The 54,950-nt window shown below is 68.1% G+C and carries 54 protein-coding genes, 3 tRNA genes, 1 pseudogene and 1 riboswitch (1 of these 59 running past the window's edge); of the genes and pseudogenes, 32 read left to right on the top strand and 26 right to left on the bottom strand.

Translation table 11 applies throughout. The annotated features are described in order from the left end of the window. Together CJ301_RS14315 and CJ301_RS14310 are read left to right on the top strand one after the other, a co-directional pair. On the top strand, positions 1-1,616 hold the 3' portion of the coding sequence (locus CJ301_RS14315) for a DUF5927 domain-containing protein (protein WP_099278066.1). 91 nt of this gene lie to the left of the window's left edge; the window shows 1,616 of its 1,707 coding nt (coding positions 92-1,707); its start codon lies off the left edge, out of view; it ends in the stop codon at positions 1,614-1,616. After that, positions 1,609-3,039: a nodulation protein NodH gene (locus CJ301_RS14310; protein WP_099278065.1), complete on the top strand. Its 1,431-nt coding sequence runs from the start codon at positions 1,609-1,611 to the stop codon at positions 3,037-3,039. Before CJ301_RS14315 ends, CJ301_RS14310 begins: the two co-directional genes overlap by 8 nt. A gap of 8 nt (positions 3,040-3,047) precedes the next feature. Here CJ301_RS14310 and CJ301_RS14305 read toward each other — a convergent pair whose 3' ends face one another. The 8 genes from CJ301_RS14305 to CJ301_RS14270 all read right to left on the bottom strand — a co-directional run bounded on the left by CJ301_RS14305 (position 3,048) and on the right by CJ301_RS14270 (position 7,979). Continuing rightward, positions 3,048-3,512, bottom strand: a complete 465-nt coding sequence (locus CJ301_RS14305) for a PTS sugar transporter subunit IIA (RefSeq protein ID WP_099278064.1) — start codon at positions 3,510-3,512, stop codon at positions 3,048-3,050. 55 nt (positions 3,513-3,567) lie between these two features. Then, positions 3,568-4,143 carry a ribosome hibernation-promoting factor, HPF/YfiA family gene (gene hpf / locus CJ301_RS14300; protein ID WP_099278063.1) on the bottom strand — a complete coding sequence of 192 codons (576 nt, stop codon included), beginning with the start codon at positions 4,141-4,143 and terminating at the stop codon, positions 3,568-3,570. 251 nt (positions 4,144-4,394) lie between these two features. After that, positions 4,395-5,156, bottom strand: coding sequence for an LPS export ABC transporter ATP-binding protein (gene lptB / locus CJ301_RS14295; protein ID WP_099278062.1), 762 nt, complete (start codon positions 5,154-5,156; stop codon positions 4,395-4,397). A gap of 11 nt (positions 5,157-5,167) precedes the next feature. Then, positions 5,168-5,665 carry a lipopolysaccharide transport periplasmic protein LptA gene (gene lptA, locus CJ301_RS14290; RefSeq protein ID WP_254050161.1) on the bottom strand — a complete coding sequence of 166 codons (498 nt, stop codon included), beginning with the start codon at positions 5,663-5,665 and terminating at the stop codon, positions 5,168-5,170. Beyond that, the gene (gene lptC, locus CJ301_RS14285; protein ID WP_099278061.1) at positions 5,662-6,267 is read right to left on the bottom strand and encodes an LPS export ABC transporter periplasmic protein LptC; all 606 of its coding nucleotides are present in this window, start codon (positions 6,265-6,267) and stop codon (positions 5,662-5,664) included. The genes lptA and lptC overlap by 4 nt, the downstream gene beginning before the upstream one ends. Continuing rightward, positions 6,268-7,248: a KpsF/GutQ family sugar-phosphate isomerase gene (locus tag CJ301_RS14280; protein WP_099278060.1), complete on the bottom strand. Its 981-nt coding sequence runs from the start codon at positions 7,246-7,248 to the stop codon at positions 6,268-6,270. A 1-nt stretch (position 7,249) separates the two neighbouring features. Then, positions 7,250-7,861, bottom strand: coding sequence for a ribonuclease D (locus CJ301_RS14275; protein WP_099278059.1), 612 nt, complete (start codon positions 7,859-7,861; stop codon positions 7,250-7,252). A 31-nt stretch (positions 7,862-7,892) separates the two neighbouring features. Further along, positions 7,893-7,979: transfer RNA gene (locus CJ301_RS14270), tRNA-Leu, on the bottom strand. A 277-nt stretch (positions 7,980-8,256) separates the two neighbouring features. Here CJ301_RS14270 and CJ301_RS14265 point away from each other — a divergent pair. From CJ301_RS14265 to CJ301_RS14215, 11 genes are all read left to right on the top strand, one after another. After that, positions 8,257-9,240 carry a complex I NDUFA9 subunit family protein gene (locus CJ301_RS14265; RefSeq protein WP_099278058.1) on the top strand — a complete coding sequence of 328 codons (984 nt, stop codon included), beginning with the start codon at positions 8,257-8,259 and terminating at the stop codon, positions 9,238-9,240. Positions 9,241-9,258: 18 nt separating this feature from the next. Further along, positions 9,259-10,065 (top strand): undecaprenyl-diphosphate phosphatase, encoded by an 807-nt coding sequence (locus CJ301_RS14260; protein ID WP_099278057.1) that lies wholly within the window; start codon positions 9,259-9,261, stop codon positions 10,063-10,065. A 159-nt stretch (positions 10,066-10,224) separates the two neighbouring features. Beyond that, positions 10,225-11,664, top strand: a complete 1,440-nt coding sequence (locus tag CJ301_RS14255; RefSeq protein WP_099278056.1) for an NAD(P)-dependent oxidoreductase — start codon at positions 10,225-10,227, stop codon at positions 11,662-11,664. 80 nt (positions 11,665-11,744) lie between these two features. Then, positions 11,745-12,464, top strand: a complete 720-nt coding sequence (locus CJ301_RS14250; RefSeq protein ID WP_099278055.1) for a hypothetical protein — start codon at positions 11,745-11,747, stop codon at positions 12,462-12,464. Next, positions 12,451-17,013, top strand: a complete 4,563-nt coding sequence (gene gltB, locus CJ301_RS14245; RefSeq protein WP_099278054.1) for a glutamate synthase large subunit — start codon at positions 12,451-12,453, stop codon at positions 17,011-17,013. The genes CJ301_RS14250 and gltB overlap by 14 nt, the downstream gene beginning before the upstream one ends. Positions 17,014-17,121: 108 nt before the next feature. Beyond that, positions 17,122-17,895: a monofunctional biosynthetic peptidoglycan transglycosylase gene (mtgA, locus tag CJ301_RS14240; protein ID WP_099278053.1), complete on the top strand. Its 774-nt coding sequence runs from the start codon at positions 17,122-17,124 to the stop codon at positions 17,893-17,895. Between the two features lie 48 nt (positions 17,896-17,943). Beyond that, positions 17,944-18,630 (top strand): FtsZ-binding protein FzlA, encoded by a 687-nt coding sequence (fzlA, locus tag CJ301_RS14235; RefSeq protein ID WP_099278052.1) that lies wholly within the window; start codon positions 17,944-17,946, stop codon positions 18,628-18,630. A gap of 46 nt (positions 18,631-18,676) precedes the next feature. Beyond that, a complete protein-coding gene (queG, locus tag CJ301_RS14230) occupies positions 18,677-19,741 on the top strand; it encodes a tRNA epoxyqueuosine(34) reductase QueG (RefSeq protein WP_099278051.1) in 1,065 nt (354 codons plus the stop codon). Between the two features lie 19 nt (positions 19,742-19,760). Next, a complete protein-coding gene (locus CJ301_RS14225; protein ID WP_099278050.1) occupies positions 19,761-20,978 on the top strand; it encodes a PQQ-dependent sugar dehydrogenase in 1,218 nt (405 codons plus the stop codon). Between the two features lie 125 nt (positions 20,979-21,103). Beyond that, complete coding sequence (locus tag CJ301_RS14220) at positions 21,104-21,289, top strand: hypothetical protein (RefSeq protein ID WP_099278049.1); 186 nt, start codon at positions 21,104-21,106, stop codon at positions 21,287-21,289. 129 nt (positions 21,290-21,418) lie between these two features. Next, a complete protein-coding gene (locus tag CJ301_RS14215; RefSeq protein WP_099278048.1) occupies positions 21,419-22,381 on the top strand; it encodes a DMT family transporter in 963 nt (320 codons plus the stop codon). Here CJ301_RS14215 and CJ301_RS14210 read toward each other — a convergent pair. Next, entirely contained in the window at positions 22,378-23,223 is an 846-nt protein-coding gene (locus tag CJ301_RS14210) for a formate/nitrite transporter family protein (protein ID WP_099278047.1), read from the bottom strand. The genes CJ301_RS14215 and CJ301_RS14210 overlap by 4 nt on opposite strands. Positions 23,224-23,310: 87 nt before the next feature. After that, positions 23,311-24,180: a branched-chain amino acid aminotransferase gene (locus CJ301_RS14205; RefSeq protein WP_099278046.1), complete on the bottom strand. Its 870-nt coding sequence runs from the start codon at positions 24,178-24,180 to the stop codon at positions 23,311-23,313. Positions 24,181-24,335: 155 nt separating this feature from the next. Between CJ301_RS14205 and CJ301_RS14200 the strand changes: the two genes are divergently transcribed. The 6 genes from CJ301_RS14200 (at position 24,336) to dxs (ending at position 29,679) form a co-directional block, all read left to right on the top strand. Then, on the top strand, positions 24,336-24,842 hold the full coding sequence (locus CJ301_RS14200; RefSeq protein ID WP_099278045.1) for a MarR family winged helix-turn-helix transcriptional regulator: 507 nt from the start codon (positions 24,336-24,338) through the stop codon (positions 24,840-24,842). Continuing rightward, positions 24,842-25,543 (top strand): response regulator, encoded by a 702-nt coding sequence (locus CJ301_RS14195; RefSeq protein WP_099278044.1) that lies wholly within the window; start codon positions 24,842-24,844, stop codon positions 25,541-25,543. Before CJ301_RS14200 ends, CJ301_RS14195 begins: the two co-directional genes overlap by 1 nt. A gap of 153 nt (positions 25,544-25,696) precedes the next feature. Beyond that, on the top strand, positions 25,697-26,623 hold the full coding sequence (locus CJ301_RS14190) for a histone deacetylase family protein (RefSeq protein WP_099278075.1): 927 nt from the start codon (positions 25,697-25,699) through the stop codon (positions 26,621-26,623). Continuing rightward, positions 26,620-26,862 carry an exodeoxyribonuclease VII small subunit gene (locus CJ301_RS14185; RefSeq protein ID WP_099278043.1) on the top strand — a complete coding sequence of 81 codons (243 nt, stop codon included), beginning with the start codon at positions 26,620-26,622 and terminating at the stop codon, positions 26,860-26,862. Before CJ301_RS14190 ends, CJ301_RS14185 begins: the two co-directional genes overlap by 4 nt. Next, a complete protein-coding gene (locus CJ301_RS14180; RefSeq protein WP_099278042.1) occupies positions 26,855-27,721 on the top strand; it encodes a polyprenyl synthetase family protein in 867 nt (288 codons plus the stop codon). The genes CJ301_RS14185 and CJ301_RS14180 overlap by 8 nt, the downstream gene beginning before the upstream one ends. Before the next feature lie 17 nt (positions 27,722-27,738). Then, positions 27,739-29,679, top strand: a complete 1,941-nt coding sequence (gene dxs / locus CJ301_RS14175) for a 1-deoxy-D-xylulose-5-phosphate synthase (RefSeq protein WP_099278041.1) — start codon at positions 27,739-27,741, stop codon at positions 29,677-29,679. On the opposite strand, the gene CJ301_RS14170 is transcribed toward dxs, so the two are convergent. The 3 genes from CJ301_RS14170 to CJ301_RS14160 are packed head-to-tail and all read right to left on the bottom strand — an operon-like array spanning position 29,676 to position 31,936. Further along, entirely contained in the window at positions 29,676-30,524 is an 849-nt protein-coding gene (locus CJ301_RS14170) for an SDR family oxidoreductase (protein WP_099278040.1), read from the bottom strand. The two genes, dxs and CJ301_RS14170, sit on opposite strands and share 4 nt — an antisense overlap. 24 nt (positions 30,525-30,548) lie before the next feature. Beyond that, entirely contained in the window at positions 30,549-30,959 is a 411-nt protein-coding gene (locus CJ301_RS14165) for a DUF1810 domain-containing protein (RefSeq protein WP_099278039.1), read from the bottom strand. After that, positions 30,956-31,936, bottom strand: coding sequence for a DNA topoisomerase IB (locus CJ301_RS14160; protein WP_099278038.1), 981 nt, complete (start codon positions 31,934-31,936; stop codon positions 30,956-30,958). Before CJ301_RS14160 ends, CJ301_RS14165 begins: the two co-directional genes overlap by 4 nt. 195 nt (positions 31,937-32,131) lie before the next feature. Between CJ301_RS14160 and ade the strand changes: the two genes are divergently transcribed. The 5 genes and pseudogenes from ade to CJ301_RS18985 all read left to right on the top strand — a co-directional run bounded on the left by ade (position 32,132) and on the right by CJ301_RS18985 (position 37,248). Then, positions 32,132-33,931, top strand: coding sequence for an adenine deaminase (ade, locus tag CJ301_RS14155; RefSeq protein ID WP_099278037.1), 1,800 nt, complete (start codon positions 32,132-32,134; stop codon positions 33,929-33,931). 5 nt (positions 33,932-33,936) lie between these two features. Further along, on the top strand, positions 33,937-35,412 hold the full coding sequence (locus CJ301_RS14150; protein WP_099278036.1) for an AMP nucleosidase: 1,476 nt from the start codon (positions 33,937-33,939) through the stop codon (positions 35,410-35,412). A gap of 132 nt (positions 35,413-35,544) precedes the next feature. Then, a complete protein-coding gene (locus CJ301_RS14145; protein WP_017927686.1) occupies positions 35,545-35,835 on the top strand; it encodes an HU family DNA-binding protein in 291 nt (96 codons plus the stop codon). 108 nt (positions 35,836-35,943) lie between these two features. Continuing rightward, a pseudogene (locus CJ301_RS14140) lies at positions 35,944-36,798 on the top strand (DMT family transporter); the annotation flags it as partial. A gap of 93 nt (positions 36,799-36,891) precedes the next feature. After that, positions 36,892-37,248, top strand: coding sequence for a PRC-barrel domain-containing protein (locus CJ301_RS18985; protein ID WP_173812370.1), 357 nt, complete (start codon positions 36,892-36,894; stop codon positions 37,246-37,248). 69 nt (positions 37,249-37,317) lie between these two features. Here CJ301_RS18985 and aroC read toward each other — a convergent pair whose 3' ends face one another. Beyond that, positions 37,318-38,418: a chorismate synthase gene (aroC, locus tag CJ301_RS14135; RefSeq protein ID WP_099278034.1), complete on the bottom strand. Its 1,101-nt coding sequence runs from the start codon at positions 38,416-38,418 to the stop codon at positions 37,318-37,320. Positions 38,419-38,511: 93 nt separating this feature from the next. After that, positions 38,512-38,610, top strand: a riboswitch (TPP riboswitch). 34 nt (positions 38,611-38,644) lie between these two features. Here aroC and CJ301_RS14130 point away from each other — a divergent pair. From CJ301_RS14130 to CJ301_RS14120, 3 genes are read left to right on the top strand one after another with little or no spacing between them, the layout of a single operon-like run. Then, complete coding sequence (locus CJ301_RS14130) at positions 38,645-39,631, top strand: thiamine ABC transporter substrate-binding protein (RefSeq protein ID WP_099278033.1); 987 nt, start codon at positions 38,645-38,647, stop codon at positions 39,629-39,631. A gap of 8 nt (positions 39,632-39,639) precedes the next feature. Beyond that, positions 39,640-41,142: a thiamine/thiamine pyrophosphate ABC transporter permease ThiP gene (locus CJ301_RS14125; RefSeq protein WP_099278032.1), complete on the top strand. Its 1,503-nt coding sequence runs from the start codon at positions 39,640-39,642 to the stop codon at positions 41,140-41,142. Beyond that, positions 41,129-41,824, top strand: coding sequence for a thiamine ABC transporter ATP-binding protein (locus CJ301_RS14120; RefSeq protein ID WP_099278031.1), 696 nt, complete (start codon positions 41,129-41,131; stop codon positions 41,822-41,824). The genes CJ301_RS14125 and CJ301_RS14120 overlap by 14 nt, the downstream gene beginning before the upstream one ends. A 207-nt stretch (positions 41,825-42,031) precedes the next feature. On the opposite strand, the gene CJ301_RS14115 is transcribed toward CJ301_RS14120, so the two are convergent. Genes CJ301_RS14115 through petA form a run of 3 tightly spaced genes read right to left on the bottom strand, consistent with a single transcriptional unit; the run spans position 42,032 to position 44,807 of the window. After that, entirely contained in the window at positions 42,032-42,877 is an 846-nt protein-coding gene (locus CJ301_RS14115) for a cytochrome c1 (protein WP_099278030.1), read from the bottom strand. 14 nt (positions 42,878-42,891) lie between these two features. After that, positions 42,892-44,235 carry a cytochrome b gene (locus CJ301_RS14110; RefSeq protein ID WP_099278029.1) on the bottom strand — a complete coding sequence of 448 codons (1,344 nt, stop codon included), beginning with the start codon at positions 44,233-44,235 and terminating at the stop codon, positions 42,892-42,894. Positions 44,236-44,246: 11 nt separating this feature from the next. Continuing rightward, on the bottom strand, positions 44,247-44,807 hold the full coding sequence (petA, locus tag CJ301_RS14105; RefSeq protein WP_099278028.1) for a ubiquinol-cytochrome c reductase iron-sulfur subunit: 561 nt from the start codon (positions 44,805-44,807) through the stop codon (positions 44,247-44,249). 323 nt (positions 44,808-45,130) lie between these two features. Here petA and CJ301_RS14100 point away from each other — a divergent pair, with 323 nt between their 5' ends. Further along, positions 45,131-45,778, top strand: a complete 648-nt coding sequence (locus CJ301_RS14100; RefSeq protein ID WP_099278027.1) for an outer membrane protein — start codon at positions 45,131-45,133, stop codon at positions 45,776-45,778. Positions 45,779-45,782: 4 nt separating this feature from the next. On the opposite strand, the gene CJ301_RS14095 is transcribed toward CJ301_RS14100, so the two are convergent. The 3 genes from CJ301_RS14095 to dapF all read right to left on the bottom strand — a co-directional run bounded on the left by CJ301_RS14095 (position 45,783) and on the right by dapF (position 48,653). Beyond that, the gene (locus CJ301_RS14095; protein ID WP_099278026.1) at positions 45,783-46,391 is read right to left on the bottom strand and encodes a glutathione S-transferase; all 609 of its coding nucleotides are present in this window, start codon (positions 46,389-46,391) and stop codon (positions 45,783-45,785) included. Between the two features lie 172 nt (positions 46,392-46,563). Next, positions 46,564-47,835: a tRNA (N(6)-L-threonylcarbamoyladenosine(37)-C(2))-methylthiotransferase MtaB gene (gene mtaB, locus CJ301_RS14090; RefSeq protein ID WP_099278025.1), complete on the bottom strand. Its 1,272-nt coding sequence runs from the start codon at positions 47,833-47,835 to the stop codon at positions 46,564-46,566. Next, complete coding sequence (gene dapF / locus CJ301_RS14085) at positions 47,835-48,653, bottom strand: diaminopimelate epimerase (protein WP_099278024.1); 819 nt, start codon at positions 48,651-48,653, stop codon at positions 47,835-47,837. Before dapF ends, mtaB begins: the two co-directional genes overlap by 1 nt. Positions 48,654-48,748: 95 nt before the next feature. Here dapF and CJ301_RS14080 point away from each other — a divergent pair. Then, positions 48,749-48,824: transfer RNA gene (locus CJ301_RS14080), tRNA-Lys, on the top strand. A 139-nt stretch (positions 48,825-48,963) separates the two neighbouring features. Here CJ301_RS14080 and CJ301_RS14075 read toward each other — a convergent pair. After that, positions 48,964-49,959 carry a sensor histidine kinase gene (locus CJ301_RS14075; RefSeq protein WP_254050162.1) on the bottom strand — a complete coding sequence of 332 codons (996 nt, stop codon included), beginning with the start codon at positions 49,957-49,959 and terminating at the stop codon, positions 48,964-48,966. Positions 49,960-50,112: 153 nt separating this feature from the next. Then, positions 50,113-51,138, bottom strand: coding sequence for a LacI family DNA-binding transcriptional regulator (locus CJ301_RS14070; RefSeq protein ID WP_099278022.1), 1,026 nt, complete (start codon positions 51,136-51,138; stop codon positions 50,113-50,115). 304 nt (positions 51,139-51,442) lie between these two features. Between CJ301_RS14070 and CJ301_RS14065 the strand changes: the two genes are divergently transcribed. Further along, positions 51,443-51,519 (top strand) — tRNA-Arg (locus tag CJ301_RS14065). A 440-nt stretch (positions 51,520-51,959) separates the two neighbouring features. On the opposite strand, the gene CJ301_RS14060 is transcribed toward CJ301_RS14065, so the two are convergent. Together CJ301_RS14060 and CJ301_RS14055 are read right to left on the bottom strand one after the other, a co-directional pair. Next, entirely contained in the window at positions 51,960-52,499 is a 540-nt protein-coding gene (locus CJ301_RS14060; protein WP_099278021.1) for an ImmA/IrrE family metallo-endopeptidase, read from the bottom strand. Beyond that, the gene (locus CJ301_RS14055; RefSeq protein WP_099278020.1) at positions 52,496-52,852 is read right to left on the bottom strand and encodes a transcriptional regulator; all 357 of its coding nucleotides are present in this window, start codon (positions 52,850-52,852) and stop codon (positions 52,496-52,498) included. The genes CJ301_RS14060 and CJ301_RS14055 overlap by 4 nt, the downstream gene beginning before the upstream one ends. A gap of 359 nt (positions 52,853-53,211) precedes the next feature. On the opposite strand from CJ301_RS14055, the gene CJ301_RS14050 reads away from it, so the two are divergent. Together CJ301_RS14050 and CJ301_RS18810 are read left to right on the top strand one after the other, a co-directional pair. Beyond that, positions 53,212-53,574, top strand: coding sequence for a hypothetical protein (locus CJ301_RS14050; protein WP_099278019.1), 363 nt, complete (start codon positions 53,212-53,214; stop codon positions 53,572-53,574). A 201-nt stretch (positions 53,575-53,775) separates the two neighbouring features. Further along, a complete protein-coding gene (locus tag CJ301_RS18810; RefSeq protein ID WP_162620541.1) occupies positions 53,776-54,399 on the top strand; it encodes a type II toxin-antitoxin system VapC family toxin in 624 nt (207 codons plus the stop codon). On the opposite strand, the gene CJ301_RS18805 is transcribed toward CJ301_RS18810, so the two are convergent. Both CJ301_RS18805 and CJ301_RS14045 read right to left on the bottom strand, forming a co-directional pair. Further along, a complete protein-coding gene (locus CJ301_RS18805) occupies positions 54,375-54,542 on the bottom strand; it encodes a hypothetical protein (RefSeq protein ID WP_162620540.1) in 168 nt (55 codons plus the stop codon). The two genes, CJ301_RS18810 and CJ301_RS18805, sit on opposite strands and share 25 nt — an antisense overlap. 26 nt (positions 54,543-54,568) lie before the next feature. Further along, on the bottom strand, positions 54,569-54,950 hold a 382-nt coding region (locus tag CJ301_RS14045), incomplete at its 5' end, for a hypothetical protein (protein ID WP_216823301.1).

The following is a 54,950-nucleotide window of genomic DNA, read 5'->3' as shown; positions in this document are numbered from 1 at the left end:
TGGTGCATGTCGACAGCGCCATGCGCCGCGCGCGGTTCGAACGGTTTCGCGCGGGCTTCGACGACATCTCCGACCGGGTACTGTTTTGCGAGCGGCACCGCTGCGAATGGGGCGGCTGGGGCATCGTCGCGGCGACGCAGGCGGGCGCGCGGATGATGCTCGACCGCTTCGATGAGGTCGAGCATGTCTATCTCGCCTCGGGCTCCTGCGTGCCGCTGCGCCCCGTCTCCGAGCTGAAAGCCTATCTCGCTGCCCGGCGCGACACCGATTTCATCGAAAGCGCCTGCGTCGCCGACGTGCCATGGACCGTGGGCGGGCTGTCGGAGGAGCGTTTCACCCTGCGCTTTCCCTTTTCCTGGAAGCGCCAGCGCTGGGCCTTCGACCGCTATGTCGCGCTGCAGCGGCGGCTCGGCATGCGGCGGCGCCTGCCCGAGGGGCTCGTGCCGCATATGGGCTCGCAATGGTGGTGCCTGAGGCGCGCGACGCTGGAGGCGATCCTGTCGGACCCGCAGCGCCCCGCGCTCGACCGCTATTTCAGGCGCGTCTGGATTCCCGATGAAAGCTATTTCCAGAGCCTCGCGCGGCGCTGGTCGAACCGGATCGAGAGCCGGTCGCTGACCATGGCCAAGTTCGATTTCCAGGGCAAGCCGCACCTGTTCTACGACGATCACCTCGCCTTGCTGCGCCGCTCGGACTGCTTCGTGGCGCGCAAGATCTGGCCGCGGGCGCAGGCGATCTATGCGCAGATGGCGGCGGGCGGGCATCCGGCGCAGGACGCGGAGCCCGCGCCGGCGCGGATCGACCGGGTCTTTGCCGCCGCGACCGAGCGGCGGGTGCGCGGGCGCGCCGGGCTCTACATGCAAAGCCGCCTGCCCAACGAGGGCTGGGAAAACGGCTTCACCGCCGCGCCCTACGGCGTGCTCGAAGGCTTTGCCGAGCTTCACGAGGGGTTCGAAGCCTGGTTCGCCGCCGCCAGCGGCGCCACCGTGCATGGCCATCTCTTCGCGCCCGAGGGGGCCGAATTCGAGGGCGGGGCCGCGCTGTGGCGCGGGGCGATGTCGAACCATGCGGCCTTGCGCGACCACGACGCCCGGCGCTTCCTGACCAACCTGATCTGGAACGGCCGCGGCGCGCGGCAGGTGTTCCAGTTCGGCCCGCGTGACAGCCAGCATGTCAGCTGGGACATCGCCAAGGACCCCAATGCGCGGATCGGCGTCATCTCGGGGGCCTGGGCGGTGCCGCTGTTTCGCTCGGGCCGCACCGTGGCCGATCTGCGCGACGTGGCCGCACGGCTGCAAGAGGCCGAGGCCGACCATCTGGGCGCGCTGCGCTCGCCCCATGCCAAGGCGCGGATAAGGATCTGGACGCTGGCCGAGTTTCTCGAAGCGCCCGAGGAGGCGCTGGCGCAGATGCTGGCCGATATCGCGCCGGGGCAGGCGGGGCCGCTGCCCACGCCGCCCGCGCGCCTGCCGCTCGACGGGTTCGGGCGTTTCCTGCAGGAAATGCGCAACCAGGGCATGCACCCTTATCTCACCGGCGACATCCCCGCCGACCCGAACCCCCGCCCGCGCCGCGCCGCGCCCAAACCCTATCTGGTGAGCCGCCCCCATGCCTGATTTCGACAGCTTCGTGGTGCTTGCAGAAATGCGCACCGGCTCGAACTTCCTCGAAAGCAACCTCAACGCGCTGGAGGGGGTGCGCTGCCATGGCGAGGCGTTCAACCCGCATTTCATCGGCACGCCCAAGGACGCGCCGATTCTCGGCGTGACGCGCGCCGAACGCGACGCAGCACCGCTGGATCTGCTGGAGCGGCTGCGCGCCGCGCCGGGGCTCAACGGGTTTCGCTATTTCGGCGATCACGACCCGCGCCTGTTCGAGCCGCTCATGGCCGAGCCGCGCATCGCCAAGATCGTGCTGACCCGCAACCCCGCCGATTCCTATGTCAGCCACCGCATCGCCGCGGCGACGGGGCAGTGGAAGCTCACCGATGCGCGCCACCAGCGCGCCGAGCGCATCGCCTTCGACGCCACCGGCTTCGAGCGGCACCTGGCCCGGCTGCAACAGGCGCAGCTGCGCATCATGGGGGCGCTGCAGCGCGGTGGGCAGACGGCATTCTACCTCGATTACGAGGATCTGCAGGATCTCGACGTGCTCAACGGGCTGGCCGCGTGGCTCGGCGTCGAGGCGCGGCTCGCGGCGCTCGACCGCAAGCTCAAGAAGCAGAACCCCGAGAGCCTGTCCGAGAAGGTCGAGAATTTCGACGAGATGCGCGCCGCGCTGGCGCGGATCGACCGCTTCGATCTTGGCCGCACCCCCAATTTCGAGCCGCGGCGCGGGCCGATGGTGCCGAGCTATCTCGCGCCCGCGCGCGCCGGGCTGCTCTGCCTGCCGCTGAAATCGGGGCCGGAGGCGGCGCTGCGCGACTGGCTCGGGGCGCTCGACGGCGCGCCGGTGCTGGAGGGGTTCACCCAGAAGACGCTGCGCGAATGGCAGGCGGCGCATCCCGGCCATCGCAGCTTCGCGGTGCTGCGCCACCCGGTGGCGCGGCTGCACGCCGCCTTCTGCGAGCGCATCCTCGCGCGCGGGCCGGGCAGCTTCGTGCAGATCCGCGAGACGCTGCGCCAGCGCCACGAGTTGCCGATCTCGGCCGAGGCCAATGGCCCCGACCCGGACCCGGCGCGCCACCGCGCCGCCTTCATGGCCTTCATCGCCTTCGTGAAGGCCAATCTCGGCGGCCAGACGGCGATTCGCGTCGATGCCGCCTGGGCCAGCCAGCGGGCGCTGTTGCAGGGCATCGCCGAGTTCGAATGCCCCGACGCGATCCTGCGCGAGACGGATCTGGCGCATGAGCTGCCTGCCCTGGCCGAGCGCGCGGGGCTGACGCCGCTGCCATGGGCACCCGCGCCGGAGCCGCATGAGGCGGCGCTCGACGCCATCTATGACGCGCGGATCGAGGCGGCGGTGCGCGCCATCTATGCCCGCGACTATGCGCGATTCGGCTTCGGGGATTGGCGCGCAACCGCGAATGGCGCGGGCTGAGGCGGCGCTCAGGCCGCCTGGATCGCCGGGCCTTCGGTCAGGATCGCGTGGAGCGTGCCCGCATCGGCATTGGCGCGCAGCTTCTGGCAGGTCGCGGCGTCGCGCAGCGTGCGCGACACCAGCGCCAGCGCCTTGAGATGCTCGACGCCGCTGCCGCCGGGGGCGAGCAGGCAGAAGACGAGATCCACCGGCTGACGGTCGATCGAATCGAATTCGAGCGGCTTCTCGAGACGGATGAACAGGCCGCGCACCCGCTCGACCCCTTCGAGCCGCGCATGCGGCAGGGCGACGCCGTGGCCGACGCCGGTGGGGCCGAGCCCTTCGCGTTCGAGCAGGGCCTCGACCACCCGCGCCGGGGTGAGCCCGTAGCAGCTTTCGGCCAGATCCCCCAGGTCCTGGAACAGGCGTTTCTTGGAGCTGGTCGAGGACAGCATCTTCACGCCGTCCACCGGAAGGATCTCGGAAATCTGCATTTGGGGGGTTCCCTGTCTGCGAGGCGGGCTCGGAGAGCCGGGATCTGGCGCTCTCCTAGCCGATGTTGCGCGGGTCGATCCACCCGAAATTGCCGTCGTCGCGTTTGTAGACGACGTTGATCCCACTATGCTTCTCGTTGCGGAACACCAGCACCGGCGCATCCGCCAGCTCAAGTTGCATCACCGCCTCACCCACCGAAAGCTCGGGAATCTTCGATTCCATCTCGGCGACGATCATCGGGGCGAGGCTGTCCTGCTCGGTCTCTTCGTTGTCTCCTGACGCGGCGAGGATATAGGAGCCCGCGAGGGATTGTTCAACCGGGTTCGTGCGCGCCTTGTGGTGGTCCTTCAGCCGGCGCTTGTAGCGCCTGAGCTGCTTGTCCATCTTTTCGCAGCAGGTCTCGAAGGCGGCATAGATCTCGTTGGCGCGCCCCGTGGCCTGGGCGGTGAGCCCGGTCGACAAATGCACCACGGCCTCGCAGACATGCTCGTGGCCCGAGCGAGAGAACACCACGTTGGCATCGGTCGGGCGGCCGGCATACTTGCCCACCGTGCTGCCCAGTTCGGTCTGCACATGGGTCTGCAGCGCCTCGCCGATCTCGATCTGCTTGCCGGTGATCTGGTAGCGCATGGACGTCTCCTTCAAGGACGCGGCGCGGCGCGGCGGCGCAGGCGCGTGGCCTGCGGCGCGTCCGGGCCGACGGGGGGTGGGGATGGGCAGCCTCGCACCGCTCCGGCGGCGGCCCGGCCCGTCTTGCCGGAGCTGTCCGGTACCGTGGAAGAGAATGGGCGGTCTGCGTCATCGAGTCCCATCTCGCCCGATCGTCCCCCCGCTTGTCAACGCCGCCGTTGTCGCGCCGTTGCGGCGGCGGCGCGGCGCGATCAGCCGATGCGGAAGCCCTGGCCGAGATAGACGCGGCGCACGTTCTCGTCGCGCACCACCTCCTCGGTGGTGCCCGACATCAGCACGTGGCCGTCATGCAGGATGTAGGCGCGGTCGACGATGCCGAGCGTCTCGCGCACGTTGTGATCGGTGATCAGCACGCCCAGCCCCCGCGTCTTGAGCGCCGCGACGAGATCGCGGATGTCGCCCACGGCGATCGGATCGACGCCTGCGAAGGGCTCGTCGAGCAGCACGTAGCGCGGGTTGGCGGCGAGGCAGCGGGCGATCTCGACCCGGCGCCGCTCGCCGCCCGAAAGCGCCAGCGCCGGCGCGCGGCGCAGATGGGCGATCGAGAAATCCGACAGCAGCTCTTCCAGCCGCTCGCGCCGCGAGGTGCGGTCGGGCTCGGCGATCTCCAGCACGGCGAGGATGTTGTCCTCGACATTGAGGCCGCGAAACACCGACATCTCCTGCGGCAGGTAACCGATGCCGAGCCGGGCGCGGCGATACATCGGCAGAAGCGTCGCGTCGCGCCCGTCGATCGTCACCTGACCGCCCTCGGGGCTCACGAGGCCGGCGATGGAATAGAAACAGGTGGTCTTGCCCGAGCCGTTGGGGCCCAGGAGCGCCACCACCTCGCCGCGGTCGAGATGCAGCGACACGTCGCGGATCACCGGGCGCTTGCGGTAGCTCTTGCGCAGCCCGGTGACGCGCAGCCCGCCCGAGCCGGGCGTGAGATCGAGAGAGGCCCTGTCGCTCATTGCCCTGTCGCTCACTGCGCGGGCTCGATGACGCTGCGCACGCCGCCGGTGAGCTGTGCGGTGCCGGCGGCGAGGTCGACCTCCATGCGCTGCGAGGACAGCGCGGTGCGCCCTTGGGTCAGCAGCACGTCGCCGGTGAGCAGCAGCGTGCCGCCCGAGATGTCGTAGACCGCGGCCTGCGCCTCGGCGGCCTCGGTGGCGGTGACGAAGGTGACGCCGCCCTGCGCCTCGAGCCGGGCGATCTCGCCCGTGGCGTCGTTATAGATCACCTCGACCTTGTCGGCGGAGATCTTCATCTCGCCCTGGCCGATCAGCACCTCGCCCTCGAAGGTGGCGCGGCCCGTGGCCTGATCGACGCCGAGGCTCTCGGCGGTGATCTCCACCGGCGCGTCGGGGTCGGCGGTGAGCCCGCCCAGCGCCATCTGGGTCTGCGCGGCGGCAAGGCCGGGCAGCAGCAGGCCGGCCATGACGGCGGCACGAATGATGGCAAGGGCGGTGGTGCGGATCATCGGCTCTCTCCTTGGCTTGCGGGATCATATAGCAGCCGCACGCCATTCGAGAACACCATGCGCGGCGCTTCGCCGTCGGGCATCTCGCTGCGCATCCCGCCGGCGCTGAACCGGCCGAAGGGGCCATCGACCTCGATCTCGCCCGAGGAGACCACGCCGCCGCTGCCCAGATCGGCGGTGAGCGTCGGCGTCTCGGCGCGGTAGCCCAGCGAGGAGACGACCGTGACCGGCCCTTCGAGCCGCAGCTGCCGCGCCTGCGCATCGATCTTGCCGGTGGCGGCGCGCATCTCGATCCGCGCGCCCTCGGGGCTTTCGATCACCCCTGTCGGGGTCTCGATCTCGTAAAGCCCCTGCGCGGCGGGCCGCACCGTCGCCGCCTCGAGCGCGATCGAGGCGCCGTTCTCGGCGGTGCCGGCGAATCGCGGCGCGCTGACCCTCTGCTCGCGGGCGATCGCCTCGATCTCGGCAAAGGGGATCTCGCCGGTGCCCTGCGGGCTGCGCGCGATCAAAAACAGCGTCGAGAGCAGCACCAGCCCGACCAGCGGCAAAAGCACCTTGGCGCGGCCGATGAAGCGCGAATAGGCGTTGTCGCGCGCGTGCATTCAGGCGACGCCGGCGCGCAGGCAGTCATGGATGTGCAGGATGCCCAAGGGGCGGCGGTCGGCGTCCTCGTCATCGACGACGAAGAGGCAGGTGATCTTGCGCGCGTTCATCTGCGCCAATGCCTCGGCGGCGAGCGCGTCGGGGCGGATCGTGCGCGGCGCGGGCGTCATCACCTCGCCCGCCACGTGATCGAGAAGCCCCTCCATGTGGCGGCGCAGGTCGCCATCGGTGACGATCCCCGCAAGGCCGCCATCCGCATCGGTGACCCCGACCACGCCGAAGCCTGCGCCGGTGATCGCAAGGAGCGTGTCGGCCATCGGCGCGTCGCGCGCGACCAGCGGCAGCTCGGCCGGCCCGTGCATCAGGTCGCGCACCCGCGCCAGCCGCGCGCCGAGCTTGCCGCCCGGGTGGAAGGCGCGGAAATCCTCCGCCGTGAAGCCGCGCCCGCGCATCAGCGCGATGGCGATCGCGTCGCCCAGCGCCAGCGTCATGGTGGTCGAGGTGGTGGGCACCACGCCGATGCCGCAGGCCTCGGGCTGGGCGGGCAGCATGACGGCGATGTCGGCCTGCTTCATCAGCGTGCTCTCGCGCCGCGCCGCGACGCCGATCAGCGGGATGCCGAATCGCCGCGTATGGGCGACGAGATCGGCCAGCTCCGGCGTTTCGCCCGAATTCGACAGCACCAGAACCACGTCGCCGCGCGAGATCATCCCGAGATCGCCATGGCTCGCTTCGGCCGGATGCACGAAGGAGGCGGGGGTGCCGGTCGAGGCGAGTGTGGCGGCGATCTTGCGCGCGACATGCCCCGATTTGCCCATGCCCGAGACGATCACCCGGCCAGGGGCGGCGCGGATCGCGTCGAGCGCGGCGGTGAAGCCGCCATCGAGCCCGCGCGACAGGGCGGCGAGGCCCGCGGCCTCCTCCGCGATCACCTGCCGGGCGATCTCGATGTCGTCGGGGCGCTGCGATGTCCCGGCCATGTCAGTGCGAGAAGATGTCGGCATCGGGCCATCCTGCCAGATCGAGCGCCGCGCGGGTGGGCAGGAAATCGAAGCAGGCCTGGGCCAGCTCGCTGCGCCCCTCGCGCGCCAGCCGCGCATCGAGCGCCGCGCGCAGCTTGTGCAGGTGCAGCACGTCCGAGGCGGCGTAATCGAGCTGGGCGGGGCTCAGATCCTCGGCGCCCCAGTCGGATTGCTGCTGCTGCTTGGAGATGTCGACCCCGACCAGCTCCTGCAAGAGCTGCCGCAGCCCGTGCCGGTCGGTATAGGTGCGCACCATCTTCGAGGCGATCTTGGTGCAATAGACCGGCGCGGTGCGCGCGCCGAAGGCGTTCTGCAGCGCCGCGATGTCGAATCGGCCGAAATGGAACAGCTTGAGCACCTGCGGATCTTCGAGCAGGCGCACGAGGTTGGGCGCTTCGGTCTGGCCGCGATGGACCTGCACCATGTGGCATTCGCCGTCGCCCGACGACATCTGCACCAGGCACAGCCGGTCGCGCGCCGGGTTGAGCCCCATGGTCTCGCAATCGATCGCCACGGAGGGGCCGAGATCGAGGCCGTCGGGCAGGTCGTGCTGGTAAAGATGGTTTGCCACGATGTCCTCGCTGTTGAACTACGAGGAGGGATGGTGCCCAGGAGAGGACTCGAACCTCCACGTCCTTTCGGACACTGGCACCTGAAGCCAGCGCGTCTACCAATTCCACCACCTGGGCAGGTCGTGTGAGGGGCGATCTACGGAAAGCGCCGGGGGGTGTCAACGAGAAATCTCTCGAAATCCGCGCTGCCGCAGCGGCAAGCCGGGCGGGGGCGGCGCGCGGCCAAGAGCGGCCCGAAACCCGCGGCGGGGGTGGGGCGCGCGACACGCTCGCGAAATCCCCGCAAAACCCCCGCAAAACCCCCGCGAAACCAGGGGCCCGGATCGGCGCTTGTCCGCATCCGCCCCGGCGGGTAAACCGCGAGGCGTCAATTCACCTTATCAGGGCGGGGCCGATGACCGGACTTGTGACCATCTTTGGCGGATCGGGCTTCCTCGGGCGCTATATCTCGCGCCGGCTGGCGCATCAGGGCTGGCGCGTGCGCGTCGCCTGCCGCCGTCCCGAAGAGGCGCTCTTCGTGCGGACCTACGGCGTGGTGGGGCAGGTCGAGCCGATCTTCTGCAACATCCGCGACGATGACAGCGTGCGCGCGGCGCTGATCGGTGCCGATGCGGTGGTCAACTGCGTGGGCGTGCTGGCCGAGAAGGGGCGCAACACCTTTCACGCGGTGCAGGAAGAGGGGCCCGAGCGGATCGCCCGTCTTGCCGCCGAAGAGGGCGTGGCGCGCATGGTGCATGTCTCCGCGATCGGCGCGGATGAGGAGAGCCCGAGCGAATATGCCCGCTCCAAGGCGGCGGGCGAGGCGGGCGTGCTGCGGCACATGCCCGACGCGGTGATCCTGCGCCCCTCGATCCTGTTCGGCGCCGAGGACGCGTTCTTCAACCGCTTCGCCTCCATGGCGCAGGTCTCGCCGGTGATCCCGGTGGTCGGCGCGAACGCGAAGTTCCAGCCGGTGCATGTCGACGACGTCGCCCATGCCGCCGAGCTGGCCGCCACCGGCAAGGCCGCCCCCGGCACTTACGAGCTGGGCGGGCCGGACACGCATACGTTCCGCGAGCTGATCGTGCAGATGCTGCGGATGATCCGCCGCCGCCGTCTCGTGATCGGGCTGCCCTTCGGGGTCGGCCGGCTGATGGCCGGCATCGGCGGGCTGGTGCAGGCGCTCAGCCTCGGGCTGGTGCGCGCGCCGATCACCGCCGACCAGGTCGCCAATCTGCAAAGCGACAACGTCGTGGGCACGGGCGCGAAAGGTTTCGCCGATCTGGACATCAGCCCCATCGCGATGGAGGCGGTTCTGCCCGACTACCTGTGGCGTTTCCGCCCCTCGGGGCAGTATCTGGCGATCAAGGAATCCGCGCGCAACCTGCGCCGCCACTGATACGGGATACCCATTGCCATGACCGGAGAGACGATTCTCCTGCCGCTCCTGCTCGGCCTGCTGGAGGGGCTGACGGAGTTCATTCCGGTTTCCTCGACCGGCCATCTGCTGCTCGCGGGGCATTTCCTGGGCTTCGAAAGCGCCGGCAAGACCTTCGAGGTGGTGATCCAGCTCGGCGCGGTGCTGGCGTTGCTGACGCTCTATTTCGGGCAGCTGTGGCGCGTGCTGCGCGACGCGCCGCACGACCCGGCCGCGCGGCGCTTCATCGCCGCGGTGCTGATCGCCTTTCTTCCGGCGGCGGTGATCGGCGTGCTGGCGCATGACATCATCAAGACGGTGCTGTTCGAGACGCCCGCCCTGATCGCCGTCATGCTGGTGCTGGGCGGCATCGTGCTGCTTTTCGTCGACCGCATGGCGCTGCGCACCCGCCACGAGGACGCGATGCGGCTGCCGGTGCGCACGGCGCTGGCGATCGGCTTCTTTCAGGTGCTGGCGATGGTGCCGGGGGTGTCGCGCTCGGGCGCGACCATCGTCGGCGGGCTGCTGATGGGGGTGAGCAAGCGCGCGGCGGCGGAGTTCTCCTTCTTCCTGTCGATGCCGACCATGGCCGGGGCCGTGGCCTATGACCTGTTCCAGAACCGCGACGTGCTCGACTGGAGCGCGCTCAACGAGATCGCCATCGGTTTCGCCATGGCCTTCGTCACCGCCGTGATCGTGGTCAAATGGCTGCTCGGCTACGTCTCGAAGCATGGCTACGCGCTGTTCGGCTGGTGGCGAATCGCGGTCGGTCTTGCCGCGCTGGCCGGGCTTTATCTCGTAGGATAGGCCAATGGGTAACAAGTACTGACCTTGTTTTGCGGTGCAAAGCGGATGTTTTTCGCCCCTTGCTCCAGAAAGCGTCAAATAGGTCAACCATGCTGACTTTTCATCCGGCCGGGCTTTGGCTATCCCCACGGCAAGCCCAGCCAGAGGGAGAGACCAGCCATGGCCGAAAACAAGATGCTGAAATTCGTGTCGGTGCCGCGCGACATGCCGGAAAAGCGTCTGGCCACAGCGCGGCGCGAGGATTTCCAGGAGATCTACGCCGAGTTCGCCCGCGACAAGGCGGCCGAGCAGTCGAGCCGCTGCAGCCAGTGCGGCGTGCCCTATTGCCAGACCCATTGCCCGCTGCACAACAATATCCCCGACTGGCTGCGCCTGACCGCCGAAGGCCGCCTGCAGGAGGCCTATGAGGTCTCCCAGGCGACCAATACCTTCCCCGAGATCTGCGGCCGCATCTGCCCGCAGGACCGGCTTTGCGAAGGCAACTGCGTGATCGAGCAGTCGGGCCACGGCACCGTCACCATCGGCTCGGTCGAGAAATACATCACCGACACCGCCTGGGAGGAGGGCTGGGTCAAGCCGATCCTCCCCGCCCGCGAGCGCCCCGAGAGCGTCGGCATCATCGGCGCGGGCCCCGGCGGGCTCGCCGCCGCCGACTACCTGCGCCGCGCCGGCGTGCAGGTCACGGTCTATGACCGCTACGACCGCGTCGGCGGGCTGATGACCTACGGGATTCCGGGCTTCAAGCTCGAGAAGGAGGTCGTCGACCGCCGCACGAGGCAGTTCGAGGACTCGGGCGTCGAGTTCGTGCTGAACTGCAAGGTCGGCGAGGACATCTCCTTCGACGCGATCCGCGGCAAGCACGACGCGGTGCTGATCGCCACCGGCGTCTACAAGTCGCGCGACCTGCCCGACAGCGATCATGGCGGCGTGATCCGCGCGATCGACTACCTCACCGCCTCGAACCGCAAGAATTTCGGCGACGACGTGCCCGAATATGACAGCGGCGAGCTGAACGCGGCCGGCAAGAAGGTCGTCGTGATCGGCGGCGGCGACACGGCGATGGACTGCGTGCGCACCGCGATCCGGCAGGGCGCGACAAGCGTGAAGTGCCTCTACCGCCGCGACCGGGCCAACATGCCCGGCTCGCAGCGCGAGGTGGCGAACGCGGAAGAGGAGGGCGTGGAGCTGGTCTGGCTTTCGGCCCCCAAGGGCTTCGAATGCGACGCGAACGGCGTCACCGGCGTCCATGTCCACAGGATGCGGCTCGGCACGCCCGACGCCACGGGCCGCCGCATGCCCGAGAAGATCGAGGGCGCGGATTACCTCGAAGAGGCCGATCTCGTCGTCAAGGCGCTCGGCTTCGAGCCCGAGGACCTGCCGACGCTGTGGGGCGTCGAGGGGCTGGAAGTGACCCGCTGGGGCACGGTGCGGGCCGAGTTCGGCACCGGCGCCACCTCGCTCGACGGCGTCTTTGCGGTGGGCGACATCGTGCGCGGCGCCTCGCTCGTCGTCTGGGCGATCCGCGACGGGCGCGACAGCGCCAGCGCGATCGTCAACTATCTCGACCAGTCCGCCAGCGCGGGCGTCGCCGCCGAGTAAGCCCGCGCCGCGCCGATGCGCCCCGGCCCCGATCCGGCGCGCATCGGCTCCGCCCTTTGGTTCCGATCACGGAGACAGCCATGAAGACGCCTCTTGCCCTGCTGCTATGCGCCCTGCCCGCGACCGCGATGGCCCAGGCCCCGCGGCAGGTGACGCTGCCCGAGGGCTGCACCGCCACGATGACGGTGCAGACCGCCAATTGCAGCGTCTCGCACCACTTCACCTGCGAGGCCGATCCCGAGGGCTGGCGCCGCCGGGTCGATCTCGACCGCGACGGGGTGAGCTATTTCGGCGCGATCGACCACGAGACCCAGTGGATCGAGAGCGTCTATCCGCGCGCCGACCGGCGCGAGGCGCTGGCCCCCGATCCCGCCGATCCGGCCTCCTTCACCGAGCTGGCGCAGACCGGCGCCGACAGCTTCGATTTCACCACCCTGTCGGACCAGGCCGGCGAGACCCGCTATGTCGGCTTCGACGTGCTGACCGGCGAGACCGAGACCATCGACGGCGTCGAGCTGGAGCGCACCGATTACGAGGTGCGCGCCACCGATGCGGAGGGCGAGGTGCTCTGGGTCAGCCGCGGCACCGAGTTCATCGACCGCGCCCGGCGGATCTTTCTGTCGGGCACCAGCGAGGTGACCGGCCCCGAGGGCAGCTTCACCTCCGATGACAGCCCGGTCGAATTCATCTTCCCGGACGAGCCGGGCTTCCTCTCGTCCCACCCCAAACACGGCTGCGGCGCGACCATGTCCAAGGCCCCCGCAACCCCCGCCAAGGAGATCTTCCATGACCACCTATGATGACGCCTGGGTCGCCTCGGAAGAGGCCAAGCGCGCTTACATGGCCGAGCACGGCCTCTACCGCGAGGAGGACGAGCACGCTTCCTGCGGCGTCGGCCTCGTCGTCTCGATCGACGGCACGCCGCAGCGCTCGGTGGTCGAGAAGGGCATCGCCGCGCTGAAGGCGGTCTGGCACCGCGGCGCCGTCGATGCCGACGGCAAGACCGGCGACGGCGCGGGCATCCACGTGCAGATCCCGCGCGCCTTCTTCGAGGACCAGATCCGCCGCACCGGCCACGAGCCGATGGCCGAGCGCCGCATCGCCGTGGGCCAGGTTTTCCTGCCGCGCAACGATTTCGGCGCGCAGGAGACCTGCCGGACCATCGTCGAGACCGAAGTGCTCCGCATGGGCCACTACATCTATGGCTGGCGCCACGTGCCGGTCGACATCACCTGCCTCGGCGAAAAGGCCAACGCCACCCGCCCCGAGATCGAGCAGATCCTGATCCGCTGCGAGAAGGACATCGACGAGGAGCAGTTCGAGCGCGAGCTCTACATCATCCGCCGCCGGATCGAACGCGCCGCGATTCAGGCCGGGGTGCGCGAGCTTTACCTCGCCTCGCTGTCGTGCCGGAGCGTGATCTACAAGGGCATGATGCTGGCCGAGCAGGTCGCCGTGTTCTACCCCGACCTGATGGACGAGCGCTTCGAGAGCGCCTTCGCGCTCTACCACCAGCGCTATTCGACCAACACCTTCCCGCAATGGTGGCTGGCCCAGCCCTTCCGCATGCTTGCCCATAACGGCGAGATCAACACGCTCAAGGGCAACGTCAACTGGATGAAGAGCCACGAGATCCGCATGGCCTCCTCGACCTTCGGGGAGATGGCCGAGGACATCAAGCCGATCGTGCCGCAGGGCTCGTCGGATTCGGCAGCGCTCGATTCGGTGTTCGAGGTGCTGGTGCGCGCCGGGCGCGACGCGCCGATGGCCAAGACCATGCTGGTGCCCGAGGCCTGGTCCAAGAGCCGGGTCGAGATGCCCAAGGCCTGGCAGGACATGTATTCCTACTGCAACGCGGTGATGGAGCCCTGGGACGGGCCCGCGGCCCTCGCCATGACCGATGGCCGCTGGGTCTGCGCCGGTCTCGACCGCAACGGGCTTCGGCCCATGCGCTACGTCGTCACCGGCGACGGGCTTCTCGTCGCGGGCTCGGAGGCGGGCATGGTGCCGGTCGACGAGGCCGGCGTCGTCGAGAAGGGCGCGCTCGGCCCGGGCCAGCTCATCGCCGTCGACATGGCCGAGGGGCGGCTGTTCCACGACGCCGAGATGAAGGACAAGCTGGCCGCCTCCCAGCCCTTCGGCGAGTGGATCGAGAAGGTCGTGAACCTCAACGACATCCTGCGCGAGATCCCCGAGGAGCCGCTCTTCGAAGGCCCCGAGCTGCGCCGCCGCCAGATCGCCGCGGGCTATTCGATCGAGGAGCTCGAACAGGTGCTCGCGCCGATGGCCGAGGACGGCAAGGAGATGATCGCGAGCATGGGCGACGACACGCCCTCGGCCGTGCTTTCGACCAAGTATCGCCCGCTGTCGCATTTCTTCCGGCAGAACTTCTCACAGGTGACCAACCCGCCGATCGATTCCTTGCGCGAAAGCCGGGTGATGTCGCTCAAGACCCGCTTCGGCAACCTCAAGAACGTGCTCGACGAAAGCTCCAGCCAAGCCGAGATCCTGGTGCTGGAGAGCCCCTTCATCGCCAATGCCGAGTTCGACACCATGGTCGAGCAGTTCGGCGCGCAGGTGGCCTTCATCGACTGCACCTTCCCCACCGGCGGCGCGCCCGACGGGCTGCGCAGCGGCCTGGAGCGGATTCGCGCCGAGGCCGAGGACGCGGTGCGCTCGGGCGCGGGGCACATCGTGCTCACCGACCAGCACCAGGACGAGGACCGCATCGGCATGCCGATGATCCTCGCCACCTCCGCCGTGCACAGCTGGCTGACCCGCAAGGGGCTGCGCACCTTCTGCTCGGTCAATGTCCGCTCGGCCGAATGCATCGACCCGCATTACTTCGCGGTGCTGATCTCCTCGGGCGCGACCACGGTGAACGCCTATCTCGCGCAGGACAGCCTTGCCGACCGGCTCAACCGCGGGCTGCTCGAAGGCACGCTCACCGACATCATGCGCCGCTACCGCGAGGCGGTGGATGCGGGGCTTCTCAAGATCATGGCCAAGATGGGCATCTCGGTGATCTCCTCCTATCGCGGCGGGCTGAACTTCGAGGCGGTGGGCCTCTCCCGCGCGATGTGCGCGGAGTATTTCCCCGGCATGCACAGCCGCATCTCGGGCATCGGCCTCACCGGCATCCAGAAGAAGCTCGAGGAGGTCCATGCGCGCGGCTGGGCGCAGCAGGGCACCGATCTGGGCGCGCTGCCGATCGGCGGCTTCTACAAGTCGCGCCGCTCGGGTGAGAAGCACGCCTGGGAAGCCACCACCATGCACATGATGCAGGCCGCCTGCGACCGCGCCTCCTATGAGCTGTGGAAGCAATACGCCTCGACCATGCAGGCCAACCCGCCGATCCATCTGCGCGACCTGCTCGCGATCAAGCCGATGGGCGGCGCGATCCCGATCGAGGAGGTCGAGAGCATCACCTCGATCCGCAAGCGCTTCGTCACGCCGGGCATGTCCTTGGGCGCGCTCAGCCCCGAGGCGCACAAGACGCTCAATGTCGCGATGAACCGCATCGGCGCCAAGTCCGACTCGGGCGAGGGCGGCGAGGATCCGGCGCATTTCCTGCCCGAGGCCAATGGCGACAACCCGAGCGCCAAGATCAAGCAGGTGGCATCGGGCCGATTCGGCGTCACCGCCGAGTATCTCGGCGCCTGCGAGGAGCTGGAGATCAAGGTCGCGCAGGGCGCCAAGCCCGGCGAGGGCGGCCAGCTTCCCGGCATGAAGGTCACCAAGCTGATCGCGCGTCTGCGGCATTCGACCGAAGGCGTGACCCTCATCTCGCCGCCGCCGCATCACGACATCTACTCGATCGAGGACCTCGCGCAGCTGATCTACGACCTCAAGCAGATCAACCCGCGTGCCAAGGTCACGGTGAAGCTCGTCTCCTCCTCGGGCGTCGGCACCATCGCGGCGGGCGTGGCCAAGGCCAAGGCCGACGTGATCCTGATCTCGGGCCATAATGGCGGCACCGGGGCAAGCCCCGCGACCTCGATCAAATATGCGGGCCTGCCCTGGGAGATGGGCCTCACCGAGGCGCATCAGGTCCTGTCGATGAACAACCTGCGGGACCGGGTGACGCTCAGGACCGATGGCGGTCTGCGCACCGGCCGCGACATCGTCATGGCGGCGATGATGGGGGCCGAGGAATACGGCATCGGCACCGCCGCGCTCATCGCCATGGGCTGCATCATGGTGCGCCAGTGCCAGTCCAACACCTGCCCGGTGGGGGTCTGCACCCAGGACGAGGGCTTGCGCGAGAAGTTCTCGGGCAATGCCGACAAGGTGGTGAATCTCATCACCTTCTACGCCGAGGAAGTCCGCGAGATCCTGGCCAGCATCGGCGCGCGCTCGCTCGACGAGGTGATCGGCCGGGCCGACCTGCTGACGCAGGTGTCGCGCGGCTCCGCCCATCTCGACGATCTCGACCTCAACCCGCTCTTGATCACCGTGGATGGCACCAAGGTCGATGGCACCACCAGCATCCGCTATGACCGGGCCAAGCCGCGCAACGAGGTGCTCGACACGCTCGACGCCGAGATCGTCAAGGACGCCCGGCGCTTCCTCGAGGATGGCGAGAAGATGCAGCTGCAATACGCGGTGCAGAACACGCATCGCACCATCGGCACCCGCGTCTCGGCGCACATCGTCGAGAATTTCGGCATGCGCAACCAGCTGCAACCCGACCACCTGACCGTCAAGCTGACCGGCTCGGCCGGACAGTCGCTCGGCGCCTTCGGCGCGCCGGGGCTGAAGATCGAGGTGTCGGGCGACGCCAACGACTATGTCGGCAAGGGCCTCTCGGGCGCGACCATCGTGGTGCGCCCGGCAATGTCGAGCCCGCTCAAGGCCTCCGAGAACACGATCATCGGCAACACCGTGCTCTACGGCGCGACGGCGGGCTACCTCTTCGCCTCGGGCCGCGCGGGCGAGCGCTTCGCGGTGCGCAACTCGGGCGCGCATGTGGTGATCGAGGGCTGCGGCACCAATGGCTGCGAATACATGACCGGCGGCGTCGCGGTGATCCTCGGGAGCATCGGCGCCAACTTCGGCGCGGGCATGACCGGCGGCATGGCCTATCTCTACGATCCTGATGGCCTTGCCGAGCCCCTGATGAACACCGAGACGCTCGTCACCTGCGGCGTCACGGTCGAGCATTGGGAAAACCAGCTCAAGGGGCTGATCGAACGGCATCAGCTCGAGACCGGCAGCCGCAAGGCGGTCGAGATCCTGCAGCACTGGGACAGCGAGAAGCACAACTTCCTGCAGGTCTGCCCCAAGGAGATGCTGCGCCACATCCCGCACCCGCTCACCGTCGAGAAGGTGGCGCTGCCCGCCGAGTGATCGGATCGGACACGAGGAACGAAGGGGCCGGTGCGGTGACGCACCGGCCCTTTTTCGCGCCGCCATGTTCGGCTTGACCCACCCCCGGCGGGCGCGGTCTATGGCGGCATGGCCAAGCCCGTGAACACCTCCAAGACCGGCCCCGCGGCCAGGCGCAACCGCAAGGGAAAGGCCGCCGCCAAGCCTGCCAAGCCCGCCGAAACCCGCCCGCGCGCGCCGGGGCGGCTGGTCGTGCGGGGCCTGCTATGGGCGGCCTTCGCGCTTGTCGGTCTCATCGGCGCGCTGATCCTTTTGTTCTCGACCGTGAACCCGCCGATCACCCCCTACATGCTCTCCGAGCGCGCGCGGCTGGACGAGATCGCCCATGACTGGGTGCCGATGGAGGAGATCGCCCCGGTGATGGCCCGCGCCGCCGTCGCCGCCGAGGACGCCAATTTCTGCCTGCATTGGGGGCTCGACCTCAAGGCGATCCGTGCCGCCATGGCCCAGGGCGGCAATCGCGGCGCTTCGACCATCAGCCAGCAGACCGTCAAGAACGTCTATCTCTGGCAGGGGCGCAGCTGGCCGAGAAAGGCGCTGGAAGCGGCGATGACGCCCGCGGTCGAGGCGGTCTGGACCAAGCGGCGCATCCTGGAGGTCTATCTCAACGTCGCCGAGTTCGACGAGGGCGTGTTCGGCGTGGGCCGCGCCGCGCCGCATTACTTCGGCGTTGCCGCCGCCGATCTGACGGATGTGCAGGCCGCCCGTCTCGCCGCGATCCTGCCCGACCCCAAGGGGCGCTCGGCCGCCGATCCTTCGGATTTCGTGCAAAGGCGCGCCGGGCAGATCCGCGACGGCGCCGCCACCATCCGCCGCGACGGGCGCGACGACTGCTTCGAGTGATGCGCGCACGGGATTGAAGCGGCGCGTCAGTTGCGGCAGACAGGGGCCATGCAGAACACCCGTCCCGCCACGCAACGCCTCTATCACTTCCCGCTTTCGCCGTTCTCGCGCAAGGTGCGGCTCTCCCTCGCCGAAAAACGGATCGAGGTCGAGCTGGTGGAAGAGAGATACTGGGAGCAGGACACCGAGTTCCTGCGCCGCAACCCGGCGGGCAAGGTGCCGATCCTGAAGCTCGGCAACCGGCTCATGTCGGAAAGCAGCGCGATCTGCGAATATCTCGAAGAGGTGCAGCCCGATCCGCCGCTTCTGCCGCAATCGCCCGAGGCGCGATTCGAGGTGCGCCGCCTCGTCGGCTGGTTCGACGACAAGTTCCACCGCGAGGTGACCTCGAAGCTTTTGGGCGAGCGGGTGTTCAAGAAGGTCATGGGCGGCGGCTATCCCGACAGCTCCAACGTCAAGGCCGGGGCGCGGGCGATCAAGTATCACCTCGACTACATGGCTTGGCTGCTGGATCAGCGCCGCTGGCTCGCGGGCAACGAGCTCAGCCTCGCCGACTTCGCCGCCGCGGCGCATCTGTCCTGCCTCGATTACATCTCGGACGTGGACTGGAACCGCTCCGAGACGGTCAAGGACTGGTACGCCAAGATCAAGTCGCGCCCCGCCTTCCGCTCGCTTCTGGCCGACCAGCTGCCGGGCTTTCCGCAGCCCGCCCATTACGCCGATCTCGATTTCTGAGACGGAGCGCTTGGGGCAGGCGGCCCGAATGCGTATTTGGTGAAAGATGAACCAGGGGGCGGCGCTCAAGACCCGGCTGCGCGAGGCCGCGCTCGGCGAGGGATTCGCCGAGATGGGAATCTGCCGTCCCGATGCCATCCCCGAGGCCGCCGCCCGGCTCGCCACCTATGTCGAGGAAGGCCGCCACGGCCAGATGGGCTGGATGGAGGAGCGCATGCACTGGCGCGGCGACCCGGCCGCGCTCTGGCCAAAGGCGCGCTCCGTCATCATGCTGGCCGAGGCCTACACCCCGCGCCATGATCCGCTCGACGTGCTGGAGCATCCCGATCGCGCCGCGATCAGCGTCTATGCCCATGGCCGAGACTACCACGATCTTGTCAAGAAACGGCTGAAACGGGTCGGGCGCTGGCTGCTGGAGCAGTGCCCCGAGGAAGAGATCAAGGTCTTCGTCGACACCGCCCCGGTGATGGAAAAGCCGTTGGCGCAGGCCGCGGGGCTGGGCTGGCAGGGCAAGCACACCAATCTTCTGGGCCGGACGGTGGGCAACTGGGTGTTCTTGGGCGCGATCTTTACCACCGTGGAGCTGCCGGTGGACGCGCCCGCGCGCGAGAAATGCGGCTCCTGCACGCGCTGCCTCGACATCTGCCCGACGGGCGCCTTTCCCGCACCCTTCCAGCTCGATGCGCGGCGCTGCATCTCCTACCTCACCATTGAGCACAAGGGGCCGGTGCCGGAGGAATTCCGCGAAGCCTTGGGCAACCGCATCTATGGCTGCGACGATTGCCTCGCGATCTGTCCTTGGAACAAGTTCGCCCAGGAAGCGACCGAGATGCGCTATTTCGGCAAGGTCGATGCGCCGCCCCTGGCCGAGCTGGCGAAGCTCGACGATGCAAGTTTCCGCGAGATGTTCTCGGGCAGCCCGATCAAGCGGATCGGGCGTGACCGGTTCTTGCGCAACGTCGCCTATGCCATCGGCAATTCCGGCGACCCCGGCCTGCTGCCCACGGCGCGAAACCTTGCCGCCGAGCCCGATCCGACATTGGCCGAAGCCGGTCAATGGGCCGTGAGGCGGCTGGAAGCGGCAGCCAACGGGGCTAGCTCGGTGCCCTGACAAGCTCAGGGAGACCGACATGCAAGCCAAATCGCCTTTTGTCATCGCCGCCATCGCCGCGCTGGCCCCCGGCCTCGCCCTCGCCGATGCCGATCACGGCGGCGTCAAGCAGCCGGTCGATCGCGGCCCGGCCAATGCCGATTACGAACCCGCCTTCCCCGAACAGGCCAACGCCCCCAAGATGGAGGCGACCGAGGTCGCCGTCGAAACCTTTGCCGACGGGCTGGAGCGGCCCTGGGGCCTCGCGCCGCTGCCCGAGGGCGGCTATCTCGTGACCGAGCGGCCCGGCCGCCTGCGCCATGTCTCCGCCGAAGGAGAGGTGGGCGAGCCGATCACCGGCCTGCCCGAGATCGACGCGCGCGAGCAGGGCGGGCTTCTGGACGTGACGCTTTCGCCCGATTTCGGCTCCGACCGCATGGTCTATTTCACCTATGCCAAGCCGGTCGACGGCGGTGTCGCCACCGCCGCCGCGCGCGGCACGCTCACCGAGGACATGAGCGCGCTCGAAGGGGTCGAGGACATCTTCGTGCAGGGCCCGCCCGCAAACGCGCCGATGCATTACGGCTCGCGCATCACCTTCGACGGCGAAGGCCACGTCTTCATCACCACGGGCGAGCATTTCACCGACGAATACCGCGAGATGGCGCAGGACATCACCAACACCTACGGCGTGGTGGTACGGCTCAACCCCGACGGCTCGGTGCCCGAGGACAACCCCTTTGTCGGGCAGGAAGGCGAGGATGCGATCTGGTCCTATGGCCACCGCAACATCCAGGGCGCGGCGATCCAGCCCTCCACCGGCGATTACTGGACCATCGAGCATGGCCCCGCGGGCGGCGACGAGCTGAACCGCCCCGAGCCGGGCGCGAATTATGGCTGGCCCAAGGTGAGCTACGGCCTCCGCTATGACGGCGAGCCGGTGGGTATCGGCGAGCCGCGCGCCGAAGGCATGAAGGAGCCGGTCTATTACTGGGATCCGGTGATCGCGCCGGGCGGCATGGCCTTCTACGAGGGCGACGCCTTCGAGGGCTGGGAGGGCGATCTGGTCATCGCCTCGCTCGTCCCCGGAGAGGTGGTGCGGCTCGATATCAACGAGGAGGGCCTCGTGGTCGGTGAGGAGGCGCTCGTCGGCGGCAATGGCCGGGTGCGCGACGTGGAGATCGCCGATGACGGCTCGGTGCTGTTCCTGATCGATAGCGAAGCGGGCGCGATCATGCGCATGTCGCCCAAGGAGTAGGCGCCAAGGCCTGCCTCTCGGGCGGCGATTGGCGCAGATCCGGGGGGCAGGGGGAAAACAGCAGACCGAATCGCATCGGTTCGCTAGGGTGCAGACCCGCGATATCCCCAACGGAGGACATATCGATGACCAAGCACGTGATCGACAAGCCCAAGGACCGCAGCGAGATCAGGGCCCGCGAATACATGCGGCTCGAGCGCGAGGAGACCCCGCACGCGGCGGTGAGGGGGCTGCATGCCCGCAGCCTCGGCGCCCGCGGCGCGGCGCGGATGCGCGAGTTCCTTCGGATCGAGCGCGGTCGCGAAGCCTGAGACCACCGGGCCCCGGGGGCGGGGCCCGACACCATTGCATGACGGATTGCAGGCAGGGCAGCGCGCGCGGGCCGGGCGCCGCTTGCCCCCGCCGCGAAGCCGGCTAGGGTCGGCGCGAAAGGATCCGTCATGCCCCGCCCTGCCACCGCCACCTCTCCCGCCGCGCCGCCGCAACAGCCGATGCGCGGCATCGGCTTCAAGGTCGCCTCGGTCTGCGTCTTCGTCGCCATGGCGGCGATCATCAAGGCCACCTCGGACGTGGTCCCGCCCGGCGAGGCGGTCTTCTTTCGCTCCTTCTTCGCATTGCCGGTGATCATCGCCTGGCTGCTCTGGCGCGGCGAGCTGCGCCACGGGCTCGAGACCCCGAACCCGATGGGTCATCTGTGGCGCGGCCTCGTCGGCACGGCGGCGATGGGGCTCGGCTTCACCGCGCTGGGGCTGCTGCCGTTCCCCGAGGTGACCGCGATCGGCTACGCCGCGCCCTTGATGGTGGTGGTGCTGGCCGCGATGTTTCTGGGCGAGGAGGTGCGGCTGTTTCGGCTCACGGCGGTGGGGGCGGGGCTGGCCGGCGTTCTGATCGTCATGTCGCCGCGGCTCTCGGTGACCTCCGATCCGCTCAGCATGGCCGAGACGCTGGGCGCGGTGGTGGCGCTGGGCGGCGCGCTCTGCGCGGCGCTGGCGCAGGTCTTCGTGCGCAAGCTCACCCGGACCGAGGGCACGGCGGCGATCGTCTTCTGGTTCTCGACCACCGCGAGCGTGCTGGCGCTCATGACCCTGCCCTTCGGCTGGGTGCTGCCCGGCCCCGGCCCCTTCGCGCTGCTGGTGCTGGCGGGGCTTCTGGGCGGGGTGGGGCAGATCTTTCTGACATCGAGCTACCGCTACGCCGACGCCTCGCTCATCGCGCCCTTCGAATACGCCTCGATGCTGCTGGCGCTGGGCGTGGGATATTTCCTCTTCGACGAGGTGCCGACCTGGACGATGCTGGCGGGCGCCGCGATCATCGTGGCGGCGGGCATCGCCATCATCTGGCGCGAGCGCAAGCTCGGGCTGGAGCGCGGCCGGGGCCGCCGCGCGATGAGCCCGAACGGCTAGCGTTCCACCTCCTGGCGGACCTGGCCCCAGGCGGCAAGGGTGAAGATCGCCGTGCCGCCGACCACGTTGCCCGCCAGCACCGGCAGGAACCAGCGCGCCAGCAGCGCGGGCAGGTCCTCCGCACCAGACAGCGCCACATGCGCCATCTCGACCGAGCCCGCGATCACGTGCTGGAAGCCGCCCGCCGCGATCAGCCATGTGAAGGCGGTGATGACGAAGAAATACTCGTGATCGCCCGAGGAGATCATCCAGACCAGCGCCGCGATCAGCACGCCCGCGGGAATCGCGCGCCAGAAGTTTTCCCATGCGCCGCCCGACGTGGCCTTGAGGCTGAGATCGCCCATCGCCGTCGCCGCCTCGGCCGACAGGGCGGGGCTGTGAACGAAGAAGGCCGCCGCCAGGAAGGCGCCCGCGACATTGGCCCCCAGCACCAGCCCCCAGAGCCGCGCCACCCGCCACAGCGTCGCGGCGTCGCGATGGGTCAGCAGCGGCAGCACGGTGGTGATGGTGTCCTCGGTGAAGAGCTGCATCCGGCTCAGGATCACCAGCAGAAAGCCGAAGCTGTAGCCGAAGGCGGTGACATAGGTCGTCCAGGGCGCGTCCGGCAGATGCGCCGCGAGCACCGCCTTGCCCATCACCGAGACCGAGATCATCAGCCCCGCCGCGAGGCCGGCCCATGCGAGCGCCGCGAGGGGCCGCTTCAGCTCCTCCTCGCCCTCGCGCAGCACGACATGATAGACGAGCCGGGCGCTGAGATGGCTCGCCTCGTTGACGGCATCGGCCTCGGCCTCGTTGCGCACGTGGTCGGCATGTTCGGGGTCGCGATGCGGGGCGTCGTCCATGGGGTCTCCTGCGGTTTGTCCGCGGAGAGGTAAGGCGATGCGCCCCGCCGGAAAGCGCGGCCCGGCGATGCGGGCCGCGCGGCAGGGTCAGGCGCGCACGAGCTTCTCGTAGCTCTCGGCCACGTCGCGGGTCAGCGCGCCGACCTCGAAGTTGTAATCGCCGATCTGCCCCACCGGGGTCACCTCGGCCGCCGTGCCGGTGAGCCAGCACTGCTCGAAGCCTTCGAGCTCCTCGGGCATGATGTGGCGCTCATGCACGGTGACGCCCTTGTCCTTCAGCATCGCGATCACGGTCTGGCGGGTGATGCCGTTGAGGAAGCAATCCGCGAGCGGCGTGTGCACCTCGCCATCCTTGACGAAGAACATGTTGGCGCCGGTCGCCTCGGCCACGTAGCCGCGATAGTCGAACATCAGCGCGTCCGAGCAGCCCTTGGCCTCGGCGGCGTGCTTGGACATGGTGCAGATCATGTAGAGGCCGGCGGCCTTGGCCTGGCTCGGCGCGGTCTCGGGGGAGGGGCGCTTCCACTTGGCGATGTCGAGCTTGGCGCCCTTCATCTTGGCGTCGCCGTAATAGCTGCCCCATTCCCAAGCCGCGACGGCAAGGCGCACGGGGTTGCGCAAGGAAGCCACGCCCATGTCGGGACCCGCGCCGCGCCAGGCCAGCGCCCGCACATAGGCGTCGGACCAGCCATTGGCCTCGAGCACCGCGTATTTCGCGGCCTCGATCTCCTCGACCGAATAGGGGATCTCGAAATCGAGAAGCTCGGCCGATCTGCGCAGCCGCTCGGAATGCTCGACGCCCTTGAAGATCTTGCCGCCATAGCAGCGCTCGCCCTCGAACACCGAGGAGGCGTAGTGCAGCGCATGGGTCAGGATATGCACCTGCGCGCCGCGCCATTCCACAAGCTGGCCATCGAGCCAGATCTTTCCGTCGCGATCGTCATAGCCACCGGACATGGCGTGCCTCCCTGTCAAGATGTTGGGGCTGGCGCAGGCCTGCGAGACCGAAAATTGCGCCTCATGGGGCAGATCGCTAGTGCTTCGCCCTTGGAATGTCAACAAGGCTGACTTATTGTGTCCCGAAGTCGAGCGACCAAGGGAGATGACAGCGCATGGCCGAGGCACCGGCGCCGCAGGGGGGATCGGGTCTCCTCTTCCTGACGGACGAGCAGCTCAGGAAGGGCATCGAGGCGATGTTCTTCGCCTATCGCGGCTTTACTGCCGACCCCGACCGCATCCTCGAAAGCCGCGACATGGGGCGGGCGCATCACCGGGCGATCCATTTCATCCACCGCTCTCCCGGCACCACCGTGTCGAACCTGATGGCGCTTCTGGGCGTCACCAAGCAGTCGCTCAACCGGGTGCTGCGCGCGCTGATCGCGGCGGGGCTGGTCGAGGTGCGGGTGGGGCGGCGCGACCGGCGCGAGCGGCACCTGCACCTGACCGAGGAGGGCGCGGCGCTCGAACGCGAGCTGTCGAACGCCCAGCGCGAGCGGATGCGCGCCGCCTACCGCACCGCCGGGCCGGTCGCGGTGGCGGGGTTTCGGCAGGTGCTCGAGGCGATGATGGACGACGACAGCCGCCGCCAATACGAGGCGCTGGCCGGAAGGGGCGGCTGATGAGCACCGATCTCGCGCATCTGCTGGTGGTCGACGACGACGCGCGGCTGCGCAGCCTGCTGCAGAAGTTTCTCGCGCGACACGGCTATCTGGTCACCGGCGCGCGCGATGCGGGCCATGCGCGCCGGCTGCTCTCGGGGCTCGATTTCGATCTCATTGTGATGGACGTGATGATGCCCGGCGAGGACGGCATCTCGCTGTGCCGCTCCTTGCGCGCGACGCTGCCGGTGCCGATCCTGCTTCTGACCGCGCGGGGCGAGACCGGCGACCGGATCATGGGGCTCGAGGCCGGGGCCGACGACTACCTCGCCAAACCCTTCGATCCCAAGGAGCTGCTCCTGAGGATCAACGCCGTGCTGCGCCGCCAGCCCGCGCCCGAGGCCGTGCCCGAACCCGCGGCGACGCTGGAGCTCGGCCCGGTGCGCTACGACGTGGCGCGCGGCGAGATGTGGGAGGGCGAGACCCGGATCCGGCTGACCGCGACCGAATCGCAGCTGATGCGGATCTTCGCCGCCCAGCCGGGCGAGGCGGTGAGCCGTGCGCAGCTGGTCGAGGAGCTGGGCCGCGGCGACGGCCAGAGCCAGGAGCGCGCGGTCGACGTGCAGATCACCCGGCTGCGGCGCAAGTTCGAGACCGATCCGCGCCAGCCGCGCTACCTGCAGACGGTGCGCGGCGAAGGTTACATGCTGACGCCCGACTGAACCGGCGGGATTTGCGTATTTGGAGAAAGATGAACCAGGGGAGCGCATGCCCTTTCATCTTTCTCCAAATACGCAATCGCCATGGGCCACCCGCGAGACGGGTGATCCTCCCGGCGCTTGCACATGCCGCCGATCTGGGCTTGCCTGCCGGTCATGACCACGGCGCTTCTCACCCATCCCGACGGCTTCGACCACGCGACGCCCCCCGGCCATCCCGAGCAGGTGGCCCGGCTCGACGCGGTGCTCGGCGCGCTCGAGGCGTTCGACCTCATGCGCGTCAAGGCGCCCCTCGCGGCCGAGGCGGACCTCCTGCGCGTGCATCCCGGATCGTATCTCGACGCGCTGCGCCGGGATCTGCCCGAACAGGGCACGCATCAGCTCGACGCCGACACCTGGCTTTCGCCCGGCAGCCTCGGGGCTGCATGGCGCGGCGCGGGTGCCGCGATCCGGGCGGTGGATCTCGTGTTGTCGGGCGAAGCGGCCAACGCCTTCTGCGCCACGCGCCCGCCGGGCCATCACGCCGAGCGTGAGACGGCGATGGGGTTCTGCCTTCTGGGCAATGTGGCGGCGGCGGCGAAGCACGCGCTCGACCATCACGGGCTGAGCCGCGTGGCGATCATCGATTTCGACGTGCATCACGGCAATGGCACGCAGGATCTCGTCGAGGACGATCCGCGCATCCTGTTCTGCTCGACCCACGAGATGCCGCTTTACCCGGGCACGGGCGATCCCTCGGACACCGGCCCGCATGACACGGTGGTCAACGTGGCGCTGCGGGCAGGGACCGACGGGGCGGGGCTGCTGGCGGCGCTGGAGGAAAAGGTGTTTCCGCGGGTCGTGGCGCATGGGCCCGAGCTGATTCTCGTCTCCGCCGGGTTCGACGCGCATCGCGCCGATCCGCTGGCCGGGCTGATGCTGGAGACCGGGGATTTCGCCAAAGTCACCGCGCGGATCTGCGATCTGGCCGAGGATCTTTGCGCAAGGCGCGTGGTCTCCGCGCTCGAAGGCGGCTATGACCTCGAGGCGCTGGGCGCCTGCGTGGCCGCCCATGTCAGGATATTGGAGGAACGCGGACGATGAGCGACGCGACACCCGTGAACGAGATGAGCTTCGAGGCGGCGATCAAGGAGCTGGAGCAGGTCGTGGCCAAGCTGGAGCGCGGCGATGTCGCGCTCGACCAGTCCATCGCGCTCTACCAGCGCGGCGCCGAGCTGAAGGCGCGCTGCGAGAAGCAGCTCGCCGAAGCCGAGGAAAAGGTCGCCAAGATCACCCAAGCCCCCGACGGGCAGGCGCAGGGCACCGCGCCGCTCGATGGCTGAGGCGTTCCGCGCCGCGCTGGCGCAGGCCGGGCGCGAGACGCAAGATGTGCTGCGCGCGCGGCTCGCAGGCCACGACCTGCCGGTGGCGCGCGCGATGGAGCACGCGGTGGTGGGCGGCAAGGGGCTGCGCGGTTTTCTCGTGCTCGAAGGCGCGCGGCTGCACGGCGTGACGCGCGAGGCGGCGCTTCTGCCCGCCGCGGGGATCGAGGCGCTGCACGCCTATTCGCTGGTGCATGACGACCTGCCCGCCATGGATGACGACGACCTGCGCCGCGGGCAGCCCACCGTGCATGTCGCATGGGACGAGGCCACCGCGATCCTCGCGGGCGACGCGCTGCAAAGCCTCGCCTTCGAGCTTTGCGCCGATCCGGCCGTCGGGCCGCACCGCGCCGATCTGTGCCTCGCGCTCGCGCGTGCGGGCGGCATCGCCGGCATGGTCGGCGGTCAGGCGCGCGACATCATGGCCGAAAGCGCCGACAGGCCGCTCGACCTCGACCAGATCACCGAGCTGCAGCAGGGCAAGACCGGGGCGCTGATCCGCTGGTCCGCCGAGGCGGGGGCGGTGATGGCGGGGGCGGATGCGCGGCCCCTGGGGCATTACGCTACAGCACTTGGCCTTGCCTTTCAGATCGCGGACGACATCCTCGACGTGGAGGGGGACGCGAAGACGATGGGCAAGGCGGTTGGCAAGGATGCGGGTGCGGGCAAGGCGACCTTCGTGTCGCTGCTCGGGCTCGATGCGGCGAAAACCCGCGCGCGCGAGCTGGTCGAAGCCGCCTGCGACGCGCTCGCGCCCTATGGCGCAGGCGCGGCAACCTTGCGCGAGACTGCCCGCTTCGTTATCGCGCGCGACAACTGAACATCAGGGGGCTCGCCATGACCCAGACGCCGAACCGCCCCGTCACCCCCGTGCTTGACCGGGTGAAGATCCCTGCCGACATGAAGCGGCTGAGCGATGCCGAGCTCAGGCGGCTTGCCGACGAGCTGCGCGCCGAGACGATCTCGGCGGTGAGCGAGACCGGCGGGCATCTTGGCGCCGGCTTGGGCGTGGTCGAGATGACCGTGGCGCTGCACGCGGTGTTCGACACGCCGCGCGACCGCGTGATCTGGGACGTCAGCCACCAGTCCTATCCGCACAAGATCCTGACCGGGCGGCGCGACCGCATCCGCACCCTGCGCCAGAAGGACGGGCTGTCGGGCTTCACCAAGCGATCTGAGTCACCCTACGACCCGTTCGGCGCGGCGCATAGCTCGACCTCGATCTCGGCGGCGCTGGGCCTGTCTGTGGCGCGCGATCTCGGCGGGCGGGGCCTTGAGGGCGAAAGCGTCGGCGATTGCATCGCGGTGATCGGCGATGGCGCGATGAGCGCGGGCATGGCCTATGAGGCGATGAACAATGCGGGCCATCTCGGCAAGCGGCTGATCGTCATTCTCAACGACAACGAGATGTCGATCGCGCCGCCCGTGGGCGCGATGTCGTCCTATCTTTCGCGGCTCTATGCCGGCGCGCCGTTTCAGGAGTTCAAGGCGCTCGCCAAGGGCGCGGTGTCCTTCCTGCCGCCGCCCTTCCAGGAGGGGGCGAAGCGCGCGAAGGACGTGTTCAAGCACATGACCATCGGCGGCACGCTGTTCGAGGAGCTGGGCTTTTCATATATCGGCCCGATCGACGGGCACGACATGGAGCAGATGCTCTCGGTGCTGCGCACCGTCAAGGCGCGCGCCGACGGGCCGGTGCTGATCCATGCGATCACTCGCAAGGGCAAGGGCTACGGCCCTGCCGAGGAAGCCTCCGACAAGGGCCACGCGACGGCCAAGTTCGACGTGGTTTCGGGCAAGCAGTCCAAGGCCAAGAGCAATGCGCCCTCCTACACTTCGGTGTTTTCCGAAAGCCTGATCAAGGCTGCGGAAAAGGACGACAAGATCGTCGCCGTGACGGCGGCGATGCCCGATGGCACGGGGCTTGCGCGGTTCATGGACCGCTATGCCAGCCGCTGCTTCGACGTGGGCATCGCCGAGCAGCACGCGGTGACCTTTGCCGCGGGCCTCGCGGCGGGCGGCATGAAGCCCTTCTGCGCGATCTATTCGACCTTCCTGCAGCGCGGCTACGACCAGGTGGTGCATGACGTGGCGATCCAGCGCCTGCCGGTGCGCTTCGCCATCGACCGGGCGGGCCTCGTGGGCGCGGATGGCGCGACCCATGCCGGGTCGTTCGACGTGGGCTTCATGGCCAACCTGCCGGGCATGGTGGTGATGGCCGCCGCCGACGAGGCGGAGCTTGCGCGCATGGTGGTCACGGCAGCCGCGCATGACGAAGGCCCGATCGCTTTCCGCTTTCCGCGCGGCGAGGGCGTGGGCGTCGAGATCCCGCCCGAGGCGCAGCCCTTGGAGATCGGCAAGGGGCGCATCGTGCAGGAGGGCAGCCGCGTCGCGCTCCTGTCCTTCGGCACGCGGCTGTCGGAGGCGGTGAAGGCCGCCGAGGCGCTGTCTGCGCGCGGCATCACGCCCACCATCGCGGATGCCCGTTTCGCCAAGCCGCTTGACCGGGAGATGATCCTGAAGCTGGCGGCGGATCACGAGGCGCTGATCACCCTCGAGGAAGGGGCCGTGGGCGGCTTTGGCAGCCACGTGGCGCAGCTTCTCTCGGATGAAGGCGTGTTCGACCATGGGCTGAAGTTCCGCTCCATGGTGCTGCCCGACATCTTCATCGACCAGGCGAGCCCGGCGGACATGTACGAGACGGCGCGGCTTTCGGCCCGGCATATCGAGGAAAAGGTGCTCTCGGTGCTGGGTGTCGAGGTGATGGGCAAGCGCGCCTAGCGCTCGTCCTTCAAAAGCGCGGCCAGCCCCGAGCGGTAATCGGGGTGGATGAGCCGCACCCCCAGTTCGTCCTTGATCCGGTCGTTCCGGACCTTCTTCGACTCGGCGTAGAAGCTGCGCGCCATCGGCGTCATCTCGGCCTCATCGAAGGCCACCTCAGGCGGCACCGGCAGGCGCAGAAGCTCGGCGGCATGGGCGATGACGTCCTGCGGCGGGGCCGGGTCGTCATCGCACAGGTTGTAGGTCGCGCCGGGGTTCGGGCGGTCGATGCTTGCCTTGAGCACCTGCGCGATGTCCTCGACATGGATGCGGCTGAAGACCTGCCCCTGCTTGACGATGCGCCGGGCCGTGCCCTGGCGCACCTTCTCGAACGGGCCGCGCCCGGGGCCGTAGATCCCCGCGAGGCGGAAGACGTGCAGCGGCAGACCGGGAATGGCGCGCCATGCCGCCTCGGCCTCGACCCGCGCGCGGCCGCGCTTGGTCGCCGGGCGCAGATCGCTCTCCTCGTCGACCCAGTCGCCGTTTCGGTCGCCATAGACCCCGGTGGTCGAGAGGTAGCCCACCCATGCGAAGCGTCCCGCGCGCGCGGCGATGGCATCCTGCCATTCGCGCAGCACCGGGTCGCCCTCGGCATCGGGCGCGGCGGAGACGAGCAGATGCGTGGCCGTGTCGAGCGCGGGTGTCAGGTCGCTGCCGGGCCAGATCGCGGGCTCGACGCCCGCCTTGCGCAAAGCCTCGGCCTTGTCGGCCGAGCGTGTCGTGCCGATGACGCGCCAGTCGTCGGGCAGGAGGCGGGCGAGGGCGCGGGCGGAATAGCCGTGGCCGAAGGAGAGAAGCGTTTTCATGCGGGATATGTGCCCGATGCGGCGCTAGCGGTCCAGCAGGGCGAGGGTCCGGTCGTCGGGGCCGTCATAGAAGGCGTCGAGGATCTCGCCGAAGACCGGATCGGCGCCGGGCTGGGCGGCGAAGAGCGTGGCGGAACTGCGCAGCTTCAGCGCATCGATGCCGCCGAGGATGTCCTCGGGCGCGCGGCCCTTGTGGGCGAGCATGGCGCGGCTGATCTCCACGAGGCGCGGCCCCAGCACCGGGTGGGCGAGATAGGCGCGCGCCTCCTCGGCATCGGCGATGCCGTAATGCTGCGCCATCGGCGAATGGCCGAGGCCCCGGATCTGCGGCCAGACATACCACATCCAGTGGCTGCGCTTCTGCCCGGCCTCGATCTCCGACAGGGCGGTGGCATAGCTGCCCTTCTGCGCCTCGACGAAGCGATCGAGGCTCATGACAGCAGCCTCAAGAGCGCGCGTTCGGCCTGCCGCAGCCCGGCGGTTTCGGGCAGGTCTTCGAGCAATGCGGCGCGGTCCTCCGCCTCCGCCTCGTGCAGCGCGATCACCTTGGGGTGGATGTAGCTGTTGCGCGCGATGGTCGGCGTGTTGTGCAGCCGCTCGGCGGCGGCCTCGCTCATGCCCTTGATGGTCAGCGTCTCCTCGCGGATCGCGCAGGCCAGCGCCGCCTCGGAGCCCGCCCATGTGCGGAAGGTCTTGGCGGTGACGTGCTCGGAGCCGGTGATCTCCGCCAGCCGGGCGTTGACCTGCCCCGAGGAGACCGAGCGCGGCGTGCCGTCCTCGTCGATCCAGCCGATCAACTCCCTGCCCGGCAGGTCGTGCAGTTCCCCCAGCACCTTCATCAGCGACTTGTCCTTCAGCTTGCGGTCCACCCGCTTGTTGCCCTTGGCAGTGTAGCGCAGCCGCATCTCGCCGCCATCGAGGCGGATATGCCGCCCCGTCAGGGTGGTCGCGCCATAGGTGCGGTTCTCGGCGGCGTATTCGGGGTTGCCCACCCGGATCGACACCCGGTCGATCAGCGCCAGCACGGCGGCGATGGCGAAGTCCAATTCGCCCGCCTCTCCCGACAGGTCGCGGCGGATGCGGCGGCGGATGGCGGGCAGGGCTTCGCCGAAGGCGGCGAGGTGGTCGAACTTGTGCGCCTCGCGCCAGGCGCGCCAGTCGGGATGGTAGCGATACTGCTTGCGCGCGCGGTCGTCATGGCCGGTGGCCTGCAGATGGCCATGCGGCTTGGGGCAGATCCAGACATTGTCATAGGCGGGCGGCACGGCGAGCGCCTCGATGCGGCGGCGCTCGGCCCCGCGTGCGATGGTGGTGCCGTCGGGCGCGGTATAGGCGAAGCCGCGCCCGCAGCGGCGGCGGCGGATGCCGGGCTCGGAATCGGGGTAGTAGACGAGCTTGGCGGGGGGCGGCATGGCGGGTCTCCTCGACCGCGCAACGCGCCTTGCGGGAGGGGCGTTCCGCGCGCGGCGATCACGCTCTCGCGCGCCCATGGTTCATCTTTCCGCAAATACGCATGCCCCCGGTTTCGGCCTGCGCGGCGCCGGGGCCTCTCGCGTCACGCATCCGGCGGGGTTGCGGCGGCCCGCCGGTTGGTATGAAATCCGAAGATGGAACATGTCGTCAAACCCTGGGCCGAGGTTGCCCCCCGTCTCGTCGCCGTGGCCGCTGGCCGCGAAGCCGCCGATCTCGTGATCCGCGGCGGGCGTCTGGTGAACGTGCAGAGCCGCGAAATCCTCGACGGCTGGGAGGTGGCGGTGGCCGAGGGCCGCTTTGCCTATGTCGGCCCCGATGCCGGGCATTGCATCGGCGAGGGGACGCAGGTGGTCGAAGCGGATGGCCGCTACCTGATCCCCGGCCTGATCGACGCGCATATGCATATCGAAAGCGGCATGCTGACGCCCGCGGAATTCGCCGCCGCCGTGATCCCGCACGGCACCACGACCATGTTCACCGACCCGCACGAGATCGCCAACGTGCTTGGGCTCGAAGGCGTCAGGATGATGCATGACGAGGCGCTGATGCAGCCCGTCAACATCTTCACCCAGATGCCCAGCTGCGCGCCCTCGGCGCCGGGGCTGGAGACGACGGGCCACGAGATTTCTCCCGAGGACGTGGCCGAGGCGATGTCATGGCCCGGCATCGTGGGCCTGGGCGAGATGATGAACTACCCCGGCGTGGTGGCGGGCGATCCGAAGATGCTGTCGGAGATCGCCGCGACCATGCGCGCGGGCAAGACCGTGGGCGGGCATTACGCCAGCCCCGATCGCGGCGCGCCGTTCCATGCCTATGTCGCTGGCGGCCCGGCCGACGACCACGAGGGCACGCGCGAGAGCGACGCGATCGACCGGGTGCGGCAGGGCATGCGCTCCATGCTGCGGCTGGGCTCGGCGTGGTACGACGTGGAGAGCCAGATCACCGCCGTCACCGAAAAGGGGCTCGACCCGCGCAACTTCGTGCTGTGCACCGATGACTGCCACTCCGGCACGCTGGTCGATGACGGCCACATGGACCGGGTGGTGCGCCACGCGATCGACTGCGGCTGCGACCCGCTGGTGGCGTTGCAGATGGCGACGATCAACACCGCCACGCATTTCGGCATGGAGCGCGAGCTGGGAAGCATCGCGCCGGGCCGGCGGGCCGACGTGATCCTGACCTCGGACCTGAAGAGCCTGCCGATCGAGCAGGTCTTCGCGCGCGGTGTGCTGGTGGCCGAAAACGGTGATCTGCGTGTCACATGTCCGCATTACGACTGGCCCCTGAAGGCGCGCGACACGGTGCGTCTCGGCAAGGAGCTGGTGGCGGATGATTTCCAGGTCGAAGCCCCCGAGGGGGCGAGCACGGTGCGCGCCCGCGTGATCGGCGTGGTCGAGAACCAGGCGCCGACGCGGGCGCTGATCCGCGAGCTTCCCATACAGGGCGGCGCGGTCATGCCCGAGGGGCCCGTGGCGCGGATCGCTCTGGTCGAGCGGCATCGCGGCACGGGCGGCGTGACCAACGGCTTCGTCGAGGGCTTCGGCTATGAGGGGCGCATGGCGATCGCCTCCACCGTCGCGCATGACAGCCACCACATGATCGTGGTCGGCACGGATGCCGAGATGATGGCGCGCGCCGCCAACCGGCTGGGCCGGGTCGGCGGCGGGGTCACGGTCTGGCGCGACGGCGAGGAGCGCGCGCTGGTGCGGCTGCCGATCGCGGGGCTGATGTCGGACGCGCCGGCGCGCGAGGTGGCGGCCGCGGCGCAGGCCATGGGCGACGCGATGCGCGAGGCTGGCTGCCGTCTCAACAACGCCTACATGCAACATTCGCTGCTCGCGCTCGTGGTGATCCCCGAGCTGCGCATATCGGATCTGGGGCTGGTGGATGTCACCCGCTTCGAGATCACGGGACCATTCGAAGGACAGGACTGAACCAGATGGAGAAGACGCTGAAGATCCAGACGCCCCACACCCCCGCCGCCGAGGCCTTCACCGACCCAGAGGCGGCGCTGGCGCGGCTGCGCGAGATCTACGACACCGCCACGCGCTTCTTGTGCGAGAAGTTCACCGAGACGCTGGGCGGCGGCGTGCCCGAGACGCGCTACCGCGCCTTCTATCCCGAGATCCGCTTTTCCACCGCGACCTTCGCTCTGGCCGACAGCCGGCTGAGCTTTGGCCATGTGGCGGGACCGGGCACCTATGCGACGACGGTGACGCGGCCGCGCCTGTTCGGCAATTATCTCAAGCAGCAGATGCGGCTTCTGATCGAGAACCACGGCGTGCCGGTGGTGATCGGCGCGTCGGAGACGCCGATGCCGGTGCATTTCGCCGTGGCCAACGACGCGAGCGTGACGGTGCCGCAGGACGGGGCGATGGAGTTCCACCTGCGCGACGTGTTCGACGTGCCGGATCTTTCGACCACGCATGACGACATCGTCAATGGCAACGGCTTCACCTACCCGGACGGGGCGATGCCGCTCGCGCCCTTCACGGCGCAGCGGATCGATTATTCGCTGGCCCGGCTCGCGCATTACACCGCGACCGATCCGACCCATTTCCAGAACCACGTGCTGTTCACCAACTACCAGTTCTACGTGGAGGAATTCGAGGCCTATGCCCGCCACGTGCTGGCCGATCCCGAAAGCGGCTACACCGCCTTCGTCGGGCCGAACAACCAGGTGATCACCGACCCCGAAGGCGCGATGCACATCCCCGCCAAGATGCCGCAGATGCCGACCTATCACCTCAAGCGGGAGAACGGGCAGGGGATCACGCTGGTCAATATCGGCGTCGGCCCGTCGAACGCCAAGACCGCGACCGACCACATCGCGGTGCTGCGCCCGCATGCCTGGCTGATGGTCGGGCACTGCGCCGGTCTGCGCAATTCGCAGCGGCTCGGGGATTTCGTCCTCGCGCATGGCTATCTGCGCGAGGATCACGTGCTCGACGACGACCTGCCGGTCTGGGTGCCGATCCCGGCGCTGGCCGAGATCCAGATCGCGCTCGAGGATGCGGTGGCGCAGGTCACCGCGCTCGAAGGCTTCGAGCTCAAGCGGATCATGCGCACCGGCACCGTGGCGACCATCGACAACCGCAACTGGGAGCTGCGCGACCAGTCGGGCCCGGTGCAGCGGCTCAGCCAGTCGCGCGCGGTGGCGCTCGACATGGAAAGCGCGACCATCGCCGCCAACGGCTTTCGCTTCCGGGTGCCCTACGGCACGCTTCTATGCGTCTCCGACAAGCCGCTGCATGGCGAGCTGAAGCTGCCGGGCATGGCGTCGGATTTCTACAAGACGCAGGTGGCGCGTCACCTGATGATCGGGATCCGGGCGATGGAGCGGCTGCGCGAGATGCCGCTGGAGCGTATCCACAGCCGCAAGCTGCGTAGCTTCGAAGAGACGGCCTTCCTGTGAAACCCGCCGATACCGTAAGGAAACAGCGGTTTTTGCTTGCAATGACGCTTGTTTCATTGTGGGTCTAGGCAACACGCCGCGCCAAGCGGTGCAAGGACAAGCCCAAAGCGGGCTGTGGCAAGGAGACCTGGAATGGCCAAACCGATGACCAAGGCGCAGCTCGTCAGCGCCATCGCCGACGAGACCGGCGGCGACAAGAAGACCGCCGGCGCCCATCTCGACGCGCTGGTCGCCATCATCACCCGCGAAGTGTCGCAGGGCGGCGCCGTGACCCTGCCGAATGTCGGCAAGATCTACTGTCGCGAGCGCCCCGAGCGCATGGTCCGCAACCCGGCCACCGGCGAGCAGATCAAGAAGGACGCCGACAAGGTGGTCAAGATGACCATCGCCAAGGCGCTCAAGGACAGCGTCAACGAGGAGTGACGCCGTCTCGGGCCGCGGTCTTGCGGTTCGGAGGATTTGAGGAAAGGGTCGCCCCCGGGGGCGGCCCTTTTCGGTTTCGGCTCCCGCCCAGCGCAGCGGAGGTCTTGCATGGATATCAGGTCACTCGGGCTCGGGCTCGCCTTTGCGCTGATGTGGTCCTCGGCCTTCACCTCGGCGCGGGTCGTCGTGGCCTATGCCCCGCCGCTGACCGCGCTGACGCTGCGCTTTCTCGCCTCGGGCATCATCGCCATCGGCATCGCTCTGGCGCTGCGCCAGACCGCGCGGCTCAGCCGTGGCCAGTGGCGCGGGGTGGTGATCTTCGGACTGTGCCAGAACGCGCTCTATCTGGGGCTCAACTTCGTGGCGATGCAGTGGATCGGCGCCTCGGTCGCCTCGATCATCGCCTCGACCATGCCGCTTCTGGTGGCGCTGATCGGCTGGGCCTTCCTGCGCGACCGGCTGCCGCCCCTCGCCGCGCTGGGCCTTGTCGCGGGCTTTGCGGGCGTGGCGATCATCATGGGCGGGCGCATGGCGGGCGGGCTCGATCTTCTGGCGGTGGCGCTTTGCGCGGTGGCGGCGCTGGCGCTGGCCACGGCGACGCTGGCGGTGCGCGGCGCGGCCTCGGGCGGCAACCTGATGATGGTGGTGGGGCTGCAGATGCTCGTGGGCGCGGCGGCGCTGCTGCCGCCGGCGCTGGCGCTCGAGACATGGTCGGTCGACTGGTCCTGGCCGCTCGTCGTGGCCTTTACCTATACCGTTCTGGTGCCGGGCGTGCTGGCGACGCTGGTGTGGTTCGTGCTGGTCGAGCGGATCGGCGCGGTCAAGGCGGCGACCTTCCATTTCCTGAACCCGGTCTTCGGCGTCGTGATCGCCGCCGTGCTTCTGGGCGAGGCGCTGGGGGCCACGGACGCGCTGGGCGTGGCGGTGGTGGCGGCGGGCATTCTCGCGGTGCAGCTGGCGCGCCGCCGCTCGGCGGAAACCGGCGCAGCCCGCGCAGCGGCGGAACAGCCGGGCGGGGCTGTCGGTTTTACCTCCGAGACAGCACAGGAGGACATCATGTTCGACTACAGCGACAGCCATTCCACGATCTCGTCCGACCGGGTCAACGGCACCGAGGTCTACGGCGCGGGCGGCGAGAAGATCGGCCATATCGACCATCTCGTGATCGACAAGAAATCGGGCAAGATCACCTATGCGGTGATGGGCTTCGGCGGTTTCCTCGGCATGGGCGAGGAGCATCACCCGATCCCCTGGGCCAAGCTCGAATATGACACCGGGCTCAACGGCTACCGCACCGACATCACCGAAGAACAGCTCAAGGGCGCGCCCGAGCGGCCCGAGCGCTGGTACGAGGACCGGCGCTGGGAAGAGGCCGCCTATACCCATTACGGCGCGCCGTATTACTGGATCTGATGCGCCTGCTGCGCCGGACGAAGGCCGCCGGGAAGACCCCGGCGGCCTTTTTCGTGCCCCACGGGGCCTTCAGCCGATGGTGCCGCGATGCCCGCCGGTCTGGCCGCGATCGAGCAGGTAATGGTCGAGCAGCACGCAGGCCATCATCGCCTCGGCCACCGGAACCGCGCGGATGCCGACGCAAGGATCGTGGCGGCCTTTGGTGACGACCTCGGTGGCGCTGCCGTCGAGCTTGATCGAGCGGCGGGGCGACAGGATCGAGGAGGTGGGCTTCACCGCGAAGCGCAGCACCAAATCCTGCCCCGAACTGATCCCGCCCAAGACGCCGCCCGCATGGTTCGAGCCGTATTCGGGGCCGTTCGGCCCCATGAAGATCTCGTCGGCATTGTCGCGCCCGGTAAGCGCGGCGGCGGCCATGCCTTCGCCGATCTCGACGCCCTTCACCGCGTTGATCGACATCATCGCCGCCGCCAGATCGGTGTCGAGCTTGCCATAGACCGGCGCGCCCAAGCCCGCGGGCACGCCCGAGGCGGTGACCTCGATCATCGCGCCGACGGAGTTGTGATCCTTCCTGAGCGCATCGAGATAATCGGACCATTCGGCCGCTGCCGCGGCGTCGGGGCACCAGAAATCGTTACGCTCGATCTCGGTCATGTCGAGCCGCGCGCGGTCGATCCGCTTCTCGCCCATCTGCACCATGTAGCCGGTGATCTTCAGCTCGGGCAGAAGCGCCGCGAGCGCCGCGCGCGCCACGCCCCCCGCCGCGACCCTTGCGGCAGTCTCGCGCGCGCTGGAACGCCCGCCGCCGCGATAATCGCGCAGCCCGTATTTCAGGTGATAGGCGATGTCGGCATGGCCGGGGCGGAAGGTCTCGGCGATGTCGCCGTAATCCTTGGAGCGCTGGTCGGTGTTGCGGATCATCAGCTGGATCGGCGTGCCGGTGGAGCGGCCCTCGAACACCCCCGACAGGATCTCCACCGTGTCGGGCTCGCGTCTTTGCGTGGTGTGCTTGTTCTGTCCGGGCCGCCGCTTGTCGAGCCAGACCTGCAGCGCTTTTTCGGTGATCTCCACCCCCGGCGGGCAGCCATCGACCGTGGCGCCGAGCGCGGGCCCGTGGCTTTCGCCCCATGTGGTGACGCGGAACAGGTGGCCGAAGCTGTTGAGGGACATGGGCGCTCTCCTTGTGGCGGGGCCGGTGTAGCGCGGGGCGGGTGCGGGGGAAAGGGCGGGGGGCTTGCGCATGGCGCGCGATGGCGTAGTGTCCGCCCCACCTCGGGGGGCCACTGGCTGAGATGCGCATCGCGCGGACCCGTTGAACCTGAACCGGATCACACCGGCGGAGGGAAGGTTTCGGGACATGCGTCCTCCTTGCTCTTCGCCCGCTTGGAGGACGACCATGACATATCGCCTGCATGCGGGTCTCGCCCTCGCGCTTCTGGCCACGCCGGCCATCGCGCAGGACAAGACCCTCACTATCTACGCCCCCGACTACTTCGCCTCCGAATGGGGCCCCGGCCCCGCGATCAGGGAAGCCTTCGAGGCGCAGTGCGACTGCAGCATCGATTACCAGACCGGCGACCTGCTGCCGCGGCTCAAGCTCGAAGGCGCGCGCGCGCAGGCCGATGTCGCCATCGGCTTTGATTCGACCGAGATGAAGCAGGCGCGCGAAACCGGGCTTTTTGCACCCCACGGCGTCGACACCGCCGCGCTGACCCTGCCGATCGACTGGCAGGACGAGGTCTTTTTGCCCTTCGACTGGTCCTATCTTGCCTTCGTCTATGACAACGAGGCGCTGGAGGAGGTGCCGTCGAGCTTCGAGGCGCTGGTCGAGGCCCCCGACGATCTGCGCATCGCCATCCAGGACCCGCGCAGCTCGGTCTCGGGCCTGTCGCTGGCGCTCTGGGCCGATGAGGTCTTTGGCGAGGAGGCCGAGGAGAAATGGGCCGCGCTCGCCCCCAAGATTACCACCGTCACGCCCGGCTGGTCGGAATCCTACGGCCTCTTCACCGAGGGCGAGGTCGACATGGTGCTGAGCTACACCACATCGCCCGCCTACCACGCGATCGCCGAAGAGGACGACACGGTGTCGGCGGCGATCTTCGATGAGGGGCATTACATGACGATCGAGCTGGCCGCGCAGCTCAAAGGGGCGGAAGAGCCCGAGCTTGCCGCGCAGTTCATGCAGTTCGTGGTCAGCCCCGAATTCCAGTCGCTGATCCCGACCTCGAACTGGTCCTACCCCTCGGCGCTGCCCAAGGCCGAATGGCCCGAAGGCTTCCAGTCGATCGCCCTGCCCAAGAATGCGATCTGGCTGGCCGAGGACGAGGCCGATGCGCGGCGCGAGGATGCGGTCGAGGCGTGGCGGCAGGGGCTGTCGCGATAACGCGCGGGATGCGGTGGCCCGGCGGCATCGCCGCCGGGCTGGTGCTGGCGCTGACGCTGGGCACGCTGGGCGCGGTCGCCTGGCGCGCGGGCTTCGCGCTGCGCCTCGGCCCCGCCGATTGGGCCGCGATCCGATTCACGATCTGGCAGGCCGCGCTCTCGGCGCTGGTGTCGGTCGTTCTGGCCATACCGGTTGCCCGCGCGCTGGCGCGGCAAAGGTTTCCGGGCCGCGCGGCGCTGGTGACGCTGCTGGGCGCGCCCTTCATCCTGCCGGTGATCGTCGCGGTGATCGGGCTCATCGGCGTGTTCGGGCGCGGCGGCATACTCAACGACGCGCTGGGCCTCGCGGGGCTCGGGCCGGTGTCGGTCTATGGCTGGCACGGGGTGGTGCTGGCGCATGTGTTCTTCAACCTGCCACTGGCGGTGCGGCTGATTTTGCAGGGCTGGCTGTCGATCCCGGCGGAGCGGTTCCGTCTTGCCGCCTCTCTCGGCGCGCCGGTCGGACGGCTTCTGGAGGGACCGATGCTGCGCGCCGTGGCACCGGGTGCCTTCGCGGTGATCTTTCTCATCTGCCTCACGAGCTTTGCCGTGGCGCTGACGCTGGGCGGCGGACCCAGGGCGACGACGGTGGAACTGGCGATCTACCAGGCCGTGCGGTTCGATTTCGATCTCGGGCGCGCGGCGATGCTGGCGGTGGTGCAGTTCGCACTTTGCGCGGCGGCGGCGCTGGGGCTGCGCGCGGCGGGCGCGCCCGAGGCGCTCGGCGCGGGGCTCGACCGGGTGGTCGAGCATCATGCGCCGGGCGGGCGCATGCTCGATGCGCTTTCGGTGACGCTGGCCGCGCTGTTTCTCATGGCGCCTCTGGCGATGATTCTGGCGCGCGGTCTGCCGGGGCTGGCGGATCTGCCGGGCGGGCTCTGGCCCGCGGCGGCGCGGTCGGTCGCCGTGGCGCTGGGGGCGACGGCGCTGACGCTGGCGATGGCGCTGGCCCTCGCGCTCAGGGGCGGGGCGCTGGCGCGGCTGTCGATGCTGCTGCCGCTCGCCGCTTCGGGGCTGGTGATGGGCACGGGGCTTTTCGTGCTGCTGCACCCGCTGGTTTCGCCGCGCGAGGTCGCGCTTCTCGTGACCATGCTGGTCAATGCGGTGATGGCGTTGCCCTTTGCGGCGCGGGTGATCGCGCCCGCCGTGGCGCAGGCTGAGGCCGGGCATGGACGGTTGGCCGACAGCCTCGGGCTGCACGGGCTGGCGCGGCTGCGCTGGCTGATCCTGCCGCGCATCCGCCGCCCCTTGGGCTTTGCCGCCGGGCTGACGGCGGCGCTGTCGATGGGCGATCTGGGCGTGATCGCGCTGTTCGCGGGGGACGGGCAGGCGACGTTGCCGCTTCTGATGGTGCGGCTGATGTCGGCCTACCGGATGGAGCAGGCGGCAGGCGTGGCGCTGGTGTTGCTGGCGATCAGCCTTGCGCTGTTCTGGATCTTCGACAGGGGAGGGCGGGTCGATGCTGCGGCTTGAGAAGCTGGAGATCCGGCAGGGCGATTTCGCGCTTGCGGCGGACTGGGTCCTGCCCGACGGCGCGGTCTGCGCGGTGATGGGGCCATCTGGCGGCGGCAAGTCGACGCTGCTCGCCGCGATCGCGGGGTTTCTCGCGCCCGATGCCGGGCGGGTGTCGTGGGACGGGCGCGAGCTGACCGCTCTGAGGCCCGCGCAAAGGCCGATCTCGATCCTGTTTCAGGACAACAACCTGTTTCCGCATCTGAGCATCGAGCGCAATCTCGCGCTCGGGATCGACCCGAAGGGGCGGCTCGATGCGGACAGGCGGACGCGAATCGCGCAGGTGCTGGAGCGGGTCGGGCTGCGGGGCATGGAAGCGCGCAGGCCCGCCGCGCTGTCGGGCGGGCAGCAAAGCCGCGCGGCGCTGGCCCGCGTGCTGCTGATGGACCGCCCGCTGGTGCTTCTCGACGAGCCCTTCGCCGCCTTGGGGCCGGGGCTTCGGATGGAGATGCTCGATCTGGCGCGCGCGGTGCTGGCGGGGGAGGGGCGCACGCTCCTGATGGTGAGCCACGACCCCGAGGATGCCGCGCGCATCGCCAGCGACATCGTGCTGGTCGATGCGGGCCGCGCCGAGCCGCCCGCGCCCGCCGCGCCGCTGCTGGCCGATCCGCCCCCCGCGCTCAGGGCCTACCTCGGGCGTTGAGGCATCACTGCGGGCGGCGGGATGGCCGCGACGGGGCGCCATGCGTATTTCAGGAAAGATGAATGGGGCGGTGCGCCAGCCATGGTGCCGCGACGCCCTCGTTCATCTTTCTCCAAATACGCAAATCCCCCGGCCCCGGCGAAGGTGCCACCCACGAAAAAGGGGCGCCCCTTTCGGAGCGCCCCTCTCGGGATCAAGCCCTGACGATCACTCGTCGCGCGGGCCGTATTTGGCGCGGTGCCAGATCCGCTTGTTGGTGAGGTAGAGCAGCACGGCGAGCAGGCCGAGGAACAGCACGCCGGTGAAGCCGGCCTGCTTGCGGGCCATCATCTTGGGCTCGGCGGTCCACATCATGAAGGCGGTGACGTCCTTGGCCTCTTCCTCGATGGTGGCCGGGTGGCCGTCCTCATAGACCACGTCGTCGCCCAGAAGCGGCGGCGGCATGGCGATCCAGGAGCCGGGCGCCATGTGGTGGCCGTCCTCGTCGATGCACTGCTCGGGATAGCCGCCGGCGCCGAAGGCGACGTTGTAGTAGCCCGGGAAGTCCTCGGGCGCGCAGGCCGGCGCCTCTTCGTAGCCGGTCAGCAGCGAGGCGATGTATTCCGGCCCGCCCATGCCCTTGAAGAGCTGGTTGAGGCCCGAGCCATAGGGGCCATGAAAGCCCGCGCGCGACTTGGCCATCAGCGACAGGTCGGGCGCTTCGGGCAGCGCGCTTTGCGGGAACTTGTCCGCCGGGGTGGCCGGGCGGTAATCGTCGAGATCTTCGTCGAAGGTCTCGAACTGCGCGGCATAGGCGCGGACCTGATCCTCGGGCAGGCCGGGGCCGCCCTCGTCATGCAGGTTGCGGTAGGAGACGTATTGCAGCCCGTGGCAGGCGGCGCAGACCTCGGTGTAGACCTGCAGGCCGCGCTGCAGCTGCATCTGGTCGAAGGCCCCGAAGGGACCCTCGTAGGGGAAGTCGTAATCCGTGATGAGGGTCTCGGATTCGGCGGCCATGGCGGTGCCGGCGAGGCCCATCGCCGCGACGGCGGCAAGCGTGACGGTTCTCAGCATGTGTCTTGCCTTTCTCACTCGGCCGGCTTGACGACGGTATGGGTGCCGCCGGTCTTGGGGTCGTAATGGGCGTTGAAGTCGTCCTCGATCGTCGCCGGCATCGGCAGCGGCTTCTCGATCACGCCCAGCAGCGGCAGGATCACCAGGAAGTAGCCGAACCAGTAGGCCGCGCCGATCAGCGAGATGTAGGGATAGATCCCTTCGGCGGGCATCGCGCCGCCCCACATCAGCACGAAGAAATCGACGACCAGCAGCGCGAACCACCACTTGAACATCGGGCGATACCGGCCCGAGCGCACCGAGGAGGTGTCGAGCCACGGCGCGAGCGCGATCACCGCGATGGCGCCGAACATGGCGATCACGCCGAAGAACTTCGCGTCGATGATGCCGAAGCTGATCCAGTTGGCGAACATCACGACCCAGACATCGGCGGTGAAGGCGCGCAGGATCGCGTAGAAGGGCAGGAAGTACCATTCGGGCACGATGTGCGCGGGCGTCGCCAGCGGGTTCGCCTCGATGTAGTTGTCGGGGTGGCCGAGATAGTTGGGCATGAAGCCGACGATGGCGAAGAAGATCATCAGCACGATCGCCAGCGCGAAGAGGTCCTTCATCACGAAGTAGGGCCAGAAGGGCAGGGTGTCGCGCTTGGCCTCTTCCTTCGAGCCGCGGCGCACCTCGACCCCGGTGGGGTTGTTGTTGCCGGTCGAGTGGAAGGCCCAGATGTGGACGATGGTCAGGCCCGCCAGGATGAAGGGCATCAGGTAATGCAGCGAGAAGAAGCGGTTGAGCGCGGGCTGGCCCACGGCCGAGGCGCCCAGCAGCCAGGTCTGGATCGCTTCGCCGACGAAGGGGATGGCGCCGAACAGGCCGGTGATCACGGCGGTGCCGTGGAACGACATCTGGCCCCAGGGCAGCACGTAGCCCATGAAGGCGGTGCCCATCATCAGCAGGTACATCAGGATGCCGATGATCCAGGTCACCTCGCGCGGCGACTTGTAGTTGCCGTAGTAGAGGCTGCGGAAGATGTGCGCATAGACCGCGACGAAGAACAGCGAGGCGCCGTTGGCGTGCAGGTAGCGCAGCATGAAGCCGCCATTCACGTCGCGCATGATCTTCTCGACGCTGGCGAAGGCCAGGTCGACATGCGGCGTGTAATGCATCACCAGCACGATGCCGGTGACGATCTGCAGCGCCAGGGTGAAGGTCAGGACGATGCCCCAGATCCACATCCAGTTGAGGTTCTTGGGCGTCGGGATCATCAGCGTGTCATAGAGCAGGCCGAGGACCGGCAGGCGGTTGTTGAGCCAGCGCTCGCCGCCTGTCTTGGGTTCGTAATGATCGTGCGGAATACCGGACATCAGAGGTCTCCTCAGCCGAGCTTGATGGTCGTCTCGTCGACGAATTCGGCGACGGGGATGGGCAGGTTGCGCGGCGCGGGGCCTTTGCGGATGCGGCCCGCCGTGTCGTAATGCGAGCCGTGGCAGGGGCAGAACCAGCCGCCGAAATCACCCTGCTCGCCCAGGGGCACGCAGCCCAGATGGGTGCAGATGCCCATCTGCACGAGCCATGTGCCGGTCTCGTCGAGCGCGCGGTTCTCGTCGGTGGCGAGCGCGGCGCCGGCGAGGTTCTCGTTCTGCGCCACCGGGTCGGGCAGCGTCTCGACGTCGACCTCGCGCGCGGCGGCGATCTCGGCCTCGGTGCGCGAGCGGATGAAGACCGGCTTGCCCTGCCACAGCACGGTGAGCTGGGTGCCCGGCTGGACGCCGGAGACGTCGACCCGGATCGAGGCCAGCGCCAGGACGTCGGCCGAGGGGTTCATCTGGTTGACCAGCGGCCAGACGGCGGCGCCGGCCACGACGGCCCCCGCCCCTGCGGTGGCATAGTAGAGAAAATCGCGGCGGGTGCCCTGATGATCGTCTGCGTGTGACACGGGGGGTGATCTCCGGTATGGCTGGGGCGGCGTCGCCCGGACGGCAAAAGACCGCGGGCCGTGACCCGCTTGGCGTTTTGGCGCTGTTTAGCCATCAATCCCGCGCCCGTCCAGCGGACAATAGCGCGCAGCCGGAGGCACGTAGGATGCGAAACCCGTGCCGACAAGGGGGCGAGGCGGCGCGCCGCGTTGCGCGAATGCGACAACGCCGAATTGAATTTCCGTGAGCTTGGAGTTCGACTCTTCAACGCCCAGATATCGGGTGATAATGGGCCCAGCCTGCCTGCGCCCTCCGCCACTATCTGCTCGAAAGCCCGTACCCGATGTTCCGCCTTGTCGCACCGCTGCTCCTGATCTTCGTTCCCGCCTTCGGCCAGGCCGAGGTCGAGCTGAGTTTCTATGGCGGCGTGCAGGAGGCACCGCATTCGAATGTCACGGTCGACCGGCCCGGCACGGCAAGCGATCGCGACTTCACCGCCGGCTGGGAGGGCAACTCCTTTGACGCGCCGCCGCATTACGGCCTGCGCGCGACCTGGTGGCGCGGCGACGATCTCGGCTTCGGCCTCGATTTCAACCACACCAAGGTCTATGCCGACGACGGGACCCTCGCCGATGAGGGGCTCGACACGCTGGAGTTCACCGACGGGCTGAACATCCTGACGCTGAACGCCTATCGCCGCTTCCCCGATGCCGCCTACGGGCTGACGCCCTATGTCGGCGGCGGCCTGGGCGTCGCGGTGCCGCGGGTCGAGTATGATGACGGGCTGGGGCGCACCGATGAATACCAGCTGACCGGACCGGCGGTGGCGCTGATGGCCGGGGCGAGCTACGAGGTGACCGACAGCGTTTCGGTCTTCGGCGAATACAAGGGCACCTATTCGCAGAACGAGGCCGATCTGGTCGGCGGCGGCACGCTTGAGTCGGACATCGTCACCAACGCGCTCAACCTCGGCGTCAGCTTCAACTTCTGAACCCTCAGCCGGCGGGCGGCGCGGTGGCGATCATGCTGTCGCGCGCGGCAAATCGGTCGGCCCATGCGGAGAGCTGCGGCCGCCCCGCGCGCCAGTCGCGCGTGCCGTGGCGCAGGTCGAGATAGCCGAGCGCGCAGGCCACGGCGATCTGGCCCATGTCGAGCTGCCCGCCCAGATGGCTGATCCAGCGATCCTCGATCGCGTCGAGCCCGCGCTCGACCTTACGCCATTGCCCCTCGATCCATCTGGGCGAACGCTCGCCCTCGGCGCGCAGGCGCAGCTCCAGCACCATCGCCAAGGCCGCATCCATGATCCCGTCGGCGGTGGCCTCGAGCGTCAGCACCTCCCAGATCCGGGTCTCGGGATAGAGCCGCCCGCCCGCGCGCGCATCGAGATAGCGGGTGATGACGCGGCTGTCATAGAGCGCGGGGCCATCATCGCGCACCAGCGCCGGGATCTTGCCCAGGGGGTTGGCATGGATCACGTCGACCGGGTCGCCGAACGGATCGGTCGCGGCGGCGATCTCGGTGACCGCATCGGCCTGCCCGGTCTCGTGCAGCACGATGCGGACCTTGCGGGCAAAGGGCGAGGCGGGGGAGGTGAGAAGTTTCATGTGGAACGCTCCGGCTGGCTTCGCGCAGTCAAGCAGCGCCATCCGCCTCGCACAAGGGCGTCTCCCCCGGTTCATCTTTCCTGAAATACGCATGGCGCCCGGCCTGCAAGCCGCGCGCGGGTCGTTATGGGGTGCCATGCGTATTTGAAGAAAGATGAACCGAAAGGCGCGCTCAGGCGATCAGCCGCGCGCCCGACACGCCGGTGATCATGGCCTCGACGATCCGCCCCTCGGGCTGGTCGGCGGCGAAATCCACCTCGGCGAAATGCTCGGTCCGGCCCATGCGGGGGCTTTCCATCAGCACGCGGTGGCCGCGCCCCACCTGCGCCGCGAGATGCGCCTGCGCCGCAGCCTCGCCCGCCGCCCGCAGCCTTGCGGCGCGCGCCTTGATGTCGCGCCCGTTCACCTGCGGCATCCTTGCCGCCGGGGTGCCGGGGCGGGGCGAGTAGGGAAAGACATGCAGCCATGTCAGCCCGCACTCCTCGACCAGCTTCAGCGAATTGTCGAACATCGCCTCGGTTTCGGTCGGAAAGCCCGCGATGATGTCGGCGCCGAAGGTCATGTCGGGCCGCAGGCGGCGCGCCTCCTGCGCGAAGGCGATGGCGTCGTCGCGCAGATGGCGGCGCTTCATCCGCTTGAGGATCAGGTCGTCGCCATGCTGCAGGCTCAGATGCAGATGCGGCATCAGGCGCGGCTCGGTGGCGATGGCCTGCATCAGGTTTTCGTCCACCTCGATCGAATCGATCGAGGAGATGCGCAGGCGGGGCAGGTCGGGGATGAGCTTGAGGATGCGCATCACCAGATCGCCTAGCCGCGGGGCGGCGGGCAGGTCGGCCCCCCACGAGGTCAGGTCGACGCCGGTCAGCACCACCTCTTCGTAGCCGCGATCCACCAGCCGCCTGATCTGCTCGACCACGACGCCCGCGGGCACCGAGCGCGAATTGCCCCGGCCGTAAGGGATGATGCAGAAGGTACAGCGGTGATCGCAGCCGTTCTGCACCTGCACATAGGCGCGGCTGCGGCTGCCGAAGCCGTCGATCAGGTGGCCCGCGGTCTCGGTGACGGACATGATGTCGTCGACCTGCACGGGCTCGGTCGCGCCGATCAAGTCGGGCGCCATGCCCTTCCACGTCTCGGGCTGCATCTTCTCGGTGTTGCCGATCACCATGTCGACCTCGGCCATCTCCGAGAACCGCTCGGGCTCGGTCTGCGCGGCGCATCCCGTCACGATGATCTTCGCGGTCGGGTTCTCGCGCCGCAGGCGGCGGATCTCCTGTCCCGCCTTGCGCACCGCCTCGGCGGTGACGGCGCAGGTGTTCACCACCACCGCGTCCTCGACGCCCGCCCGCGCGGCGAGATCCTTCATCGCCTCGGTCTCGTAGGCGTTGAGCCGGCAGCCCATCGTGGCAAAAATCGGGGCCTTGTTCGATTCGGGGCGATCCATCAGAGCCTCCAGACTCCGTCGAAGACATGCGCGACGGGCCCGGTCATCCAGACCCCGTCCTCGCGCCAGTCGATGTGAAGCGTGCCGCCATCGAGATCGATGGTGACGGCGCGCGAGGTGAGCCCGCGCCGCGCGGCGGCGACGGCCACGGCGCAGGACGAGGAGCCCGAGGCCAGCGTCAGCCCCGCCCCGCGCTCCCAGACCCGCATGCGGATCCGGTCGGGGCCGGTGATCTGCGCCACCTGCACATTGGTGCGTTCGGGGTAGAGCGGGTGATGCTCATGCGCGGGGCCGAAGGCGTCGAGATCGACGGCCTCGGCATCGTCGACGAAGAAGCTGCAATGCGGGTTGCCCATGCCGGTGGCGGTGGGCGCGCCCTCGATCGGCAGCTCCAGCGTGTCCATCTCGCGCGCCAGCGGGATCTCGTCCCAGCGGGTCTGCGGCTGGCCCATGTTGACCGCCACCAGCCCCTCGCCCGCATCGCGCGCGGCAAGGCGGCCGCGCTCGGTGGTGATGTCGAGCGCGGGCTTGCCGGTGCGCGCCATCTCCCAGGCCGCGATGCAGCGCGTGGCGTTGCCGCAGGCGGCCGAGGTCGAGCCGTCGGCATTCCAGAAGACGAGGTGCAGATCGGCCCCCTCACCCGCATGGATCACCGCCAGCTGATCGAAGCCGACGCCGCGATGCCGGTCGGCGATGGCGCGCGCGAGATCGGGCGTCATCGCGGGCAGCTCGCGGCGCGCGTCGATGACGACGAAATCATTGCCGAGGCCGTGCATCTTCATGAACGGCAGGCCGGGGAGGGGGCTGTTGTCCTGCATGGCGGGGCCAATAGCAAAGCCCGCGAAGTTTATCCAGAAAAAGAGTAAATTTGCGGTTGACCCCCCCCGCCGCTAACCGTAGATAGCCGCCCAGTGGGCCGTTAGCTCAGTTGGTAGAGCAACTGACTTTTAATCAGTGGGTCGCAGGTTCGAATCCTGCACGGCTCACCACTGATCACTCCAGGATCATCGATCGCGGACGGGGCGGGAGCGCATGCCTTCCCCAACCGCGACATGACCGCGCCGCCTGCCTCGGCATGGCGGTGCCGCGTCATGGCGCAAGCCCGGGGCGAGGGCGCAGAGACGCGCTCTAGACGTTCGGAAAGCGCAGGCTCACCACCGTCCCGCCGGGGCCGCTCTCGATCACCGGATCACCGCCGAGCTGCGTGGCGAAGGCCCGGACCAGCTTCTGCCCGATGCCGCTGTCGCTGCGCGGCTGCGGATCGAGCCCGTGGCCGTCATCGCGCACCTCGAGCCGCAGCCCGCCCGTCTCGTCATGATCGAGCGTCACCGTCACGGTGCCGGGCGCATCCGGGCCGAAGGCGTATTTCAGGCTGTTGGTGACAAGCTCGTTGACGATGAGACCCAGCGGCACCGCGATCCGGGTCGACAGCCGCATCGGCGTGATCCGCGCCTCGATGCGGATGTCCTCGCGCCCGATCGATGCGGCGAGACCATCGGTGATCTGGTCGAGGTAATCGCGCGTGCAGACGCTGTCGGTCGAGCCGGAGGCGTTCAGCCTGCGATAGAGATTGGCGACGGCCTGCACTCGCGCATGGATGCGCCGCAGCGCCTGGCGACCCTCGCCCTCTTCGCGGGCGCGCGATTCCATCGCGATGATCGAGGAAATGGTGCCGAGGCTGTTCATCACGCGGTGATTGAGCTCGGCCAGCAGGTGCTGCGCCTCGGCCAGCGCCGCCTCGCGCTCGGCCTCGACGCGCGTGGTCTCGGTGATGTCGCGAAACTGGATGGCAAAGCGGCCATAAGGCTCGATCGGGGCGGCGTAGACGTCGAAATGCCGGCCCATCGCCTCGGAGGATTGCTGAAACCGCTGCGATTGCCCCTCGAGGGCGATCCGGCCATAGGTCTCGATCCAGACATGCTCCAGATCCGGCACCATTTCGAGCGCGGTGCGCCCGCGCGCGCCATGCAGGCCGGTCATTTCCTCGAATTGCGGGTTCATCTGGAGGAATCGGTAATCGACCGGACGCCCCTCGGCATCGGTGATGATCTCGCAAATGCAAAAGCCGTCATCCAGAAAGCCAATGAACGTGTCGACTTCCTGCGGCGTCAGGTGCAGCGGCATCTTGGTCAAGCCTGCATCTCCCTCGTCCCGAGGTCGCATTCCCCAATGTGACCTGTGGATAACAGGCTAAGGTAGAATCGCCTCGCTGCGAAGCCCGGATCGGCCCGATGCGCGCCATGTCCGATCCCGTACACCCCGCCCGGAGCGGCCGGTTCAGCTGCGCTGCAGCGTGTCGCCCCGCGCGATCAGCGGCGTCAGCTCGACCCGCTCGCCGCCGCCCTCGGCCGGGTTGGCGCAGCGCGCGGCGATGATCCGTGCCGCCTCGCGGCCGATCTCGCGGCGACAGGCATCCATCGTGGCAAGCTGGCAGGGCAGCCCGTCGAGAAGCTCGACCCCGTTGAACCCGGCGATCCCGATCTGCCCGGGGATGTCGATCCCCCGTTCGAGCAGCCACAGCAGCCCGCCCGCGGCGATCATGTCGTTGGAGTAGTAGAGAAAATCGAGATCGGGCGTGCGCGACAGGATCGCCTCGGTCATCTCGCGCCCCTTCTTGAGCGCCGAGCCGCCCGAATAGAACTCCTGATCCGCGATCTCGACACCGGCGCGGGCGAGGTGGCGGGTGAAGCCCTCGAAGCGTTTGCGCGCCCGGTGGTCGGCCGGCATCTTGGTGCCGAGAAAGCCGATCCGGCGATAGCCCTCGCGCAGGATCGCCTCGGCCATCTCGCGCCCGGCCCGGCGGTGGCTGATGCCGACGCAGGCGTCGATCGGCGCGCCGTCGCTGTCCATGATCTCGACCACCGGGATCTCGGCGCGCATCAGCATAGCCCGGCTCGCCTCGTTGTGCTCGAGCCCGGCGATGATCACCCCCGAAGGGCGCCATGACAGCATCTCGAACAGCACCCGCTCCTCGGTGTCGGGCCGATAATCGGTGACGCCGAACACCGGCTGCAGCCCGGTGCCCGCCAGCGTCTCGGAAATGCCCGAGAGCACCTCGGGGAATACCATGTTGCCCAGGGAGGGGATGATCACCGCCACGAGGTTCACCCGGCTCGAGGCCAGCGAACCGGCGATGCGGTTGGGCACGTAGCCGAGCTTCTTGGCCGCGGCGCGCACCTTGGCGCGGGTGGCCTCGCTCACATCGCCCTTGTTGCGCAGCACCCGGCTCACGGTCATCTCGCTGACCCCGGACGCTTCGGAGACATCGCGCAGGGTCAGGGGGCGGCGGGGGGGTATGGTCATGGGTGGTGTCCGCGAATGTCAGGCATGCCCGAGCTATAGGCCGCGCCGCCCGGCTTGTCCAAGCGGCGTTGAGGGATGGGCCTCGCGGGCCGGGGCTTCGAGGGGCAGGGTGGCAAGGGGTCGGGCGTTGACGGGCCGGGCAAAGCGGGGCATGGAGAAGGGACGCGGCTCCGTGGCTCAACTGGATAGAGCAGCCCCCTCCTAAGCGGAGGGTCCGGGGCCGAAAGAAGATGGAGAGACATACGCTTAGGAAAAAGGCAGCCTTGCGCGAACCGTGTTCCGAACCGTATGAAGGTGAAAATTAGGCCCCGTGGCTCAACTGGATAGAGCAATCCCCTCCTAAGGGATAGGTTGCAGGTTCAAGTCCTGCCGGGGTCACCATCTTCTTCTTGATTTAACTCGATGTTTTGTGCGCGAACCGTGTTCCTCTGGGCTGCGAACCGTCGCCCAGAAAGGCCGAAGCGGGCGATGTTTCCACCGCCCGCTCCAAATTTCTATCGCGTCAACCCGGGCTCACTCAGGAACCAAGATCGGCCAGGCGCGCAGGCCAAACGCTTTCGCGTAGAGGCGCTGCCCGGTCTTCGGACACGTGCGCCACGGGCGGAACACGTACCGATAACCCGGCGGAGGAGGTGTGTGCTTCTTAGCCATTCCCTCGTTCTCCTTCGGGGCGTATCTTGCCATTTGACCCGAAAAGCGCTATATCGGCCCTTGCAACGGAAGCTGATTTGCGTTTTCGGGAGGCTCTGCATCGTCAAGCCCCTGATGCACGATTCAGAATTTCACTTGGAGGCTCGGGCGCCAACCTGAGCCTTCTTGCGTTAAAGCCTCCCATTCTTTCGAAGGTAACGGAGGCGGTGGTGGGCGGCGTCCCAAGAGACGCCGAACCGTTCTACAAGGTCTTGTTCCCGATCTGAGGCGTAGATGAAGCTCTGAGGCATCAGGAACTGGGCGGCAAACTGGTTCGCCTGGGGTTCCGCAAGGCAATACGGCTTAGTGCCGTCGCCTCGTTTCGCCCGGGCGAGTGGCACATTCGTATGTAGGTGCCAGTGCCCGAGCTCATGCGCGGCTGTGAAGCGTGCCCGTCCTTCCCCGGCACAAGCCTTTTCGTACACGTCCTCGCGCAGCATGATGAACTTTCCGGTGGGGCAGGTGTACCCTTCGGCACGTCCCATCTCGTGGTGTGATCCCACGTCGAAACGTACTAGGTTGAGCTGGAGGTCAAGGACCTGTTCGATCAGCTCGATTACGGGGACCTCGGGAAAGGCGTGTAGCCCGAATTGTTGGCGAAAGCTGTCAGCCCTGCTGCCGATGGCAGGCCAGCTCAGGGGCGGCACCTTGTAATCGTCCGTACTACTCATTTGGCGTCCTTCTTGTTGAGGATTTGGAAGATGCTCTTGAGTTCGTCGTCGGACAGGCTGTCCATGCGTCGTGCCATTAGCCCGGCAGTGTCGCGGGCCAGTGGGCTATCCGCCTCAATGGTGAAGGCTTTCCGAGATCGGTCGGCTGCCCGGCGCATCACATCGGCAGCCTCCCCGGCAAGACGGTAGGCTTTGATAACAATTTCTTCAAAGCCCGAGGGCGGGCTTTTTGTACCGCGCTCAACGGCGGAAATGAAAGCAGAGGACCTTTCAAGGCGCTGCGACATGTCAAGCAGACGCTCGTCCTCATCAATTCGCAGTTTCCGCAGCTCCTTTCCAATTTCTGTGGTCATGGTCGTGGCTCCTCACGGGTGGGTCTTTAGCAATATGCGGTCGCAGGCTTAATCTGTCAACCACCAAGGTTAATTTTTTGATCCAGACAGGATTATCCTCTGTGCCGCTGCGGTGTTGCGCAATCTGGGCCCAAAGGCAACTACAAATCGTGATTGACGCAAAGGGGAGGTAGTGCTCCAATACGCTTGCTGTTGGCGAAGCTGGGTTAGCATGTCCGGTTTCGTAAGTGGTTCCGCCCAAAGAGACGTGATCCCGCCGACCTGCCTGATCGCAACCCCGGTTGCGCTGGCTGTCGGCTGTCTGTGCGCCCGCGTGGCCCGATCCGTCTGCCAGCGCTCCGAACCAAGGAGTGAATGGAATGGACGATATTGAATACAACAAGCTCACGGCTGAGGACCGCGCGGCCATCCGCAAGCAGATGTGGGACCTCCAACAGCTTTCCACCGAATGGGAACTTGACTGCCTCGGACTTCAGAGCCTGATGCGCCATTTCGGGGCGTTGATCGCACGAGAGGTGGAGGTAGGTCTCGTTGTGTCGCCGCGTGACCAGCATTTGTACCCGGTCATCTTGGGTGCCGTCGCCAAGTGGGCGGAGGAACTGTCTATGGAGTATTCCGAGCCGGAGGAACGCGCGGCGGCAGAGGTGCTTGAAGTCGTCAAGCACGCCGCCGTCCATGCGCGCAACGTCATTGAGGCGTTCGAGCAAAAGCGCGCATCCTGACACCACCCCGAAAAGGTCACGCCGGACCCATCCGGCGCGTCCCACAGGGCAAGGCGCTTCCGGTCACCTGGAGCGCCACCCTCTGGACGGTCCGTTTCGGGGTTCGGTGGCCGTTACTGGTGGTTACGTCGCATCTCGCGGCTGGCAGAGAGCTGATTTAATGATATAAGGCGAGTTGTTGCGAACTCAGCTGAGATAAACATGACGCCAATTCAGCGCAAGGCCATCAGCCAAGCCAATGATGCAAATGACGCGGCATCACTTGCCTACGAGAGAATGCTTGTTGCCAAAAGCTTCGATGAATACCGATCCAACTGGTCAGCCTTCCTTGATTACAGCGCAAAGGTTTTCGAGAAAATCAAGAATGGAGCTATGGCAGACCAGAGAACTAAATCTTTTTGGGGTTCTGAAAGGAAAATGCGGAAAGAGGATCCGCTACTACAGTGGCTCCATCAGGCAAGGAATGTCGAGCAGCACGGGCTCCAACGAACGATCGAACACGTGCCTGGAAGAGCGTTCGGCCGCCTAGAGCGGGGAGATGTGATCAGATCGAAGACAACAAGCCGTGTGCGCATTGGTGACGTGAAGATCGAAGCAGATGCGCTGGATTTAAGTCAAATACCTGAAAAGCGTCTTACCATAGTGCCGTCGACCGCAAAATTACTTACTGTGACTGACGACCGCTTTGGCGATTCATTTGACCCTCCAACGCAGCACTTAGGTCGCACCATTCACCCCTTGGCACCAACTGCTTGTGTAGCCATGATTAAGTACCATAAGGGGCTAATTTGGCGTGCGTTTCAATCGTTTTCCCAAGCTTCGTGATATTGCATCACATCTGGCAGCAATTCTTCGACGATTTGCTCGATAGGTTGGCCAAAGAGATTTCGGCGGAGTGCGGAAACTCCGACCTTAATCATTTCCTTGGTTGGATGCTCTGAGAAGGTTCTCTCGCGTTGTTCAGTCATTTTAGGTTCATCTTTTCCAACTGATATCAATGAATACTGCACCTTGGGAGGCGGAGCCATCCGAGGTCCGTGGTTGCGCAGAACCAGCCGAAGGCCCGGATCACGTCCCGGGAGTGGCGCTGGATCAGGTGCGGCGGGGCGTCCTCCGGGTTGCGCACAGCGTCCACCCACGTCTCGCGGGTCTGGCTGTCGTGGCGCATGGAGAGCATCCCCACGAGCGCGCCCAAGGTGGCGCGGGGCACCCCGTAGAGCCGGGCGAACCGGCACACATCAGGCGGGGTCGGCCATCGGTCGGGGTTCGCCCCCTCTGCCCAAGTAAGCAGCGCCATGTGGGCGCGCTGGACCCGGCGGGGGAACAGGTCAGGGTATGCGGCGGCTATGGTTTCGGGGTTCATCACGCCCCCCGAG

The organism is Limimaricola cinnabarinus (assembly GCF_002723615.1).
Taxonomy (GTDB): Bacteria; Pseudomonadota; Alphaproteobacteria; order Rhodobacterales; family Rhodobacteraceae; genus Limimaricola; species Limimaricola cinnabarinus_B.
This window is presented reverse-complemented; position numbering and strand designations above follow the sequence as displayed.

Excerpts from the sequence above, each read along its gene's own strand:
- CJ301_RS14310 (WP_099278065.1), top strand. The coding sequence starts at position 1,609 with ATGCCTGATTTCGACAGCTTCGTGGTGCTTGCAGAAATGCGCACCGGC.
- CJ301_RS14305 (WP_099278064.1), bottom strand. The coding sequence starts at position 3,512 with ATGCAGATTTCCGAGATCCTTCCGGTGGACGGCGTGAAGATGCTGTCC.
- hpf (WP_099278063.1), bottom strand. The coding sequence starts at position 4,143 with ATGCGCTACCAGATCACCGGCAAGCAGATCGAGATCGGCGAGGCGCTG.
- lptB (WP_099278062.1), bottom strand. The coding sequence starts at position 5,156 with ATGAGCGACAGGGCCTCTCTCGATCTCACGCCCGGCTCGGGCGGGCTG.
- lptA (WP_254050161.1), bottom strand. The coding sequence starts at position 5,665 with ATGATCCGCACCACCGCCCTTGCCATCATTCGTGCCGCCGTCATGGCC.
- lptC (WP_099278061.1), bottom strand. The coding sequence starts at position 6,267 with ATGCACGCGCGCGACAACGCCTATTCGCGCTTCATCGGCCGCGCCAAG.
- CJ301_RS14280 (WP_099278060.1), bottom strand. The coding sequence starts at position 7,248 with ATGGCCGGGACATCGCAGCGCCCCGACGACATCGAGATCGCCCGGCAG.
- CJ301_RS14265 (WP_099278058.1), top strand. The coding sequence starts at position 8,257 with ATGACCGGACTTGTGACCATCTTTGGCGGATCGGGCTTCCTCGGGCGC.
- CJ301_RS14260 (WP_099278057.1), top strand. The coding sequence starts at position 9,259 with ATGACCGGAGAGACGATTCTCCTGCCGCTCCTGCTCGGCCTGCTGGAG.
- CJ301_RS14255 (WP_099278056.1), top strand. The coding sequence starts at position 10,225 with ATGGCCGAAAACAAGATGCTGAAATTCGTGTCGGTGCCGCGCGACATG.
- CJ301_RS14250 (WP_099278055.1), top strand. The coding sequence starts at position 11,745 with ATGAAGACGCCTCTTGCCCTGCTGCTATGCGCCCTGCCCGCGACCGCG.
- gltB (WP_099278054.1), top strand. The coding sequence starts at position 12,451 with ATGACCACCTATGATGACGCCTGGGTCGCCTCGGAAGAGGCCAAGCGC.
- mtgA (WP_099278053.1), top strand. The coding sequence starts at position 17,122 with ATGGCCAAGCCCGTGAACACCTCCAAGACCGGCCCCGCGGCCAGGCGC.
- fzlA (WP_099278052.1), top strand. The coding sequence starts at position 17,944 with ATGCAGAACACCCGTCCCGCCACGCAACGCCTCTATCACTTCCCGCTT.
- queG (WP_099278051.1), top strand. The coding sequence starts at position 18,677 with ATGAACCAGGGGGCGGCGCTCAAGACCCGGCTGCGCGAGGCCGCGCTC.
- CJ301_RS14225 (WP_099278050.1), top strand. The coding sequence starts at position 19,761 with ATGCAAGCCAAATCGCCTTTTGTCATCGCCGCCATCGCCGCGCTGGCC.
- CJ301_RS14220 (WP_099278049.1), top strand. The coding sequence starts at position 21,104 with ATGACCAAGCACGTGATCGACAAGCCCAAGGACCGCAGCGAGATCAGG.
- CJ301_RS14215 (WP_099278048.1), top strand. The coding sequence starts at position 21,419 with ATGCCCCGCCCTGCCACCGCCACCTCTCCCGCCGCGCCGCCGCAACAG.
- CJ301_RS14210 (WP_099278047.1), bottom strand. The coding sequence starts at position 23,223 with ATGGACGACGCCCCGCATCGCGACCCCGAACATGCCGACCACGTGCGC.
- CJ301_RS14205 (WP_099278046.1), bottom strand. The coding sequence starts at position 24,180 with ATGTCCGGTGGCTATGACGATCGCGACGGAAAGATCTGGCTCGATGGC.
- CJ301_RS14200 (WP_099278045.1), top strand. The coding sequence starts at position 24,336 with ATGGCCGAGGCACCGGCGCCGCAGGGGGGATCGGGTCTCCTCTTCCTG.
- CJ301_RS14195 (WP_099278044.1), top strand. The coding sequence starts at position 24,842 with ATGAGCACCGATCTCGCGCATCTGCTGGTGGTCGACGACGACGCGCGG.
- CJ301_RS14190 (WP_099278075.1), top strand. The coding sequence starts at position 25,697 with ATGACCACGGCGCTTCTCACCCATCCCGACGGCTTCGACCACGCGACG.
- CJ301_RS14185 (WP_099278043.1), top strand. The coding sequence starts at position 26,620 with ATGAGCGACGCGACACCCGTGAACGAGATGAGCTTCGAGGCGGCGATC.
- CJ301_RS14180 (WP_099278042.1), top strand. The coding sequence starts at position 26,855 with ATGGCTGAGGCGTTCCGCGCCGCGCTGGCGCAGGCCGGGCGCGAGACG.
- dxs (WP_099278041.1), top strand. The coding sequence starts at position 27,739 with ATGACCCAGACGCCGAACCGCCCCGTCACCCCCGTGCTTGACCGGGTG.
- CJ301_RS14170 (WP_099278040.1), bottom strand. The coding sequence starts at position 30,524 with ATGAAAACGCTTCTCTCCTTCGGCCACGGCTATTCCGCCCGCGCCCTC.
- CJ301_RS14165 (WP_099278039.1), bottom strand. The coding sequence starts at position 30,959 with ATGAGCCTCGATCGCTTCGTCGAGGCGCAGAAGGGCAGCTATGCCACC.
- CJ301_RS14160 (WP_099278038.1), bottom strand. The coding sequence starts at position 31,936 with ATGCCGCCCCCCGCCAAGCTCGTCTACTACCCCGATTCCGAGCCCGGC.
- ade (WP_099278037.1), top strand. The coding sequence starts at position 32,132 with ATGGAACATGTCGTCAAACCCTGGGCCGAGGTTGCCCCCCGTCTCGTC.
- CJ301_RS14150 (WP_099278036.1), top strand. The coding sequence starts at position 33,937 with ATGGAGAAGACGCTGAAGATCCAGACGCCCCACACCCCCGCCGCCGAG.
- CJ301_RS14145 (WP_017927686.1), top strand. The coding sequence starts at position 35,545 with ATGGCCAAACCGATGACCAAGGCGCAGCTCGTCAGCGCCATCGCCGAC.
- CJ301_RS18985 (WP_173812370.1), top strand. The coding sequence starts at position 36,892 with ATGTTCGACTACAGCGACAGCCATTCCACGATCTCGTCCGACCGGGTC.
- aroC (WP_099278034.1), bottom strand. The coding sequence starts at position 38,418 with ATGTCCCTCAACAGCTTCGGCCACCTGTTCCGCGTCACCACATGGGGC.
- CJ301_RS14130 (WP_099278033.1), top strand. The coding sequence starts at position 38,645 with ATGACATATCGCCTGCATGCGGGTCTCGCCCTCGCGCTTCTGGCCACG.
- CJ301_RS14125 (WP_099278032.1), top strand. The coding sequence starts at position 39,640 with ATGCGGTGGCCCGGCGGCATCGCCGCCGGGCTGGTGCTGGCGCTGACG.
- CJ301_RS14120 (WP_099278031.1), top strand. The coding sequence starts at position 41,129 with ATGCTGCGGCTTGAGAAGCTGGAGATCCGGCAGGGCGATTTCGCGCTT.
- CJ301_RS14115 (WP_099278030.1), bottom strand. The coding sequence starts at position 42,877 with ATGCTGAGAACCGTCACGCTTGCCGCCGTCGCGGCGATGGGCCTCGCC.
- CJ301_RS14110 (WP_099278029.1), bottom strand. The coding sequence starts at position 44,235 with ATGTCCGGTATTCCGCACGATCATTACGAACCCAAGACAGGCGGCGAG.
- CJ301_RS14100 (WP_099278027.1), top strand. The coding sequence starts at position 45,131 with ATGTTCCGCCTTGTCGCACCGCTGCTCCTGATCTTCGTTCCCGCCTTC.
- CJ301_RS14095 (WP_099278026.1), bottom strand. The coding sequence starts at position 46,391 with ATGAAACTTCTCACCTCCCCCGCCTCGCCCTTTGCCCGCAAGGTCCGC.
- mtaB (WP_099278025.1), bottom strand. The coding sequence starts at position 47,835 with ATGGATCGCCCCGAATCGAACAAGGCCCCGATTTTTGCCACGATGGGC.
- dapF (WP_099278024.1), bottom strand. The coding sequence starts at position 48,653 with ATGCAGGACAACAGCCCCCTCCCCGGCCTGCCGTTCATGAAGATGCAC.
- CJ301_RS14075 (WP_254050162.1), bottom strand. The coding sequence starts at position 49,959 with ATGCCGCTGCACCTGACGCCGCAGGAAGTCGACACGTTCATTGGCTTT.
- CJ301_RS14070 (WP_099278022.1), bottom strand. The coding sequence starts at position 51,138 with ATGACCATACCCCCCCGCCGCCCCCTGACCCTGCGCGATGTCTCCGAA.
- CJ301_RS14060 (WP_099278021.1), bottom strand. The coding sequence starts at position 52,499 with ATGAGTAGTACGGACGATTACAAGGTGCCGCCCCTGAGCTGGCCTGCC.
- CJ301_RS14055 (WP_099278020.1), bottom strand. The coding sequence starts at position 52,852 with ATGACCACAGAAATTGGAAAGGAGCTGCGGAAACTGCGAATTGATGAG.
- CJ301_RS14050 (WP_099278019.1), top strand. The coding sequence starts at position 53,212 with ATGGACGATATTGAATACAACAAGCTCACGGCTGAGGACCGCGCGGCC.
- CJ301_RS18810 (WP_162620541.1), top strand. The coding sequence starts at position 53,776 with ATGACGCCAATTCAGCGCAAGGCCATCAGCCAAGCCAATGATGCAAAT.
- CJ301_RS18805 (WP_162620540.1), bottom strand. The coding sequence starts at position 54,542 with ATGACTGAACAACGCGAGAGAACCTTCTCAGAGCATCCAACCAAGGAA.